Origin of the sequence: Pilimelia terevasa (assembly GCF_014647915.1) — a bacterium.
Taxonomy (GTDB): Bacteria; Actinomycetota; Actinomycetes; order Mycobacteriales; family Micromonosporaceae; genus Pilimelia; species Pilimelia terevasa.
Genome location: NZ_BMQC01000009.1, coordinates 56,033 through 112,500, shown reverse-complemented (window position 1 = coordinate 112,500; position 56,468 = coordinate 56,033). Strand labels below are relative to the sequence as shown.

General features: G+C 75.4%; 48 protein-coding genes (2 of these 48 running past the window's edge). 24 read left to right on the top strand and 24 right to left on the bottom strand.

Annotation, left to right across the window (positions count from 1 at the left end; genetic code table 11):
• Both IEY75_RS14170 and IEY75_RS14165 read right to left on the bottom strand, forming a co-directional pair.
• Positions 1 to 341: the start of an FG-GAP-like repeat-containing protein gene (locus tag IEY75_RS14170; protein ID WP_189114809.1), read on the bottom strand. The gene continues 799 nt to the left of window position 1, outside the view; the window shows 341 of its 1,140 coding nt (coding positions 1–341); the start codon lies at positions 339 to 341; the stop codon falls past the left edge of the window.
• A 195-nt stretch (positions 342 to 536) separates the two neighbouring features.
• Entirely contained in the window at positions 537 to 1,451 is a 915-nt protein-coding gene (locus IEY75_RS14165) for a hypothetical protein (RefSeq protein WP_189114808.1), read from the bottom strand.
• Positions 1,452 to 2,253: 802 nt separating this feature from the next.
• On the opposite strand from IEY75_RS14165, the gene IEY75_RS14160 reads away from it, so the two are divergent.
• On the top strand, positions 2,254 to 3,801 hold the full coding sequence (locus IEY75_RS14160) for a LamG domain-containing protein (RefSeq protein WP_189114807.1): 1,548 nt from the start codon (positions 2,254 to 2,256) through the stop codon (positions 3,799 to 3,801).
• Positions 3,802 to 3,825: 24 nt separating this feature from the next.
• On the opposite strand, the gene IEY75_RS14155 is transcribed toward IEY75_RS14160, so the two are convergent.
• A complete protein-coding gene (locus tag IEY75_RS14155) occupies positions 3,826 to 4,167 on the bottom strand; it encodes a hypothetical protein (protein ID WP_189114806.1) in 342 nt (113 codons plus the stop codon).
• 383 nt (positions 4,168 to 4,550) lie between these two features.
• On the opposite strand from IEY75_RS14155, the gene IEY75_RS14150 reads away from it, so the two are divergent.
• The gene (locus tag IEY75_RS14150; RefSeq protein WP_189114805.1) at positions 4,551 to 6,575 is read left to right on the top strand and encodes a M6 family metalloprotease domain-containing protein; all 2,025 of its coding nucleotides are present in this window, start codon (positions 4,551 to 4,553) and stop codon (positions 6,573 to 6,575) included.
• A gap of 51 nt (positions 6,576 to 6,626) precedes the next feature.
• On the opposite strand, the gene IEY75_RS14145 is transcribed toward IEY75_RS14150, so the two are convergent.
• Together IEY75_RS14145 and IEY75_RS14140 are read right to left on the bottom strand one after the other, a co-directional pair.
• Complete coding sequence (locus tag IEY75_RS14145; protein ID WP_189114804.1) at positions 6,627 to 7,673, bottom strand: glucose 1-dehydrogenase; 1,047 nt, start codon at positions 7,671 to 7,673, stop codon at positions 6,627 to 6,629.
• 30 nt (positions 7,674 to 7,703) lie between these two features.
• Positions 7,704 to 8,291, bottom strand: coding sequence for a gluconokinase (locus IEY75_RS14140; protein WP_189114803.1), 588 nt, complete (start codon positions 8,289 to 8,291; stop codon positions 7,704 to 7,706).
• Positions 8,292 to 8,378: 87 nt separating this feature from the next.
• Between IEY75_RS14140 and IEY75_RS14135 the strand changes: the two genes are divergently transcribed.
• Positions 8,379 to 9,305, top strand: a complete 927-nt coding sequence (locus tag IEY75_RS14135; protein WP_189114802.1) for a hypothetical protein — start codon at positions 8,379 to 8,381, stop codon at positions 9,303 to 9,305.
• Between the two features lie 59 nt (positions 9,306 to 9,364).
• Here IEY75_RS14135 and IEY75_RS14130 read toward each other — a convergent pair whose 3' ends face one another.
• From IEY75_RS14130 to IEY75_RS14115, 4 genes are read right to left on the bottom strand one after another with little or no spacing between them, the layout of a single operon-like run.
• Positions 9,365 to 10,381 (bottom strand): NlpC/P60 family protein, encoded by a 1,017-nt coding sequence (locus IEY75_RS14130; protein WP_189114801.1) that lies wholly within the window; start codon positions 10,379 to 10,381, stop codon positions 9,365 to 9,367.
• Between the two features lie 17 nt (positions 10,382 to 10,398).
• The gene (locus tag IEY75_RS14125) at positions 10,399 to 10,887 is read right to left on the bottom strand and encodes a poly-gamma-glutamate biosynthesis protein PgsC/CapC (RefSeq protein ID WP_189114800.1); all 489 of its coding nucleotides are present in this window, start codon (positions 10,885 to 10,887) and stop codon (positions 10,399 to 10,401) included.
• A complete protein-coding gene (gene pgsB, locus IEY75_RS14120) occupies positions 10,884 to 12,134 on the bottom strand; it encodes a poly-gamma-glutamate synthase PgsB (protein WP_189114799.1) in 1,251 nt (416 codons plus the stop codon). The genes IEY75_RS14125 and pgsB overlap by 4 nt, the downstream gene beginning before the upstream one ends.
• On the bottom strand, positions 12,131 to 14,266 hold the full coding sequence (locus tag IEY75_RS14115) for a HAMP domain-containing protein (RefSeq protein ID WP_189114798.1): 2,136 nt from the start codon (positions 14,264 to 14,266) through the stop codon (positions 12,131 to 12,133). Before IEY75_RS14115 ends, pgsB begins: the two co-directional genes overlap by 4 nt.
• A 408-nt stretch (positions 14,267 to 14,674) precedes the next feature.
• Between IEY75_RS14115 and IEY75_RS14110 the strand changes: the two genes are divergently transcribed.
• Positions 14,675 to 15,286, top strand: a complete 612-nt coding sequence (locus IEY75_RS14110; protein WP_189114797.1) for a hypothetical protein — start codon at positions 14,675 to 14,677, stop codon at positions 15,284 to 15,286.
• 103 nt (positions 15,287 to 15,389) lie between these two features.
• Here IEY75_RS14110 and IEY75_RS14105 read toward each other — a convergent pair whose 3' ends face one another.
• Both IEY75_RS14105 and IEY75_RS14100 read right to left on the bottom strand, forming a co-directional pair.
• Positions 15,390 to 16,028: a hypothetical protein gene (locus tag IEY75_RS14105; protein WP_189114796.1), complete on the bottom strand. Its 639-nt coding sequence runs from the start codon at positions 16,026 to 16,028 to the stop codon at positions 15,390 to 15,392.
• A 204-nt stretch (positions 16,029 to 16,232) separates the two neighbouring features.
• On the bottom strand, positions 16,233 to 16,925 hold the full coding sequence (locus tag IEY75_RS14100) for a S1 family peptidase (protein WP_189114795.1): 693 nt from the start codon (positions 16,923 to 16,925) through the stop codon (positions 16,233 to 16,235).
• A 224-nt stretch (positions 16,926 to 17,149) separates the two neighbouring features.
• Here IEY75_RS14100 and IEY75_RS14095 point away from each other — a divergent pair, with 224 nt between their 5' ends.
• Entirely contained in the window at positions 17,150 to 17,467 is a 318-nt protein-coding gene (locus IEY75_RS14095) for a 4a-hydroxytetrahydrobiopterin dehydratase (RefSeq protein WP_189114794.1), read from the top strand.
• A 65-nt stretch (positions 17,468 to 17,532) separates the two neighbouring features.
• On the opposite strand, the gene IEY75_RS14090 is transcribed toward IEY75_RS14095, so the two are convergent.
• A complete protein-coding gene (locus tag IEY75_RS14090; protein WP_189114793.1) occupies positions 17,533 to 17,898 on the bottom strand; it encodes a hypothetical protein in 366 nt (121 codons plus the stop codon).
• 576 nt (positions 17,899 to 18,474) lie between these two features.
• Between IEY75_RS14090 and IEY75_RS14085 the strand changes: the two genes are divergently transcribed.
• The 5 genes from IEY75_RS14085 to IEY75_RS14065 all read left to right on the top strand — a co-directional run bounded on the left by IEY75_RS14085 (position 18,475) and on the right by IEY75_RS14065 (position 27,971).
• Positions 18,475 to 19,584, top strand: coding sequence for a lysylphosphatidylglycerol synthase transmembrane domain-containing protein (locus tag IEY75_RS14085; RefSeq protein ID WP_189114792.1), 1,110 nt, complete (start codon positions 18,475 to 18,477; stop codon positions 19,582 to 19,584).
• The gene (locus IEY75_RS14080) at positions 19,581 to 21,437 is read left to right on the top strand and encodes a Na+/H+ antiporter (protein ID WP_189114791.1); all 1,857 of its coding nucleotides are present in this window, start codon (positions 19,581 to 19,583) and stop codon (positions 21,435 to 21,437) included. The genes IEY75_RS14085 and IEY75_RS14080 overlap by 4 nt, the downstream gene beginning before the upstream one ends.
• A 57-nt stretch (positions 21,438 to 21,494) precedes the next feature.
• Positions 21,495 to 21,899, top strand: a complete 405-nt coding sequence (locus IEY75_RS14075; protein ID WP_189114790.1) for a YjbQ family protein — start codon at positions 21,495 to 21,497, stop codon at positions 21,897 to 21,899.
• Positions 21,900 to 22,355: 456 nt separating this feature from the next.
• Positions 22,356 to 23,789 (top strand): aspartate aminotransferase family protein, encoded by a 1,434-nt coding sequence (locus IEY75_RS14070; protein WP_189114789.1) that lies wholly within the window; start codon positions 22,356 to 22,358, stop codon positions 23,787 to 23,789.
• Positions 23,790 to 23,801: 12 nt separating this feature from the next.
• A complete protein-coding gene (locus tag IEY75_RS14065) occupies positions 23,802 to 27,971 on the top strand; it encodes a Pls/PosA family non-ribosomal peptide synthetase (RefSeq protein WP_189114788.1) in 4,170 nt (1,389 codons plus the stop codon).
• 30 nt (positions 27,972 to 28,001) lie between these two features.
• Here the strand turns inward: IEY75_RS14065 and IEY75_RS14060 are convergent, their stop codons facing one another.
• The gene (locus IEY75_RS14060; protein ID WP_189114787.1) at positions 28,002 to 28,907 is read right to left on the bottom strand and encodes a hypothetical protein; all 906 of its coding nucleotides are present in this window, start codon (positions 28,905 to 28,907) and stop codon (positions 28,002 to 28,004) included.
• Positions 28,908 to 29,028: 121 nt separating this feature from the next.
• On the opposite strand from IEY75_RS14060, the gene IEY75_RS14055 reads away from it, so the two are divergent.
• Positions 29,029 to 29,850, top strand: a complete 822-nt coding sequence (locus tag IEY75_RS14055; RefSeq protein ID WP_189114786.1) for a GAF domain-containing protein — start codon at positions 29,029 to 29,031, stop codon at positions 29,848 to 29,850.
• Between the two features lie 61 nt (positions 29,851 to 29,911).
• Here the strand turns inward: IEY75_RS14055 and IEY75_RS14050 are convergent, their stop codons facing one another.
• The 3 genes from IEY75_RS14050 to IEY75_RS14040 form a co-directional block, all read right to left on the bottom strand.
• Entirely contained in the window at positions 29,912 to 30,703 is a 792-nt protein-coding gene (locus IEY75_RS14050) for a serine protease (protein WP_189114785.1), read from the bottom strand.
• Between the two features lie 141 nt (positions 30,704 to 30,844).
• The gene (locus IEY75_RS14045) at positions 30,845 to 31,600 is read right to left on the bottom strand and encodes a S1 family peptidase (RefSeq protein WP_189114784.1); all 756 of its coding nucleotides are present in this window, start codon (positions 31,598 to 31,600) and stop codon (positions 30,845 to 30,847) included.
• A 230-nt stretch (positions 31,601 to 31,830) separates the two neighbouring features.
• Positions 31,831 to 32,757 carry a helix-turn-helix domain-containing protein gene (locus IEY75_RS14040; protein WP_189114783.1) on the bottom strand — a complete coding sequence of 309 codons (927 nt, stop codon included), beginning with the start codon at positions 32,755 to 32,757 and terminating at the stop codon, positions 31,831 to 31,833.
• Positions 32,758 to 32,964: 207 nt separating this feature from the next.
• Here IEY75_RS14040 and argF point away from each other — a divergent pair, with 207 nt between their 5' ends.
• Both argF and IEY75_RS14030 read left to right on the top strand, forming a co-directional pair.
• Positions 32,965 to 33,888: an ornithine carbamoyltransferase gene (gene argF / locus IEY75_RS14035; RefSeq protein ID WP_189114869.1), complete on the top strand. Its 924-nt coding sequence runs from the start codon at positions 32,965 to 32,967 to the stop codon at positions 33,886 to 33,888.
• Positions 33,889 to 34,423: 535 nt separating this feature from the next.
• Positions 34,424 to 34,648: a hypothetical protein gene (locus IEY75_RS14030; protein WP_189114782.1), complete on the top strand. Its 225-nt coding sequence runs from the start codon at positions 34,424 to 34,426 to the stop codon at positions 34,646 to 34,648.
• Positions 34,649 to 34,905: 257 nt separating this feature from the next.
• Here the strand turns inward: IEY75_RS14030 and IEY75_RS14025 are convergent, their stop codons facing one another.
• Positions 34,906 to 36,141, bottom strand: coding sequence for a S8 family peptidase (locus IEY75_RS14025; protein WP_189114781.1), 1,236 nt, complete (start codon positions 36,139 to 36,141; stop codon positions 34,906 to 34,908).
• 132 nt (positions 36,142 to 36,273) lie between these two features.
• Positions 36,274 to 37,065, bottom strand: coding sequence for a S1 family peptidase (locus IEY75_RS14020; RefSeq protein ID WP_189114780.1), 792 nt, complete (start codon positions 37,063 to 37,065; stop codon positions 36,274 to 36,276).
• Positions 37,066 to 37,248: 183 nt separating this feature from the next.
• On the opposite strand from IEY75_RS14020, the gene IEY75_RS14015 reads away from it, so the two are divergent.
• The 3 genes from IEY75_RS14015 (at position 37,249) to IEY75_RS14005 (ending at position 39,729) form a co-directional block, all read left to right on the top strand.
• Positions 37,249 to 38,190: a PLP-dependent cysteine synthase family protein gene (locus tag IEY75_RS14015; protein ID WP_189114779.1), complete on the top strand. Its 942-nt coding sequence runs from the start codon at positions 37,249 to 37,251 to the stop codon at positions 38,188 to 38,190.
• A gap of 139 nt (positions 38,191 to 38,329) precedes the next feature.
• Complete coding sequence (locus IEY75_RS14010; RefSeq protein WP_189114778.1) at positions 38,330 to 39,394, top strand: CorA family divalent cation transporter; 1,065 nt, start codon at positions 38,330 to 38,332, stop codon at positions 39,392 to 39,394.
• Positions 39,395 to 39,561: 167 nt separating this feature from the next.
• Entirely contained in the window at positions 39,562 to 39,729 is a 168-nt protein-coding gene (locus IEY75_RS14005; protein ID WP_189114777.1) for a hypothetical protein, read from the top strand.
• On the opposite strand, the gene IEY75_RS14000 is transcribed toward IEY75_RS14005, so the two are convergent.
• Positions 39,716 to 40,789 carry an aminotransferase class V-fold PLP-dependent enzyme gene (locus IEY75_RS14000; protein ID WP_189114776.1) on the bottom strand — a complete coding sequence of 358 codons (1,074 nt, stop codon included), beginning with the start codon at positions 40,787 to 40,789 and terminating at the stop codon, positions 39,716 to 39,718. The genes IEY75_RS14005 and IEY75_RS14000 overlap by 14 nt on opposite strands.
• Positions 40,790 to 41,007: 218 nt before the next feature.
• Here IEY75_RS14000 and IEY75_RS13995 point away from each other — a divergent pair, with 218 nt between their 5' ends.
• From IEY75_RS13995 to IEY75_RS13980, 4 genes are read left to right on the top strand one after another with little or no spacing between them, the layout of a single operon-like run.
• Entirely contained in the window at positions 41,008 to 42,054 is a 1,047-nt protein-coding gene (locus IEY75_RS13995; protein ID WP_189114775.1) for a 3-oxoacyl-[acyl-carrier-protein] synthase III C-terminal domain-containing protein, read from the top strand.
• A 15-nt stretch (positions 42,055 to 42,069) separates the two neighbouring features.
• Positions 42,070 to 42,330: an acyl carrier protein gene (locus IEY75_RS13990; protein WP_189114774.1), complete on the top strand. Its 261-nt coding sequence runs from the start codon at positions 42,070 to 42,072 to the stop codon at positions 42,328 to 42,330.
• A 2-nt stretch (positions 42,331 to 42,332) separates the two neighbouring features.
• A complete protein-coding gene (locus IEY75_RS13985) occupies positions 42,333 to 44,192 on the top strand; it encodes an N-acyl-D-amino-acid deacylase family protein (protein WP_229789683.1) in 1,860 nt (619 codons plus the stop codon).
• Between the two features lie 7 nt (positions 44,193 to 44,199).
• Positions 44,200 to 45,213 (top strand): NAD-dependent epimerase/dehydratase family protein, encoded by a 1,014-nt coding sequence (locus IEY75_RS13980; RefSeq protein WP_189114773.1) that lies wholly within the window; start codon positions 44,200 to 44,202, stop codon positions 45,211 to 45,213.
• A gap of 37 nt (positions 45,214 to 45,250) precedes the next feature.
• On the opposite strand, the gene IEY75_RS13975 is transcribed toward IEY75_RS13980, so the two are convergent.
• From IEY75_RS13975 to IEY75_RS13965, 4 genes are all read right to left on the bottom strand, one after another.
• The gene (locus IEY75_RS13975) at positions 45,251 to 46,222 is read right to left on the bottom strand and encodes a class I SAM-dependent methyltransferase (RefSeq protein ID WP_189114772.1); all 972 of its coding nucleotides are present in this window, start codon (positions 46,220 to 46,222) and stop codon (positions 45,251 to 45,253) included.
• 243 nt (positions 46,223 to 46,465) lie between these two features.
• Positions 46,466 to 46,900 (bottom strand): enediyne antibiotic chromoprotein, encoded by a 435-nt coding sequence (locus IEY75_RS13970; protein ID WP_189114771.1) that lies wholly within the window; start codon positions 46,898 to 46,900, stop codon positions 46,466 to 46,468.
• 97 nt (positions 46,901 to 46,997) lie between these two features.
• A complete protein-coding gene (locus tag IEY75_RS21290) occupies positions 46,998 to 47,123 on the bottom strand; it encodes a hypothetical protein (RefSeq protein ID WP_268244352.1) in 126 nt (41 codons plus the stop codon).
• Between the two features lie 118 nt (positions 47,124 to 47,241).
• Entirely contained in the window at positions 47,242 to 48,495 is a 1,254-nt protein-coding gene (locus IEY75_RS13965) for an MFS transporter (protein WP_189114770.1), read from the bottom strand.
• Between the two features lie 25 nt (positions 48,496 to 48,520).
• On the opposite strand from IEY75_RS13965, the gene IEY75_RS13960 reads away from it, so the two are divergent.
• The 4 genes from IEY75_RS13960 to IEY75_RS13945 all read left to right on the top strand — a co-directional run bounded on the left by IEY75_RS13960 (position 48,521) and on the right by IEY75_RS13945 (position 56,310).
• Positions 48,521 to 49,075: a helix-turn-helix domain-containing protein gene (locus IEY75_RS13960; RefSeq protein ID WP_189114769.1), complete on the top strand. Its 555-nt coding sequence runs from the start codon at positions 48,521 to 48,523 to the stop codon at positions 49,073 to 49,075.
• Between the two features lie 226 nt (positions 49,076 to 49,301).
• Entirely contained in the window at positions 49,302 to 51,917 is a 2,616-nt protein-coding gene (locus IEY75_RS13955; RefSeq protein ID WP_229789680.1) for an aminotransferase class III-fold pyridoxal phosphate-dependent enzyme, read from the top strand.
• A gap of 30 nt (positions 51,918 to 51,947) precedes the next feature.
• Complete coding sequence (locus IEY75_RS13950; RefSeq protein ID WP_229789709.1) at positions 51,948 to 53,786, top strand: AMP-binding protein; 1,839 nt, start codon at positions 51,948 to 51,950, stop codon at positions 53,784 to 53,786.
• A 79-nt stretch (positions 53,787 to 53,865) separates the two neighbouring features.
• Positions 53,866 to 56,310, top strand: coding sequence for an MMPL family transporter (locus IEY75_RS13945; protein WP_189114767.1), 2,445 nt, complete (start codon positions 53,866 to 53,868; stop codon positions 56,308 to 56,310).
• Positions 56,311 to 56,374: 64 nt separating this feature from the next.
• Here the strand turns inward: IEY75_RS13945 and IEY75_RS13940 are convergent, their stop codons facing one another.
• A protein-coding gene (locus tag IEY75_RS13940) for a helix-turn-helix transcriptional regulator (RefSeq protein WP_189114766.1) crosses the window boundary here: on the bottom strand, positions 56,375 to 56,468 show its 3' end. It continues 548 nt past the right edge of the window; 94 of the gene's 642 nt are visible here — the last part of the coding sequence; its start codon lies off the right edge, out of view — the gene reads right to left on this strand; it ends in the stop codon at positions 56,375 to 56,377.

Here is a 56,468-nt window from a genome sequence, read left to right as displayed (position 1 = left end):
CCGTCGGCGTCGAGGTCGGCCGCCGCCAGGCGCCGGGGGCCGCCGGCCACCCGGACGGCCGCCCGCCGGTACAGGCCGCCGTGCCCGTCGCCGGCCAGGACGGAGACGGCGCCCCCGACGCTGTCCGCGGTGGCCACGTCCACGGCGCCGTCCTGGTTGAAGTCGGCCGCGACCAGCCCGTGCGGCCCGCGCCCGGTGGGCACCCACGCGGGCGCGCCGAAGCGCGGCCCGCCCGCGGCGTCGGCCGGTGCCGCCGTGGCCAGGACGGCCGCGCACGCGAGTGCGCCCCCGGTGAGTCGCCGCCCGGTGCCGGGGGTCCGCCGTGCCGGTCCGCGTCGCATCTGCCACTCCTGGGTCACCCGCCGCCCGGCGGTCCGCCGCGGCGGACCGCTGCGGCCCGCCGTGCTGTGCGACGTTACGTCCTGCGCGCGGCCGCGCCGGGCGTTTTGCCTGCTGGTGGCGCGGCGGCCGGCGTGGCGCGCCCGGCGGGGTGGCGTCCCCGCCCGCCGCCGGCCCGGGGGACGGCGGCGGTGGGGTCAGGGCTGCCAGGCGATGCCGAGGATGCCCGGCGGAACCGAGTTGCGCACCACGTGCACCTTGCCGAAGGGCCCGAGCCGCACCTCCTTGTGGAGCTGGTCCGGCCAGCCCTGGAGGTCCCGGACGAACCGCCAGCACCGGCGGGGCCGGGCGTCGGGGGCGAAGTGCACGCTGACGGCGACGTGCTGCGCCGCGGCGGAGAGGAACCGGCCGTACTCGGTCTCCCGCCGGCCGCTGCCGTCGGTGACGCCGAACCGGATGATCGCGGTCTCGCCCGGCGGAAGCCGCCGCCCGAGCAGCAGTTCCGCGGCGATCAGCGGGTGCGTGGGGTCCTGCCGCACCCGGCCGATGTGGCAGTCGGCGAGGGCCGCGAACCGCACCGCGCCGCTGAGGCCGGTGCCCGGGGCGCCGTGGAACGTGGCGACGTACCGGTCGACCTCCTCGACCGCCTCCAGCACGAGCCGGGTCTCCACGCCGACGACGCAGCTTCCCCGGCCCACCTCGACGTCGTCCCAGGCACTCACGATCCGCAGCCGGTCCTCGCGCCAGTCGAGCTGGCGGGTCAGCGCGACGGCGGGGCTGGCGAGGGCGAGCAGGTCGGCCACCGGCCGCGGCGGGCGGGTCATCCGCGGCCGCGGACCCCGCCGCCGCGGCGCGCCCAGCAGGTCGGACAGGGACCGCGCGGGCAGGCCGAGGATGTCCTCCAGGACGGTCACCGCCTCCAGCGACTCGGGCCGCTCGGGGCGCCGCCGTCCCGACTGCCACGAGCTGAGCGTCGACATGCCGACCGGGGTGCCCGCCGCCGCGAGGCGCTGGTGGAGTCGCTCCAGGGAGAGCTTCCGGGCCTTGATGGCGGTACGGAGCGCGTGCGGGAAAGGACCCTGGCGCAGTGCGTCGGCAACGGGCGGCTGCATTTTCCCCACTCGGTCGTACAACGAGGCACAGAGGACACGCGCGGCTGTCGCCGACGTGCGGAAAGGAACTCTAAACGATTTGTCCGGGTGAACGCGCCGGCCGGCGGGGCGCCGCGGCGCCTTCTCGGGGAGCGGGCGAGCGAAAATGTGCAACTGTGCACCGGGGCCGCAATGCGGGTCCACAGTGGTGCCCGCCTCTGCCGACGGTACCCTCGCGGCTGCTATTGCCGGGTCGTCATTCACAGCTATACAGGTTCTGTGGACGTCGGTGATTGCCGTTCACTACCCCGGAGCTGCGTGAAAACATTGGTAGTGGCACGCGGGAGAACGTGACCCTTCTGCGGTCCGCGGCTCCCGGACGGTCCGGCCCGGGCCGGTCGCCGGGCGCACGGATGGCCTGGCAAATGTGAATCTGTGAAAATTGAGAATGGTGGTACCGGGCCGGCGGTGCGCCGATCCCGGTGAACGCGCAAACGTGGATAGGCCGGGTTTCCCGCCATCTATCCAGGTCGAATTCGCGCCCTTATGCTCGGCCTGGGTCCGTACCGCCGCCCGGTGTCGCCGCCGTCACGTCCGGCGTGTCGACCGCGGCCGGGCGGACCCCCCGAGCACCCACTGTGCGTGGGAGAAGCCCAGCCGGCCTACCTGGTGGGGGGCCGGCTGGGCCCCGCACCCCGGCAAACCGGACGATCGACCACGTTCGCGCGCACCTGTGCCAGGTCCCACGCCGCTTCGCCTCAGCACCGGCCGCGGCGGACCGATGGAGTCGCCAAGGCTCTGCCCACGCATACAGGGGTGAGGAATGGGCGAACGCGCGCGCGGCCGGTACGCCGGCCGCCTACCAGGTGCTGCCGCGCTCCCGGCGCGGCGGCTCCTGGTGCTGCTCGCCGCCCTGCTGGGCGCCGCGCCGCTGACGCACGAGGCGTCGGCCGCGCTGAGCGCCAACACCAGGAACCTCACCAACGCCCTCACCGGCGCGGACGACTTCAGCTACTACGGCGCGGTCCGGGACAGCAGCCCGACCCTGTACTACCGGGGCGAGGACGCCGTCTCCTCGTCGGCGACCTCGACGATGGCCGACTCCAGCGGCGGCGCCCGCAACGGCACGTACAACGCCCGCACCGACGGCGCGGCGCCGTGGTGGAAGTTCGACGAGGGCTCCGGCAGCACCGCGGCCGACGCCAGCGGCACCGCCGCGCCCGGCACGCTCACCGGCGCCAACGCGGGCTGGAACGCCACCGGCCGGTACGGCGCCGGCTTCGCGGTCACCTCCGGCACCGGCTACGTGCTGGGCACCCCGACCGCGCGCACCGACGGCGACTGGACCGTCATGGCCTGGGTGTACGCCACCGCCGACAACGCGACCATGGCCGCGGCCGCCCAGACCGGCGACCGCAGCAGCGCGTTCATGCTCAAGCGGGACGGCGGCGTGGACCGGTTCATGGTCGTCACCACCCGCACCGACGTCGACAACCCGACCGTCGACCAGGTCGTCGGCACGACCGCCGCCAGCCTCAACACCTGGTTCCACGTGGCGGCCACGTACGTCGACTCGACCAACACCGTCACCCTGTACGTCAACGCCTCGTCCGAGGGCAGCGTGAACACCAAGTCGGCGGACTGGAACGCCACCGGCAACGTCGTCGCGGGCCGGTCCCAGTGGGCCAACGTGTTCGCCGACCAGTGGATCGGCCGCATCGACGAGGTCCGGGTCTACGACCGGGCGCTGAACTCGACCGACATCGGCAACGCGCGCTCCGGCGGCACGACCGTGTCGCCGATCACGACCCGGCGGACCGGCGCGCTGGCCGGCGCCGACCAGAGCGGCACGTACAGCGTCGCCTCCACCGGGGCGGCCGGGGCGTACTACGGCTCGTCGTACGCCAACCCGAACCCGTTCACGATCGAGTGCCTGGTCAAGGTCACCGGCAGCGCGGGCGGCACGGCGATGGGCTTCTCCGGCAGTACCACGGGTGCCGCCGACGCCAACCACGACCGGGTGCTCTACGTCGACAGCGGCGGGCGGGTGAGCTTCGCCGTGAACAACGGCGCCATCAAGACCGTCCGGTCCGCCGGCACCGTCAACGACGGCGCCTGGCACCACCTGGCGGCCAGCATCGGGGCCGCCGGCCAGAAGCTGTACGTCGACGGCACCCTCGTGGCCTCCGACGCCGCCGTGACGACGGCGGCCAACTTCACGGGGTACTGGCGGTTCGGGGGGATGAGCCTGGCCGGGTACAGCAACCAGCCGACCAGCGACTACCTGATCGGCTCGCTGGACGAGATGGCCGTGTACCCCGCCCAGCTCGCCGACGAGGTGGTCTCCGCGCACCAGGTCGCCCGGAGCTGAGCCGGCCCGAGGGCGCGGACCCCGTCAGCCGGCGGCGGGCGTGCCGCAGGAGGTGCAGCGCTGGCGCGGTACGTCGACGACCTCGGCCACCTTCTGCGCCACCTCGGCCGGGATGTCCTGCTTCTCCCGGGCCTTGGCCTCCTCCTGCTGCTTGACCTCCACCCGGGCGGCCTGCCACGCCGACCAGTGGCCGGACACCAGTGCCCACAGGGAGAGTGCGGAGACGTAGACGACCGAGTCGAGCCACCCGGCGGCCAGGCTGACTGGGATCATGGCGACCCAGAAGACCGTCAGCCAGCCGTTGATGCGGCGCATGAAGGTGGGGTCGCCCTGCACCATCGCCCACAGCGACTTGACCGTACTCATGGTGGTTCCTCCTGCTGGCAGAGCGGCAGGTGGCCCGGCCGGTACGTGACATGGTGCCGCACCGCCCGGGGCGGGGCAACCGGCGCCGACCCAGTCCGACCCGGTCGGGGACGCCGGCCCCCGCCCCGTCGTTGACGTGCTGGTCTGCCGGTCCTACTCTCCCCTCCAATGACCCTTGTCAATCCGTTGACAGGTCGGGGTGCCCCGCCGACCGGCGCCGTGCCCGCCACCGTCCGCGCGCCGCACCTCCGCGGCGCAGCCGGCCTCCCTCGCCGCGGCCCGTCACCCCGTCCATTCGAGTCGCCCGCGTGACCGACCGGACACCGCCCGCCGCCCTCCCGCTTCCGGCCGACCGGCCGCCGACCCCGACCGAAGGGCGCCTCATGCACCCCTTTGCCCCGTCCCGCCGCGGCCTGCGCCGCGTCGGGCCACTCGTGGCCGTCGTCAGCCTGCTGCTGTCGGCGGCCCCCGCCCCCGCGTCGGCCGCGCCGCCGGCCGCCGACCCGTTCCAGGTCCTCGACCCGCAGAACTGGCAGAACCCCGACGCGATGACCTGGGACGACTACCGCCCGGTCCCGCAGACGAACTGGGCGGACCCGACCCGCCGCGGCGACCGGCGCAACTTCAGGATCGCGCTGGTCACCCTCGACTACCCGGACCAGCCGTTCGCCGTGACCCAGGCGGCCCACTCCACGGCCTTCGGCAACCCGCAGCCCAGCGCGGCCGGCGTACCGCGCGCGCAGGTGCCGGCCTTCTACCGCGACTTCCTCAACAAGCCCAACGACCTCAACCGCGGCCACACCCTGCACGAGTACTGGATGCAGGACTCGCAGGGTCGCTACGGAGTGGACCTGACCGGCTTCGGGCCGTACGAGATGCCGGGCAAGGGCCACGAGTACGGCATCGACTCCGGCATGAACGGGGCCGCCTGCCCGGCGGGCGACCGATGCGGCCGCGACCTGCGCGCCGACGGGCTCGGGGCCTGGAAGAAGGCCGTCGGCGAGACCGAGGCCAAGAAGTACGAGCTGGTGTTCATCCTCTCCGCGGGCCAGGACGAGTCGTCCACCTGGCAGGAGTTCGGCGAGATGAAGTTCGCCGGCAAGGGCGAGGTCCCCGACGCCTGGGGCCCGCCGGACCCCAAGCTGCCCAACAGCGCCAAGACCCGCTACGTCGACTGGACGTCGTGGAAGGCGGCCGCCGCGATCTGGCCCAACGCCGGCGGCGGCTCGTCCATCCAGGCGGAGAGCTCCGGCATGGGCGTGTACGCCCACGAGCTGACCCACCTGCTCAACATCGGCGACAACTACAACAACCCGTACGGCAGTCCGCCGCGGCGGGCGTACACCGGCATCTGGAGCATGATGTCGCGGGGTACGTTCAACGGCCCCGGCGGGCCGCACACCCGCTGGCAGGTCCCGCCGGTCAAGGGCGGCTCGCTGGGCTCGCTGCACACGCTGCGGGACAAGTTGAAGATCGACCTGCTGAGCGAGGAGAACGTCCTGCGGCTGTCCCGGGAGGCGCTGTCCTCGTCGGGGCTGGTCGTCGCCGAGGTCACCGCCCGGGCGGTGTCCGCCGGGCCGGGTGAGCTGACCGGGGTCAACATCGCGATGAACAAGGACCGCGCCCCGTCCTGCAACCCGGCCACGGACCCGTTCTGCGACGGCGGCGGATACCAGAACTACACGGTCGAGGTCGTTGGCCGGATGGGGCCGGACTCCTTCACGCCCGACTCCGGCGTCCTGCTCAGCAAGACCAAGAACGCCGACGACGCCCCGTACCAGTGGGTGGTCGACTCCAACCCGCAGGACATCGACATGGTCGACTTCCGCCGCCCCGACGGGACCGTCCAGAAGATCACCGTCGGCGACTACCGGCAGCTCTCGGACGCGCTGCTGCACGCGGGCACGCGCTCGGGCAGCGAGTACGAGTACGTGGACGAGGCCAACCGCCTGCACTTCTACGTCCTGGACCTGCGCCGCGGGGCCGACGGGACGCTGCGGTACACGGTGGCGGCGCGCGCGCTCGACGGCGCCGGCCCGAGCCTGCGCGGCGCGGCGCTGTCCGCCGGCCGGCCCGGCGACGGCCAGCCGGGCGTCGGCGGGGTGACCTGCACGTTCGCGCTGACGAACACCGGACAGTTCAAGGCCGGCGGCCAGGGGCACCCGGAGGACGCGACCGCCTACCTCCAGTCCGACGTGTACCGGCTGACGGCCGGCGTGGCCGGTTCCGGCTGGCGGGCGGAGCTGCCCAACGCGCTGGCGACGGCGAAGTTCGGGCAGTCGACGGACGTCCGGGTCGCGGTCGGCGCCACGCCGCAGGCCGCCGACACGGGCGTGGTCACGCTGACGGCGACCTCGGTCAGCGACCCCGCGAAGTCCGCGACCAGCGAGTGCCGCGTACCCCGCTGAGCGGGACCGACCGCGGCGGGCGGCTCCGGGACACCCGGGGTCGCCCGCCGGTCAGTCGAGGTCGATGACGACCTTGATGTCGTCCGCGCGCGCCGCCAGCGCCCCGGCGTACCCGGCCAGCGGCACCCGCCGGGTGACCAGCGCGGCCAGCCAGGCCGGGTCCGCGGCGCCCAGCACCCGGGCGGCCTCGGCGTAGTGGCGGGCGTTGGCGTTGACCGAGCCGACGACGACGTCGTTGTCCAGGACGAGTTCGCGGTTCACGGCGCCCACGTCGACCCGCAGGTGCCGGCCCGGCCCGGACACCCCGGTGAGGCAGACGACGCCGTACGCCCCGGTGCCGGCCATCGCGTCGACGACGACCTCGGAGACCCCGGTCGCCTCGATGATGATGTCGGGGGCGGCCCGGGTGGCCTCGGCCATGCCGGCGCAGTGGTACCGCGCGCCGAGCGCCTCGACGGCCGCGCGCTTGGGCCCGTCGGTCGCCACGTCCAGGACGTCCACCGCCAGTCCCCGCCCGACCCCGATCAGGGCCGCCAGCAGGCCGATCGGGCCGGCGCCGGTGACCAGTACCCGGTGGGGCTCCGACCAGGCCCGCGCGCCGACCCGGTCCACCTGCTCCCACGCCTTGACCACGACGGAGGCCGGCTCCAGCAGGACGCCGGCCGCACCGAGCGCGGGGTCCAGCCGCACCGCGTACCGCGGCTCCACCGTCCACCACTGGCTGCCGAAGCCGTCCAGCCCCTTGATGCCCCGCTCGGTGTACCGGCCGTTGCGGCACATGTCGAACTCGTCGCGGGCGCAGGCCCCGCACGGCACCGGGTCCGGCCGCCGGACCACGCCCGCCACCAGGTCCCCGGCGGCGAAGCCGGAGCCCGGCGGCGCCTGCGCCACCCGGCCCAGCGACTCGTGGCCCAGGACCAGCCGGTCCCGGCCCGGCGGCGCCTCCCCGTACCGGCCGTCGGCGATCTCCCGGTCGGTCCCGCACACCCCGACGGCCAGGCCGCGTACCAGGAGCAGGTCGTCCCCGGGGTCCGGTTCGGGCAGGTCGCCGACCTCGACGCTGTCGGCCTTGCCCGGGAGCACGGTGAGCGCGCGCATGGGGACCTCCCGTCCCGCGCCGCCCGCGCCTCAGCGCGCCGGCGGTCGCACCGGCGGCGTACCCGCGGCGGCGGGCGGGGAAACGGGCGCGGCGAGCCAGTCCGCGATTCGCGCCACGAGGACGGCGGGCGGCGGGGCGACGTCCACCTGGAGCACCGGCTCGTCCGGCTCCGGCGGCTCCAGGGTCGCCAGTTGGCCGGCGAGCATGGCCGGCGCCATGAAGTGGTCCCGCCGGCCGGCGATCCGCCGGGCGAGCAGGTCCGGGTCGCCGGTGAGCAGGACCAGGCGCACCCGCGGCCGGTCCCGCCGCAGCGCGTCGCGGTACGCCCGGCGCAGGCCCGAGCAGCTCACCACGCCGCCGGTGGCGCCCCGCGCGTCGATCCACCGCCCGAGGGCGGCCAGCCACGGCGCGCGGTCGGCGTCGGTCAGGGCGTGCCCGGCCCGCATCCGCGCCACGTTGGCCGCCGGGTGGAAGTCGTCGCCGTCGGCGTACGGCACGCGCAGCCGGTCGGCCAGCAGGCGGCCGACCGTGGTCTTCCCGCTGCCGGCCACGCCCATCACCACCGTCACGGTGCCGGGTGGGTTGTCAGCCGCGGGGTGGGGACTCCGCACGTCCATCGCCCCATCCTCGCACCGGAGGGCCGGCGGACGCGTCGCGCGCCGTCGGCGGGCCGTCCGGGACCGTCGCGGCTACGATGTCCTTCGATGTCTTCCCGACGCCGCGCCACCGCCGTACGGGCGGCGGCGCTCCTGCTGGCGGTGGCCACCGGCGGCGCGTGCGCCGGTGGCCCCGCGGACGACCCCGGCGCCGAGCGACCCTCCGTGCTGGCCGCCGACGCCGTGGCCCCGGAGGAGGTCGTCGCCGTCCTGACCTCCGGGCTCACGGCGGAGGGCCCGTACCGCGAGCCCGGTGCCGCGGCCGCCCGCCGCGCCGGGGACGCGTTCGCCCGCGCCCTCGCCGCCGGCACGCCGCCCGACCTGGGGGCGCTGGACTACGAGACCCGGCCGTACCGCGACCCCGCCGGCCCGCCGTACGCACTCACCGCGCCGGACCCGGCCGACCGGCGCGGGCTGCCGTTCCTGCTCGCCTACGGCCAGGGCCGCCCGGCGGTGCTGGTCGAGGCGCCGCACCCGCGCGCGGACCGGCACAGCGAGCGGATCGCCGCCCGGCTGGCCGCGGCGACCCCGCGGTCGTACCTGCTGGTGGCGGGCGCCCACCGGGACGCCGCCGACGGCCGCGCCGACGTGGCGCACCGGCCGGAGTCGCTGTTCCACGCGCTGGCCGCGCGGGCGGCCGCCGCCGGGGTGCCGCAGGTGCAGGTGCACGGCTACGCCGACGACAGCCTGCCCGGGTACGACGCCGTGGTCTCCACCGGCGCGACCGACCGCCTCGGCGGGCCGGCCCGGGTCGCCGACGCGCTGGCCCGCGCCGGCTGGCGGGTGTGCCGGGCGTGGCAGCGCCGGTGCGGCGACCTGGAGGGCCGGACCAACGCGCAGGGCCGCGCCGCGGCGGCGGCCGGCGCGGCGTTCGTCCACCTGGAGCTGAGCCGCGGCGTCCGCGAGGACCCGGCCGGCGTCGACCGCCTGGTCGCCGCCGTCGGCCCGCTCCTGGACTCGCTGCACCGGCCGTAGTCCCGCCCCGGGCGGCGCCCGTGCCGGCCGGCGGTGAGCCGAGGGTCGGTGACCGGCGGTCAGAGGCGGCGGATGACGCGCAGGCCGCGGGCGTAGTGGCCGGGGCCGTCCAGGACCGCGGCGCCGCCGAGGTCGCCGAACGTCGGGCCGTTGGCGGTGGTCCGGCTGGAGACGAAGCGCGGGCGCCCCTCGTCGTCGAGGCCGAGGTAGATGCCGGAGTGGGTGATCGGCGCCGGGTCGTCGGGGTCCACGTCGAACAGCACCAGGTCGCCCTCCTGGAGCTGGTCCAGCGGCGGCGGGCCGTTGCGGTCGCGGGCGACGACGGTACCGCCCGCGCGGCTGGCCATCGCCGCCGAGGTGCGGGGCAGCTCGCCCGGCCGCCGGTCGCCGCGGGCGCGCATCGACAGGCCCATCCGGTACCCGTAGACGAGCCGGATGAAGCCCGAGCAGTCGGCGGCGCCGTACCGCTTCCGCGCGGGCGCGCGCACCTCGCCGCCGGGGAACCTCCAGGGCACCCCGAGGTAGTCGTAGAAGTCGGAGTTCTCGGCGCGGCCGTCCGGGTCGTCGGCGGAGACGGGGCCGTACTCGGCGTCGCCGGCCACCCGGACGCCGTGCCGGTCGCGGCGGGCGGGGGCGCCGTGCAGGTACTCGGCCATGACGGCGAGGACGTCGGGGGAGCGGTCGGCGCGGGCGTCGGCCAGCCACTGGACGAACCACGGGGCGTTGCGGGTCTCCTGCGTCCACGGCCGCGGCAGCAGCCGGACCCACGCGTTGGTGCGCACGTGCCGGGCCGTGTACCGGGGCTCGGCGAAGTCCCGTGACGGCCCGGAGAGCCGGACCGTCCGCGCGCCGTCGGTCAGGACCGCGACGACCCGGCCGTCGGCGCCGCGGACCACGGTCCGGGCGGGGTCGGCGGCGCGGTCGAAGTAGTGGCCGGACTCCCGGGCCGACGTCGCCGCCGACGCCTGCGCGCGGTGCGGCCCCGCCGGCCGCCGGACGAACGTGCTGATGCTGGTGCCCAGGACCAGCGCCGTCGCCGCGGCGACCACGGCGGTGCCGAGGCGGTCCGGCGACACCGTCCGGCGGTGCGACCTCACGCCCACGGCCCGAGCCCCCCCAGCACCCCGGCCGCCAGCGCGGCGAACGTCACCCCGGACACCGTCACGACCGCGGCGATCGTCGGCACCGGGGGCTGGCGCAGAAGCTGGTAGCTGATCAGGCCGGGCGCGATGAAGCCGAGCGTCTGGTGCTCGAACAGCAGCGGCAGGTCCCGCTGGATCAGCAGGTACAGCGACAGTTGCAGCACGACCCCGAGCAGCACCACGGCCGCGAACAGCCGCTTGCCGTACAGGATCGTCACCTTCTGCACGACCCGCGTCGCCAGGTAGGTCACGACCGTCATCCCGGCGATGACCACCGTCTGCCGGTAGTCGGTGAGGACCGACACCGCCACCCAGCCCGGCGTGATCATGCCGCCGGGGGAGAGGTTGGTGGCCAGGTAGCAGACCAGCGCGAAGATCAGGCCGAGGCCCAGTCCGATCGCGGCGAGCTGCGGGTTCACGGTGATTCCGAACATCGTCATCCCCTCGTCGTCGTCGGTACCGGCGCCGGGGCGGCCGCCCGCTGCGGCGGCGGGCCGGCGCCGTCGGCCGCCGGCAGGGCCGCCAGCTCCTCCAGCAGCACCTCCCCCTGCCCGTGGATGTTGCCGATGGCCACCATGGACACGTCGCCGGACACCCCGGCGAGCAGCTCCTCGCGCAGCCGCTGCGGGGAGCGGCGGCCGCCGAGGTCGGCGACCCGGTCGGCCCAGGCCGCGGCGACGGCCGACCGGGCGCTGCGCACCGGGTCGCCGATCAGCACCACCCGGGCCGGGTCCAGGTCGGCGACCAGGGCGCCCATCTGCGCGTTGCGCTCCATCCGGTCGGGCCGGCAGTTGATCACCACGTGCAGCGGCCCGCCGATCAGGCCCTGCCGCTGCATGAGCCGGACGTTGTCCAGCGTGGACTGCGGGTCGTTGGCGGCGAACACGTTCGCGAACGAGAGCACGCCGCCGCCGACCCGGTACCGGGAGACCGTCAGCGCGCCGGGGTCCGGCGGCGCCGCCCACATGCCGGCCAGCGCGTCGGCGCGGGACACCCCGCGCAGTTGCGCCACCTTGAGCGCGATGGCCACGTTGTCCTTGAAGGTGATCCAGCCAAACCGGCGCAGCTCCTCGTCGGTGACCGATTCGGGGTCGACGCTGACCAGCTCGCACCGGCGCCGCGCGGCCTCGGCGCGCAGCAGCGGCAGGCGCTCGCGCTCGGCGGTCACGCACACGCCGCCGACGGGCATCGAGCGGCTCAGCGAGCGGGCCACGTCGTCCAGCGTCGGGCCCATCTCGTCGAGGTGGTCCTCCCGGACGTTGCACAGCACGCCGATCGTGGACTGGATGAGCTTCTCCTGGTTCAGTTCCTGGAGCGCGGGCAGCACGGCCATGCACTCGATGACGAGCGTGTCCGGCCGGTACGCCGAGGCGCGGCGGACGATGCCGATCTGCTCCACGACGTTGGCGACGCCGAACTTGCGGTAGACCGGCTCCTCGGTGCCGTCGGGGAAGATCAGCCGCGCGGCGGTACCGGTGGTCTTGGCGACCACGACCTGGCCGCCGCCGCGCAGCGCGCCCGCGCACAGCCGGGTGATGGAGCTCTTGCCGCGGATGCCGTTGACCAGCACCCGGTGCGGGATCGCGTGCAGGTGCCGCAGGTGCCGGCGCTGCTCGCGGACGCCCGCGACCAGCAGGGCGAGCGCGGACCCGGCCAGGATCAGGTAGAGCAGGCGCAGGACCGTCATGCGCCCACCCGCCCGGCCGCCACCAGCTCGCCCGCCTCCGGTTCGCCCGCCGGGGCCGTCCGCGGGGACTCCGCGGGCGGCGTCGCCGCGCCGGGGTACAGCCGGGACGCGGCGCCCCACCGGGTGCCGCCCTCGCGGTGGCCCTGCCGCCACACCTCCAGGCAGATCGCCAGCGCGCCGATCTCGTCGAAGCGCAGCGGCGTCACCGGCGTGGCCGTGTCGCCGCGGGCGAGCCGCCGCGCCGCGCCGCGCAGCCGGCGCAGCGGCAGCACGACCACGAGCGTCTGCCAGAGCAGCAGGCCCACGGCCACCGATGCGAGCGCCGCCGCGAGCATCCGGGCGGCCCGGCGCGCTTGCGTCTCGGGCAGGCCGAGCGCCGACACCGGCTGCGCCGCGACGAGCGTCCAGTCCAGGGCGGGCAGCCGCGCGTCGCGGAGCCGGACGCTGGTCAGCACCTGGCCCTCGGGGGTGACGGCGGTCGGCTGGTCGCCGGCCGCCGCGGCGGCCCGGGCGGCCCGGCGCGCGGCCGGGTCGTCCAGGGTGCTGAAGGCGATGTAGCCGTCGGTGTCCAGCACCGTGCGGCGGCGGTCGTCCACGACGCGGACCCGGCCCTGGGCGCGCTGGAGGGGCTCCAGCAGGGCGCGCGGGTCGAACTCGGCGGCGAGCAGCCGGCCGGAGCGCAGCCGGGCCTGGGCGTACACCGCGGGCACGTGGTCGACGCGGCGGTCGAGGCGGACGCCCTCGCCGTCCTCGGCGGGCGTCGGGGGGCGGTACGGGTCCTCGCCGGCCGCCAGGGTCCGCCGGCCGTCGGGTTCGGTCAGGTAGGCGCTGCGCAGGCCGGTCCCGGCTGTCACCAGCTCCTGGAGCAGCGGCGCGCCCTGGCGGTCGTCGGCCGGCCAGGCCGCCGCCGCGCGGGCCACCCGGTCGCGGCCGCGGACCAGGGTCTCGCGGAGGGAGAGCAGGGCGCCGTCGACCCGGTTGCGCACGTCGCTGAGGAGCGGCGCGGGCACGGCGTCCGGCCGGTGGGCGTACGCCTGGGTGACGGCGACGGCGCCCCCGGCCACCAGCAGCGCGGTCGCCACGACGACGGCGGCGGCCGGTACGGCACCGCGGCCGCGGCGGTGCACGGGGCCGACGGCGGCCAGGATCTCCCGCGCCTCGGCCAGCGTGCCGGCCGCCCGCGCGGGCGCCGGGGCGTCGCAGGCCCGGCTGCGCAGCGCGGCGAGCAGGTGGCGCAGCGGCCGGACGAGCCCGCCCGTGCCGAGCGCCCAGACGGCGGCGGCGAGCGCGAGGCCGCCCGCGGCCACCCACCAGGCGGCGGGCATGGACCAGGGGGTCGAGGGCGGCAGGTGGACCAGCGACACGACGGAGTCGCCGGTCTGGCCGACGGGCGCGGCGGTGACGACGGGGGTACGGCTCCCGAACGGGGTGTGCCGGGCCGGCCCGGTCGCCGTGCCGGGCCGGCCGCCGTCCTGGGCGGCGATGGCGCGGGCCACCAGGGCGCGCCACGGCGCGGCGCCCGCGTCCAGGCTCCCCTGGCGCTGCAGCGGCGCGCCGTCGAGGCCGGCGAGGACGAGGGTCTGCGCGGTGTCGCGGTCCAGCCGCAGGTCGCGGGTGAGGATCGGCCGGACGGCGGTGAGCACCCGGTCCGCGCCGACCGGCAGCCGGGCGACGAGGGCGCCGCCCGCGGTGCCGGTGCGGCGGGGGGTGGTGGTGCGGCTCCACGACTCGGGGATCTCCAGCGGTACCGGCTGGCCGCTCGCGGCGTCCGTGGCCCGGGTCGCGGGGTGCCAGACGGCGGCGCCGGTCCAGCCGGCCTGGCGCGCGCCGGCCACGAGGGCGGCGGCGTCGTCGCCCCGGGCGGCGGCGCCGGCCAGGGCGTCGACCTGGCGTTCGAGGTTCGCGGCCAGCCCCTGGCCGAGGTCGGCGACCGACTCGCGCTGCGAGGCGACGACCGCGGCCTGGGCGTCCACGGCGCCGGCCCGGTACAGCAGGCCGGCGCCGAGCAGGCCCACGAGGGCGACGACGGCGGCGGCGACGGCACCGGGCACGGCGATGCCCGAGGGGAACGCCGGGCGGGGTAGCTGCCGGTCCAGGCACTCCCGGCGCCAGGCGAGTACGTCGGGGGACATCGCGGTCGGCCTCCCCTTCTCGCCACGCCCGGTGCCGGGGCCGGTCGACCCCGGGCGGCGCGGCCCGGACGCACCATCCCCAGATTCGCCTGTCTCGATACCTGTGAAGGCCGTGGTGTGCGGCGCGCCACATCCGCGCTGCCGGTTCGGGCCCGCACCCCTCCTGAGCTTCGGCGATCAATCGGGTGCGCCCGATTTCGGCCGCGAAGGAGCGTTCTGTGAAACCCTGTGAACTGGTGCGAATGTCCACATTGAATTGGTGGTGCGACTTCTCGCCCCCACGGTCTACTTGTACCGGCCTGACCCCCGGTCGGTCGGGCGCTACCTACGATGCGACGGTCCTACCGCGACTCCCCGTGGCGGCATGGTAACTGCGTGCCACCACAATCCGTGACGAAAGAGGATTCCGTGACAGCATCCGCTCTCCGGCAGGTGGCCGCATGTGCCGTCGCCGCCCTGGCGCCCCTGCCGTTCACCGCACCTCCCGCGGCCGCCGCCGCGTCGCGCGCCGACTGGGTGTCGGTGACCCTGACCGCCGTCGCCGGGCTGTGTACCCAGACCGGCACCCCGGCCGTGGAGGTCGTCGGCACCGACGTGATCCGGCTCAGTACCCCCGGATTCACGCTGTCCACGACGGGTGGCGGCCTGTCCACGTACTGCGAGGCCACCATCGAGGTGCGGATGAAGGCACACAAGCGGCTCGAACTGGCGGAGCTGCGGCCGCGCGCCGAAATCCACACCTCGGTCAACGCGGGCGCGCAGACAGCCGCGCGGGTCGAGCCGGCGGTCGACGCGGGCGTGGAGTCGCGGCGGACCTGGCCCGGCAATACCCACGTCTCGTGGGGGCCGCCGGTGGAGGGCGCGGGCACCGAACTGGTGGACTGCGGCGCCCGGCAGACGTTCAAGCTGATCACCGAGCTGCACTCGCTGACGCAGGCGCCCACCGACACCGCCACGCTGCACTCCGGTACCACCGAGGCGCTGCGCCCCGCGGTCGCCGTCGACGCCTACGACTGCTGAACGGCGGCGGTAGGGACAGGTTCGGCAACCCCGCTGAGGGGTGGCACCCGCTGTAGGGCCGGCCCGGTGGCGCCGCCGGACCGGGTCGGCGGCGCCCCGAGGGCTAGTTGTTCTGGGCTTCCCAGACGAAGTTCGTGGTGATGCCGTCGCCCATGGCGGTCTGCGGCGTCGACGCGTCGACCGTGTACGTGAAGCGGAAGACGCGGGTGTTGCCGGAGGCGGCGCTCGTCCAGCCGGTGCCGTAACCGTTGGCGAAGGTCGTCTTGCCGCTGACCGTGGCCATGGTGTCGCCGGGGGTGGCCGCCGTGATGTCGGTCAGGCCGACCGGGGCGCCGCAGGTGCCGGTACCGACCTGGATGAGCATCTTCAGCCAGGTGCCGAGCACCGCGCCGTCGGCCGCGCCGTCGGTGGCGTTGTAGCTGCTGGTGTACAGCTTCACCGTGCCGGTGGCGCTACCGCTGTACGTGACGACGATGCAGCTCGTGGCCGTGTTGCCCGGGAGCAGGTTCGAGGCCGTGAACAGGGCGACGTTGGAGTCGTTGTCGCTGATGGCGACGCTGCCCATGCTCATCGAGTTGTTGGGGTTCGTGGTCGTGGCGTTGAACGCCGACTGGGCCGAGGACCACAGCACGCTGGCCGAGGCCACCAGGCCGACGGTACCCATGGCGACGGCGCGCGCGCCGTGGGTGGCCAGCCGGGCTGCCGCCCACTGGCCGAGTCGTACCGTCTCGTGCTTGATCATGACGCGCCCCATCCGCCGTCCGTGGCTTCCTGCGGGTGCCTCATCGTCGGCCGGGGGGTGGACCTTAGCCCTTCCCCGGCCGGGGTGGCGCCCGTCACGGTGCGTAGGGGAGTGCGCGGCGACCGTCCCCCGCCACGGGGCTGGGGAACTCCGTGGGACACGATCACCCGGCGGGAGGCCGGTCGCCGCGCGGTCAGCGGCCGGTCAGACGCCGGCGATCGAGCGGATCCAGTCCCGCCCGTTGGCGACGCTGCTGTAGTAGGCGTCGTTCCTGCCCTCGTTGCCGGCCCACAGCACGCCCACCTGGATCCCGTCGACGAACGCCGGGCCGCCCGAGTCGCCCTTCCAGGGCGAGCCGGTGATCTTGTCGAGGTAGAGGACCGGCGCGCCGACCGAGTCCTTCTCCATCCTGGTGAACTTCATCTGCGCGGTCTTCAGGATCGTCGTGGACGCGCAGTTCGTACACGTCCGGCCCCAGCCGAAGATGGCGACGGTGCCGCCCACCGCCGGGTCGGCCGCGGCCAGCCTGGCCGGCTGGGCGTCGGGCACCGGGCGCTCCAGCTTGAGCAGGGCCAGGTCCGACTTCGGGGACCGGGACACCGAGCTGACCTTGAAGCTGGCGCCCTGCGTCCGGTCCGCCTTGCCGACCGACACCGTCGCGCCCGGCTGGGTCGCGCAGTGCTTGGCGGTGAGGACCCACTCGGGGGCGATGAGCGAGGCGCTGCACATACCGCCCAGGGCGGCGGCCCAGGGGACATCGCCCTGGACGTTCTCGCCGCCGATGATGCGCTGCGGCGGGTCGGCCGGCGGCGCGGCGGCGGCGGGGGCGGCGGCGGAGAGGCCGGCGAGGGCGGCGGCGCCGAGGACGGGGCCGATCCGCGACCGGAGCGCGAACATCGAACCTCCCAGGGGGTCGGATGGGGCGGGTGGGGGAAACCGATTCATCGATCACCATCACCGAGTGGCCTGGTGCGCGTCAACGCCGCGGCGCCCTCAACAGATGCACACTTGCGCCTGGTCAACGGGGTTGCGGGCCGGGTGCCGCGGACAGTTGGGGGCAGTGCCGCCGCCGCCCGGCGCGACCCCGCGCCCGGGCACCTGCCCGGCGGTACCGTCGGGGGATGACCGACGCGATCACGCCCCGACAGTTCCACGAGGCCGACGGGGTCGCCGACTGGCGGGTGGTGGACGCCGCCGCCTGCGCGTACTTCCGCACCGGCACGTTCGCCGCGGGGGTCGCGCTGATCCGGGCGATCGGGGCGCTCGCCGACGCCGCGGACCACCACCCCGACGTCGACCTGCGGTACCGGGGCGTGACCGTACGCCTCAGCACGCACGACGTGGGCGGCCTGAGCGCGCGGGACGTCGACCTGGCCCGGCGGATCTCCGCCGCCGCCCGCGAGCAGGGCGTCCGGGCCGACCCGACGGCCATCCGCTGACCCGTCTCAGGCCCCTGGCGGACCCGGCCGCGCGCCGGGCCGCCGCCGGCCGCCCGTGCCGGCGGTCAGGTGAGGTCGGCGACGATCTTGACGCGGCAGCCGGCAGTCCGCAGGTCGTCGCGGACGCCGGAGGCCACCGCCCGGAGCGTGTCGGTGGACGCGTCCGCCGCCGACTCCCGCCACACGTCGACGACGACCGGCCAGCCGAACCACTCGCCGGAGTGCTCCAGGATCGCCGCCCGCTCGGCGGCCGGTACCCGGGGCATGCTCTTGTTGCGGCGCACGTCCACCAGCACCCCGTCGCGGACCAGGGAGGACGCGTCGGCGGCGTACCGCCCGGTCGCCCGGAGGGCCGTGCTGACCTCCTGCGCCGTCGCCCGACCGGCGACGAAAATCCGGCAGAAGTCCCCCGTGTCCGCCTCTGTGTCCATAGGTAGAAGTTAGACGGTCAGGTCGGCGGCCCGTCAGGTGAACGGATCCGGTTCGGTCGATTGCTGTCCGTGACGGGCGCGGGAGGGGGCCGGCCGGAATCGGCGCGATGTGCAGGCGCCCGGCCGCCACCGTCCACAGTGGCCCGCCGGCTGTTAGGTTCGGCCCCCTCGCCCGGTCCGGCAGGCCCGCGGAGGATTCACGCGCGCACTCCTCCGGCCGTCAGCGCCGCCGCCGTCCTGTGGCGCCCGGCGGGCCCGGCGACGGGCCGCCGGGCCGGGCGACTTGGGTCCGGCCGTCACCGCACGCCCGGCCTTTCACCGCTCCCCGCCAGTACCGCACGCCACGGGCGCCGGGACGCCGGTCGGCGGGTGGCCGGTGGGGTCGACGGGTCTCCTGTGCGGCACTGGGGCGGGAGTGGGCCGGTGAGGCCCCGGAATCCCGGAGCGGGGCGGTCGCGGTGCGCAAATACCGGTACGCGGGGTCCGTGGACAGGCCAGACTCGCGGGTGACGTCCGCGCACGGTCCGGCACGGCCGTGCCGCCGGTACCGCCTGCACTGGCCCGCGAAGGAACGTGATGGTCTCGGATCCCGCGCCCGGCGCCGGGCACCGGCCGGCCGGCCCGGCCGCCCGCGCGCCCGCGCCGCCGGACGGGCGCCGCCGCCCGCGCCGCGCCCGGGCCTGGGTCCGCCGCGCCGCCGTGCTCGGCCTGCTCGGCCTGCTCGCGGTCGAGCTGGTCCTCGGCTGGCCGTCGCTGACCTCCGCCCTGTCACACCTGCGCGCGCCCCACGCCGGGTGGCTGGCCGGCGCCGTGGCCGCCGAGCTGGCCTCGATGGGCATGTACGCGCGGATGCAGCGCCGCCTGCTGCTCTCCGCCGGGGTGCGGGTGTCGATCCGCCGCCACGTCGCCCTCGCGTACGCCGCCCACTCGCTCAGCGTCACCCTCCCCGGCGGCCCCGCGTTCTCCACCCGGTTCAACTACCAGCAGATGCGCCGCTTCGGCGCTACCCCCGCCGTCGCCTCGTGGTGCATCGCGCTCAGCGGCATCCTGTCGGCCACCGCGCTCGCCGTCGTCACCGCCGCGGGCGTCCTCACCGCGAACGGCACCCCCCAGTTGCTGGCGCTGGCCGCGCTCGCCGTCGCGGGCCTGCTCATCACCCTCGGGGTACGGCAGGTGACCCACCACCCGGAGCGGCTCAAGCCGGCCGCCCGCGCGGCGCTGGCCCGGGTCAACCGGATCCGCCGCCGGCCCGCCGCCGCCGGCCTGGACCGCCTGCGCGCCTTCGTCGACCAGCTCCGCGCCGCCCGGCTCACCCCCACGCACGCCGCCGCGGCCGGCACCTACGCCACGCTCAACTGGCTGCTCGACGCCGGCTGCCTGTGGATGTGCTTCCTGGCCGTTGGCGGCGGCCGGATCGGCGTCACCCAGCTCCTGCTGGCCTTCTGCGCGGGGATGGCCGCCGCGAGCATCACCATCGTGCCCGGCGGGCTGGGGGTCATCGACAGCGCGCTGATCCTCGGCCTGGTGGCCGGCGGGGTGGACACCGGCACCGCGATCGCCACCGTCGTCCTGTACCGCATCATCAGCTTCGGCTTCGTCATCGGCGCCGGCTGGGTGTCGTGGCTGGTGATCCGGTACCGCACCGCGCACGCCGTCCCGCCGCCGACGCCTACGCTCGGCGGATGACCGCGTACGCCGAAGTCGTCCTCCTCGTCGCCATCGTCGTCGTGGTGTCGGCGCTGGCCCGCCGGATCGGGGTCCTCGCGCCGATCGCCCTCGTCCTCGTCGGCCTGGCGATCTCGCTGGCCGTGCCGTGGCAGGTGCAGATCAGCGAAACCTTCGTCCTCGTGGGCGTGCTGCCGCCGCTGCTGTACGTGGCCGCCCTCCAGATGTCGGTACCGGCGTTCCGGTTCAACCTGCGGCCGATCCTGCTGCTGGCCGTGGGGCTGGTCGCGTTCACGATGCTCGCCGTCGGCCTGGTCCTGCACCTGCTGCTGCCCGCGCTGCCGCTGTCCCTCTGCTTCGCCTTCGGCGCGGTCGTCGCGCCGCCGGACGCGGTGGCCGCCACCGCGGTCGCCCGCCGGATCGGGCTGCCCCGGCGGGTGGTCACCATCCTGGAGGGCGAGAGCCTGCTCAACGACGCCACGGCGCTCGTGCTGTTCCGGGTCACCGCGGCCGCCGCCGCGGGCGCGGCGGCCGGGCCGTGGCACATCGCCGGGGAGTTCGTGCGGGCCGCGGGCGGCGGGGTCCTCGTCGGCCTGGCTGGCGCGCTCGTCGCCGGGCTGCTGCACCGGCGCACCACCGACCCGCTGCTGGCCAACGCGCTGTCCCTGCTGACGCCGTTCGCCGTCGCGCTGGCCGCCGAGGCCATCCACGCGTCCGCGGTCGTCGCGGTCGTCGTCACGGGGCTGTACCTCGGCCACCGGCTGGTCACCCTCCAGCCGGCGGCCTCCCGGCTCCAGACCCAGGCGTTCTGGTCCCTGGCCAGCTTCCTGCTCGAAGGCGCGGTCTTCCTGCTGGTCGGGCTGCAACTGGCCGACGTCGTCCGCAACCTGGACACCCCGACCGGCACCGTCGTCGCACTGACGGCGGCCGTGGTCGGCACCGTCATCGCCACCCGGGTCCTCTGGCTGTTCCCGGCCACGTACCTGACGCGGCTGGTCCCGTCCGTGCGGCGCCGCGACCCGGCGCCGCCGCTGGCCGGGCCGGCGGTCATCGCGTGGGCCGGGATGCGGGGCGTGGTCACGCTGGCCACGGCGCTCGCGCTGCCCCCGGTGCTGGCCGCCGGGCCGTACCCGCGGGACCTGCTGATCTGGCTCGCGTTCGCCACCATCGTGGCCACGCTGGTGATCCACGGGACGACGCTGCCGGCCGTGGCCCGGCGGCTGCGGCTGCCGCCGGACGACCCCACCGAGGACCTGCTGGCGGAGGCGGCCGTCCAGCACCAGGCAAGCGAGGCCGCCCGGCGCCGGCTGGAGGAGCTGGCGCCCGACGTGCCGCCGGAGGTGGCGGCCCGGCTGCACCAGCTCACGGAGCTGCGCAGCAACCGGGTGTGGGAGCGGCTGGGCGACACGCAGGAGACGCCGTCGCAGGCGTACGCGCGGGTCCGGCTGGCGATGCTCGGCGCCGAGCGGGAGGTGTTCCGCCGGGCCCGCGACCAGGGCCGGATCGCGGAGGAGGTGATGGCGGGCGCCCAGTACGCGATGGACCTGGAGGAGTCGATGCTGCTGCCGCGGGGCGCGCCGCCGGAGCGGGCGCCCGCGGTGCCCGACGCCCCGGCGACCTGCGCGCACCTGCGCGCGCACCCCGCCGGCCCGGACCCGGTCGACGTCGCCGGGTGCGCGGACTGCCGCGCCCTGGACCGCACCGACTGGGTACACCTGCGGCGGTGCCTGACCTGCGGGCACGTCGCCTGCTGCGACTCCTCGCCGCTGCGGCACGCGCAGGCCCACTTCGCCGGTACCGGGCACCCGGTGATCCGCTCGGCGGAGCCGGGCGAGTCGTGGCGCTGGTGCTGGCCCCACCACCTGCTGGGCTGACCGCCGGCGCGGCCGACCGGGGCGGCTGACCGCGGTTCGGGGCGGCAGACTGCGGGGATGAGAAGCGAACTGATCACCGTCCGTACCGGCCACTCCGCCGTCGTCCACGACCTGACCGCCGCCGCGCGCGCCTTCCTGGCCGGGACCGGCGACGGGCTGCTGCACGTGTTCGTCCCGCACGCGACCGCGGGCGTGGCGGTGCTGGAGACCGGGTCCGGTTCGGACGAGGACCTGCTGGCGGCCCTGGACACGCTGCTGCCCCGCGACGACCGCTGGCGGCACCGGCACGGCACGCCGGGGCACGGGCGCGACCACGTGCTGCCGGCGTTCGTGAGCCCGTACGCCGTCCTGCCGGTCCTGGGCGGGGAGTTGGCGCTGGGGGTGTGGCAGTCGGTCTGCCTCGTGGACACCAACGGCGACAACCCGCAGCGGCAGGTGCGCTTCTCCTTTCTCGCCGGCTGAGTGGCGCCAGGTGCGCGCGGGCCGGACGGGGCGGAATGCCCCGCTCGCGGAAATAGCGAAACCTCAACGTTGCCTGGGTGGTTCCTCAATGTATGCTCAATGCGCGGCGCCGCTTCGGGAGACGTACGAAAGTGCCCCGGGACCCCGCTGCGCGGCACGATGCGAACAATGCGACCTAGCGCCACAATCCGGGGTTATCGCGCAGGTATCCGCAGCTCAGCGCGCGGCTTATAGAGCGGATGGGAATACTCCGTCAGCAAATGGGCCGAGAGAGAATTTGACGACGCTACCGGAGCGGCGAATCACAGGCCAGAGGCTCCGGGTGTCAAATTCCTGACAGCGAGCTGAATAGATTCAGACCTAGGGAAAACGCGTTTCCGCCCATACAGTCCGCAGGCACCATGCTTCACGGCGGCCCCACCAGCCGCCGCGCCGAGAAGCCACGGGAGTCTGACTGTGACCACACTGGACCTGGCGCCGCCACTCGCCGGCCCGCGCGTTGAGGGAAATCTTCCGGGACCCCGGTCCGCCGAGTTCCTCGATCGGCAGCAGCGCCGGGAGTCCCACGCCCGCAGCTACCCGCGCCACCTGCCGATCGCCATCGACTCGGCCGCGGGCAGCCTCGTCCGCGACATGGACGGCAACGTCTTCATCGACTTCCTCGCCGGGGCCGGCGTACTGACGCTGGGCCACAACCCGCCGGAGCTGCTCGACGCGGTCCGGGACCAGCTCACCCGCCTCACCCATGGGCTGGACTTCCCGACCCCGGCCAAGGACGACTTCATCGACGCGCAGCTCTCGATGCTGCCGCCGTCCATGCGGGACACCACGAAGATCCACTTCTGCGGCCCGACCGGCGCCAACGCGGTCGACGCCGCGATCAAGCTCTGCAAGATCGCCACCGGGCGCGGGGACATCATCTCGTTCCAGGGCGGCTTCCACGGCAGCAGCCACGCCGCGATGGCCGTCACCGGCCTGGTCGAGCAGAAGCAGCCGGTCGCCAACGGGATGCCGGGCGTGCACATGTTCCCGTACTCCTACTGCGCCCGCTGCCCGGTCGACCTGCGGCCGGACACCTGCGCCGTGAACTGCGTGGCGGTCCTCGAACGCGCCCTGCGCGACCCCAACGGCGGCATCGCCCCGCCCGCGGCCGTGATCATGGAGCTGGTCCAGGGGGAGGGCGGGGTGATCCCGGCCCGGGCGGAGTACGTCACCCGGGTCCGGGCGCTGACCCGCGAGCTGGACATTCCGCTCATCGTCGACGAGGTGCAGACCGGCTGCGGGCGGACCGGCACGTGGTTCGCGTTCGAGCAGTACGGCATCGAGCCCGACGTGATCGTCGCCTCCAAGGGACTGTCCGGAATGGGCCTGCCGGTCGCGGTGATCATGTACCACGAGCGGCTCGACCGGTGGCAGCCCGGCGCGCACACCGGGACGTTCCGCGGCAACCAGCTCGCGTTCGCCGCGGGCGCCCAGGCCGTCCGCATGGTGCGCCGCGACGACGTCCTCCGCAACGTCCAGGAGCGCGGGCGGCAGCTCGCCGCCCGGCTCGGCCCGCTGCGGTCCAACCCGTGGGTGCGCGAGGTCCGGGGGACGGGCCTGATGTGGGGCGTGGAGCTGGCCGACCCGGCCACCGGCCGGCCGGTCGGCGACCGGGGCCGGCGCGTGCAGGCCGCGGCGCTGCGCCGGGGGCTGATCCTGGAGGTCGGCGGGCGCGACGACACGGTGGTCCGGCTGCTGCCGCCGCTGAACGTCTCGGCGGACCTCCTGGAGACGGCGTGCGCGATCCTGGTCGACGCCATCACCGAGTGCACCACGGGCAACCGGCCCGTCGGCGCGGGTCTCGGCGCGCGGGGCGGCGACGCCCTCGCCGGGGCGGCAACGGCCTGAGGCGGGAGAGCGATGAGTACGTCGATCGGCGACACGCGGCCCGGCGCCGGGGCGCGCCGGGCCGCCGGGCCCGTCCTGCGCGGCGCCGGACATGCCGAGGGCATCCGCTGGCGACCCGGCGAGCGGCTGGAGCACCTGTTCGAGCAGCGGTGCGACGCGCTGCGCGCGGCCGGCCACGGCGACCAGCTCGCCGTCGACGGCCCGTGCGGCACGCTCACCTACGACGCGCTCGACGCGCGCGCCAACCGGTTGGCCCGGCACCTGCGCGCCGTCGGCGTCGCGGCCGGCGACCGGGTCGGGCTGCTGTTCGACGACCCGGTGCACACCTACGTCGCGTTGCTGGCGGCGCTGAAGGCCGGCGCCGCGTACGTGCCGCTGGACGTGGCGTTCCCGCCGGACCGGATCGCGTACATCGTCGAGGACGCCGGCGTGCGCACGGTGCTCACCCTGGAGCACCTGCGCGGACTGCTGCCCGCCGCCGGGGCGGCGCCGCTGTGCCTGGACTCCGCGCGGGCGGCGGTGGCTTCCCGGCCCGGGCACCGCCTGACCGACGCCGAGCGGGGCACCCCCGCCGACGAGCTGTGCTACATCGTGTACACCTCCGGCACCACCGGGCGCCCCAAGGGCGTGGCGGTCGACCACGCCGGCATCGCCAACTTCGTCCGGGTCGCCGACGAGGTGTACGGGGTGGTCCGCGAGGACCGCATGTACCAGGGCATGACGATCGCCTTCGACTTCTCCGTCGAGGAGATCTGGGTCGCCCTCGCCGCCGGGGCGACGCTGGTCCCCAAGCCCGGCGGCTCCACCCTGCTCGGCCACGACCTGCACGACTTCCTGCGCACCCACCGGGTCACCGCGCTGGCCTGCGTGCCGACCCTGCTCGCCACCGTCGAGGAGGACCTGCCGGACCTGCGGTTCCTGCTCGTCTCCGGCGAGGCGTGCCCGCAGCACCTGGTCGCCCGCTGGTACCGCCCCGACCGCCGCTTCCTCAACGTGTACGGCCCGACCGAGGCGACCGTCACCGCCACCTGGACCGCGCTGCACCCGGACCGCCCGGTCACCCTCGGCGTCCCGCTGCCGACGTACGCCGTGGTCGTCCTCGACCCCGACGACGCCCGCGCGCTGGCACCCGGCGAGGTCGGGGAGATCGGGATCGCCGGGATCGGCCTGGCCCGGGGGTACGTCAACCGCGACGACCTGACCGCCCGGGCGTTCGTGCCGGACTTCCTCGGCATCGCCGACAACCCGTCCGGGCGCATCTACCGCACCGGCGACCTCGGTCGCGTCACCGTCGACGGCGAGGTCGAGTACCTCGGCCGGCTCGACACCCAGGTGAAGATCCGCGGGTACCGGATCGAGCTGACCGAGATCGAGTCGGTGCTGCTCCAGGTCCCGGGGATCGCCCAGGCGGTGGTCGACACCTGGGAGCCCGAGCCCGGCGCCGTCGACCTGGTGGCCTACTACCGGCTCCGCCGGGGGACCGCGGGCCTGGACCCGGCGCGGGTGCTGGCGGAGCTGCGCGCGCACCTGCCGGGGTACATGGTGCCGGCGTACCTGGAGGAGCTGGCGCACATCCCGATGCTGCCCAGCAACAAGGCCGACCGCAAGAACCTGCCACCGCCGCGCGGCACCCGCAGCCAGGCGGGGGCCGGCCCGGGGGAGTACACCGCTCCGACCACCGCCACCGAGGCGGTCCTCGCGGGCCTGCTCGCCGGGGTGCTGCGGCTGGAGCGGGTCTCCGTCGACAGCCACTTCTTCGACGACCTGGGGACCAACTCGCTGCTGCTGGCCCACTTCTGCGCCCGGATCCGCAAGCGCTCCGACCTCGCCGACGTGTCGATGCGGGACGTGTACCAGCACCCGACGGTCCGCGACCTGGCGGCCGCGCTAGGCCGGGGGGCGGCCGCCGCGGCGGCCCCGGCGGCGCCCGTGCCCGCCGCGCCGCGGACCCCGACGGCCCGCTACCTGCTCTGCGGCGCGGCGCAGTTCGCGCTGTTCCTCTGCTACGCCTACCTGAGCGCGCTGCTGCTGGAGACCGCGTACCTGTGGGTCTCCAGCGGCACCGGCTGGGTGGACACCTACCTGCGGTCGCTGGCCGCCGGGGCCCTCGGCTTCGCCGGGCTCGCCGTCGGGCCGGTGGTGGCCAAGTGGGTCCTGGTCGGCCGGTTCACCGCCGCCGAGTTCCCCGTGTGGGGACCGCGGTACCTGCGCTTCTGGACGGTCAAGACGCTGCTGCGGTGGAGCCCGATGATGCTGTTCGTCGGCTCGCCGCTGTACTCGGTGTACCTGCGGCTGCTCGGCGCGCGGGTCGGCCGCGGCGTCCTGTACCTCTCCCCGAGCCCGCCGATCTGCACCGACCTGATCACCATCGGCGACCACGCGGTCGTCTCCAAGGACGCCTTCCTGCCCGGGTACCGGGCGCAGGCCGGCCTGATCCAGACCGGGCCGGTGACGCTCGGCCGGGACGCCTTCGTGGGCCAGGCCGCGGTCCTGGACATCGACACCGCGGTGGGCGACGGCGGGCAGCTCGGGCACACCTCCGCGCTGCACCGCGGCCAGCGGGTCCCGGCCGGCGCCCGCTGGCACGGCTCCCCGGCCCAGCCGACGACGGTCGACTACCGCGTCGTGGCCCCGGCGGCGTGCGGCGCCGCCCGGCGGTTCGGCTACGGCGCCATGCAGCTCGTCAGCGCTCTGCTCCTGTACGCGCCGCTGGGGCTGGCGCTGCTGATCGGCGTCCTGGAGCGGCTGCCGGTCGTGGGGACGGTCATGGCGCCGCAGGGCGCGGCCACCTCGTGGGCGTTCTACCGGGACGCGCTGGTCAGCTCACTGGTGCTGTACCTGGGCGGCCTTCTCGTCGGGCTGGCCGTCGTGGTCACCGTCCCGCGGCTGCTGCACCGGGCCGGCCGCCCGGACCGGGTGTACCCGCTGTACGGCTTCCACTACGCCGTCCACCGGACCGTCACCCGGCTGACGAACCGCCGCACCTTCACCTACCTGTTCGGCGACAGCTCGTACATCGTCCACTTCCTGCGCGCCATCGGCTACGACCTGGGCCGGATCGTCCAGACCGGCTCCAACTTCGGGATGCTGGTCCGCCACGACAGCCCGTTCCTGACCCACGTGGGCACCGGCACGATGGTCTCCGACGGCCTGACCTTCAACAACGCCGACTACTCCAGCACGTCGTTCCAGCTCCGGCACACCCGGATCGGCGCCGGCAGCTTCGTCGGCAACAACATCCACTACCCGGCCGACGGGCGGGTCGGCGACGACTGCCTGCTCGGCACCAAGGTGATGGTGCCCGTCGACGGGCCGGTCCGCACGGGGGTCGGCCTGCTCGGCTCGCCGCCCTTCGAGATCCCGCGCGCGGTGCGCCGCGACAGCAGCTTCGACGACCTCAAGAGCGGCGAGGAGTTCGCGCGCCGACTGGCCGCCAAGAACCGGCACAACCTCGTCACCATGGCGGCGTTCCTGTGCGTCCGGTGGCTGTACCTGTTCGGCGTGCTGCTGCTCGGCCTCGCCGCCGCGGACCTGCACGACCGGTTCGGGACGGCGGCGTTCGCCGCGGCGGTGGTGCTCGCCCTCGGGTACGGCGTGGCGCTGTCGGTGTCGGTGGAGCGGCTGGTGGTGGCCACCGGGGAGATGGGTCCGCGCTTCTGCTCCATCTACGACCCGTACTTCTGGTGGCACGAGCGGTTCTGGAAGGTGCCGCTGGTGGACTTCGCGCGGGCGTTCGACGGTACGCCGTTCAAGAACCTGATCTGGCGCTGCCAGGGCGTGCGCATCGGCCGGCGGGTGTTCGACGACGGATTCTGGATCACCGAGCGGCGGCTGGCCGCGGTCGGCGACGACTGCACGCTGAACGCCGGCAGCGGCATCCAGTCGCACTCACTGGAGGAGGGCGCGTTCAAGTCCGACCACACGACCCTCGGCGCCGGCTGCACGCTCGGGGTGCGCGCGTTCGTCCACTACGGGGTGACGGTGGAGGACGGGGCGGTCATCGGACCCGACTCGTTCCTCATGAAGGGCGAGCAGGTCAGTGCCCGCACCGCCTGGGCGGGCAACCCCGCCCGCCTGGTCACCGCGGCGCCGCCCGCCCCCGACCCGGCCGGCGCCGCGCCGGCACCCGCGGCCGCCGCGGCGAGGGCGGCGGGCGGCGTGCCGCGCCAGCGGACCCGGTGAACCCGGCCCCCGCACGCCGCGTGCGGGGGGTCACCGCGCGCAGGTGGTGACGTCCGCGCGGTCGAGGAGGCCCTGGCGGCACAGCGCCCGGTCGGCGGGCGCCAGCTCCGCCTTCGGCCACGCCGCCGCCGCCGGCAGGCGCACGCGCCGCGGCGCGCTGGCCGGCCAGCCGTCCCCGTCGCCCGGCGCCCCGGCGGCGGGGGCCGACGGCGGGCCCAGCGCGAGCCGCAGGTACCGCCGGTCGCCCAGCTCGACGAGCCGCGGGCCGCGGCGGGCGAGGTCGAGCCGCGTCCCGCCGTACCCGTGGCAGCCGTACGGGCGCAGCGCGGGCGGGATGTCCGGGCAGACGCCGTGGGTCACCAGGCCCGGCGGGGCCCAGCGGACCGCGCGGATGTCCACGTCGACCAGGGGCGCGGTGAGCGGCCACCGGACCGACCACCGGCCGCCGCCGAGGATGGCGGCCTGCGGCGACACGTGCCAGGTCTGGGCGCCGCCGTCCCGGGCCGCGCCGCCGGCCGAGGCGACGGCGACCACCCGGATCTGCTCCCGGGCGCCGAGCGCCCCGGTGTAGCCGCCCTCCACGTAGAGAGTGCCCCGCCCCGCCTCCACTGTCGACCGCCACTGCGTGATGTGGACGGTCGACACGCCGGAGCCGGCGGCCGGCGCCGCGGCGCCGGCAACGGCGATCGGCACGCCGGGGCTGATCCCGGCCGCGGGGGCACCGGGCGGGGGCGCGGTGGCGGCCGGCGGCGCGGGCGCGGCCGGCGGCGGGGGCGGAGCCGGCGGGAGCAGCCAGGCCGCCGCCGCGGTCACCGCGCCCGCAATGCCCGCGAGGGACCCCCACGCTGTCCACTGCGGGAGGGCGTACCACTTCGGTCGCAGCGGGTCGCGGGAGCGCCGCGGCACCGTCGCCGTTCGCCGCCCAATGTTCGCCATCAGCCACCTCTGCGTGAGTTTCCAGCTACTCAAAGTACGAGACGGATGCTCGTCAGGCGGTCCTGCTGCGCGGGTGCGGGCGTGGCCCCGTACGCTTCGGGACCACTGGAGGGGGGCTCCGTTGACAGCTACCGCCGGCGCCGCCGCGCTCACCGACCCGCGCCGGTTGGCGGCGGTGCACCGCCACGAGATTCTCGACGCGCCCGCCGACGGGGCGTTCGACCGGATCGCCCACCTGGCCGCCCGAGTCTGCGACACCCCGGTCGCCACGGTCAGCATCGTGGACGCCGATCGCGTCTGGTTCGCCGCCAGCGCCGGGCTCGACGGCGTCACCCAGGTCGGTACCGAGCCCGGCCTGTGCGCCTCGGCGTTCCTCGCCGACGGGCTGTACGTCGTCGGCGACGCCGCGGTCGACCCGCGCACCGTCGACCACCCGCTGGTCCGGGGGGAGCTGGGACTGCGCTTCTACGCCGCGGCGCCGCTGGTCACCGGCGACGGCCACCGCCTCGGTACCGTCGCCGTCCTGGACGTCGTGCCGCGCGAGCTGGACGCGACCCGGGCCGCGGTACTGGCGGACCTGGCCGCCCTGGTCACCGCGCACCTCGCGCTGCGGCTGGACGCCCTGCGCGCGGTCCGGGCCGAGCGGGAGCTGCGCGAGGAGGCGCAGGAGCGGGCCGCCGCGGCGGGCGCGCTGGCCGCCCGGCTGCGGGCCGGCGCCGCCGCGCAGCGGGAGGTACCGCGGCCGCCGCGCTGCCAGCTCGGCGGCACCGGCCGCCCGTGCGCCGGGCCGGCCGAGCTGAAGGTGGCCGACTCGTGGGGGGTCGCCGCCTGGGGCTGTCACGCGCACGTCGAGGAGGCCCTGCTGCACGTGCGGTCGGTCTTCGTCGCCAGCGAGGACCCCGACGGCCTCGGCGGTCTCGGCGGCTACCTGCGCCGCGCCTGACCGGCGCGGGCCGCGCCAGCCCGCTCGGCGCGGCGCCGCGCCAGCCCGCGCGGCGCGGGTCTCACCAGCCGGCGGGCAGGGTGCCGCCCAGGGTCCTGATCGCGGCCTTCATGTCGGGGATGAACGCGCTGACCTGCGCGTAGTGGCCCGGCTCGCCGGCCCGGGCGCAGCCCTTGCCCCAACTGGTCAGGCCGACCAGCACCCACCGGTCCCCGTCGCGGGCGGCCAGCGGCCCACCGGAGTCGCCGTAGCAGGTGTCCCGGCCGCCCTCCTTCAGGTAGCCCGCGCAGATCTCGGCCTTGCCCACGGAGCGCGCGCACTGGTCGTCGGGCACGAACGGCACGTCGACCTCCAGCAGGGTGCTGCTGGTCGGGCCGTTCTCGCTGGTCCGGCCCCAGCCCATCGCCCGGAACACCGGCGTGCTGTCGAACCGGTCGTCGGCCGGCACGGCCACCGGCGCGATGTCGGTGATCGGCTGGTCGAGCTTGATCACCGCCCAGTCGGAGACGTTGTCCGGCGGGCGCTGGTCCTCGTCGTTGTCGGCCGGTACGCCGCGGCGCAAACTGCTCCCCGTCCGCCGGGTGCCCTCGCCCTTGCGGACCTTGCCGACGTACGCGGTCACCCGGGTGCTGTTGCTGCCGAAGCAGTGCGCGGCCGACATGATGATGTCCGGCGAGACCAGCGAGCCCCCGCAGCCGCCGAGGTAGGCGGTCCACGGGTAGGCGCCCTCGGCGGCGGGCCGGCCGCCGACCACCCGCGTCTCGGTCGGGGCGGCGGAGGCCGGCGCGGGCAGGGCGAGGACCAGGCCGGCGACTCCGGCGAGGGCCATCCGGCGGGTGGGGCGTGAAGTCATCGGCACTCCTCGGCAGCGGCGGCGGGCCGGCGGGTACGGCGCCGGCTCCGCCCATTGTCGGCTCTGCATCGCCCTGTGTCGATGTCGGCGCGCCGGTCGGCGGCGGCGGGGTGGGGTCCGCCGCCGCCGGGTCCGGGCGGGTCAGCGGCCGAGGCTGCTGATGCCGGTGGTCGTCCTGATCCAGTCGATGAAGGCGGGCACGCTCATGTAGATGGACGGCGAGGAGTTGCGGGCGCAGGCCCGCGGGGCGCCGCGGCTGGTGGCGCCGACCAGGTACCAGGTGCCGTCGATCTGGGTGATCTGCGGCCCGCCGGAGTCGCCGTGGCAGGCGCCCTGGTTGTTGGGCGACTGGGTGCACAGCTCCCGGGCGCCGTCCGCCGGCGGCACGCCGCCCGGGAGGTTGGCGCACTGCCGGGCCTCCAGCACGCTGGTGTCCAGCTCCTTGAGCACGTTGGACTGGCTGCTGCCGTCGGGTGTGGTGGAGCCCCAGCCCATGATGCGGGTCCGCGTGCCGACGCCCGGGTGCGAGGGCGCGATGCGGATCGGCGTGGTCCTGGCGGGCTGGGCCAGCTCCAGCAGCGCGATGTCCTTGCCGCCGGGGCCGTTGACGGCGCGCTTGACCCGGATCACCTCGCCGCCGGAGTTGGCGCTGTTGCTGTCGAGGCGGACCTGGCGGGCGATGCTGACGCAGTGCTGGGCGGTGACGAGCCAGGTCGGGGCGATGAGGCTGGCGCCGCAGCCGCCGAGCTGCCCGGTGTACGGGTACTTCTCGCTGGAGACCTTGCCGCCGACGATGCGGACCGCGGGGTCGTCGGGGCCGGCGGCGGCCGGGGCGCCCCAGGCGCCACAGAGGACCGCGGCGGCGAGGGCCGCGGCGGCAGCGGAGGTGAGACGCACGTCTACTCCTAAGGCGATGGTGGCGGCGGGGCCACTGGGTGAGGGTGGGTGACGGGCGGCCGGGCCGGGGCCGCCGGGCGGGCTGCGGGTGCCCCGGCGCTACGGGCGGCGACCGTCCGGCCGCCCGCGCGGCCGGCGCGAGCGTGAAAGTTTCACGAGATGTGACGCTCTCATGTGAACGGTAGATTAATCGAAGTACATCGAATCCGAAAGCCCCGGATTCCCCGGTGTCAGCCCCAGACCCAGCGGATGCCCATCAGGCCCGGCTCGACCTGGCTGCGGGTGAGGTGCACACTGCGGTGCGGGCCCACGGGCACCTCCTGCCGGAACTGGTCCGGCGCGCCCTCGTACGGCCGGGTGAAGCGCCACACCATCGCCGGGAGCCGGCTGGCGGAAAACTTCACCTGCGTCACGACCGTCTGGGCGGGGTGGCGGATCCAGCGGTAGTACTCGGTGGTGGGCGGCGGGCTGGCGTCCTGGAGCAGGTACCGCATGACGTGGCTCTGCCCGACGTGCAGCTCGAAGTCGAACAGCAGCTCGGCCACGATCAGCCTGGCCTCGGCGTCGCGCCGGAGCCGGCCGACCCGGCAGCCGTCGAGGGCGGTGACGCTCAGCAGCTCCGCATCGGACTCCGGCTCGCCGAAGTACACGAGGATGTAGCGGTCGGTGGGGCGGTGGGCCTCGACGACGTTGGTGGCCTCCATCGCCGCGATCCCGCCGTTGTCCGCGAGCGTCACCACGTCCAGCGCGACCAGCAGGTGCAGGTCCTGCTCGCGGCGGCCCAGGGCTTCGAGCAGGCTCTCCACCGGCCCCGGCGCGCGCAGCAGGTCGGCCAGCGCCTTGCCGGGGGCCGGCCGGCGGCGGGGCGAGAGCCGCTCCTTGGGCGGGCCGAGCAGGCCCAGCAGCGCGCGCGGGGGCAGGTCGAGGATCCGCTCGATCGCCGCGACGATCTTCAGCGACGCGGGGCGCTCGGGGCGCCGCTGGCCGGACTGCCAGTAGCTGAGCGTGCCGAGGCCCACGTGGAGGCCGGCCTCGTCGAGCCGCCGCTGGATCGCCTGCAGCGAGAGCCGGCGGGTCTTGATCGCCCGGCGCAGCGCCTCGTGGAAGGGCCCGCGGTTCAGGAGCGCGGCAAGCTCCGGCTCGACGCCAGTATCCATCGACCGCCACCTCCGCTTTGCGGTGAAACATTCACAGGCTTCACCAGATCGCGGCCGGGCGCAAGCGCGGTCCGGCGGCTCCGCGGGCCTCCTGGTCGCCCGCGCCGCCGTCGATTGTGCGTTGCGCCGGGCGGGGGCGTCACCCTAGGGTTTACGCATAACTATTCGATAGTACGCATGATCATGCAGCTCTGGAGGCGACGACCCATGGCCCGGCACTTCCTGCGCGACGACGACCTGAGCCCAGCCGAGCAGGTCGAGGTCCTCGACCTCGCCGCCTCGCTGAAGGGCGACCCCCGCGGCCGCCGCCCGCTGGCGGGTACCGGCTCCGTCGCGCTGCTGTTCGACAAGCCGAGCCTGCGCACCCGGGTGTCCTTCCAGGTCGCCGTCGCGGAGCTGGGCGGCTACCCGATCGTCCTGGACGCCGCCACCACCCACCTCGGCCGCGGCGAGACGCTCGCCGACACCGGCCGGGTGCTGGCCCGGTACGTCAGCGCGATCGTCATGCGGACCCACGGCGACGCGCGCCTGGCGGCGCTCGCCTCGGGCGTCGACGTGCCGACCGTCAACGCGCTCACCGACGGCTTCCACCCGTGCCAGCTCCTGGCCGACCTGCTGACGGTCCGCGAGCGCCGCGGCGGCCCGGCCGGCCTGACGCTGGCGTACGTCGGCGACGCAAGCAACAACATGGCGCAGTCCTACCTGCTCGCGGGCGCGACGGCCGGGATGCACGTGCGCCTGGCCGGTCCGCGCGACTTCGCCCCCGCCCCCGCGGTGCTGTGGCGGGCGGCGCAGATCGCCGGCCGGACGGGCGGTTCGGTGAGCGCGGGGGTCGACCCGGTGGCGGCGGTGTCGGGGGCCGACGTGGTGGCGACCGACACCTGGACGTCGATGGGCCACGAGGCGGACGGCCTGGACCGCCTGACGCCGTTCCACGGGTACCAGGTCAACGCCGCCTTGCTCGCGCACGCCCACCCGGCGGCCGTCGTCCTGCACTGCCTGCCGGCCCACCGCGGAAGGGAGATCACCGACGAGGTGCTCGACGGCCCGCGCAGCGCCGTGCTCGACCAGGCGGAGAACCGGGTGCACACCCAGAAGGCTCTGCTGGCCTGGCTCCTGGCGACCCGCTGACGGGCCGTTGCCGCAGAAGGGGTGAGTGCGGCCTACACGGCGTCGCGGTCGCGCTGCACATCCTCGGGTGAAGGCGTGCGGAGGAGGCAGGTCGCCGCGCGGACCTGGGTGATCCACACGCGAGCCGGTCGGCGTTTCGTGCCTGGGGTGTCAGGAACTGCGCGAAGCTGGCGACGGCGGCGCCCAGGGCGGCCACCTCCGGTGAGGTGGATGGTGGACGCGGCCGCCCCGCCGGGTGCGGGTCGAGCGCCACCGGCGGGGGCCTGCGCCGACGGGCCGGCCCGTCCGGAAAGAGCGAGGTGGGAACACCGGACGGCCGACCGTCGTGGTGGTCTCCTACCCGATGTCCGGTCCGATCATGCCCCGGCGGTGGGCAACGGCGGCAGCAGTTCGCCGGATCGGGGCGGCGGATCCGCCAGACATCTGCCCGCGGGTAGGCCCGGCGACGAGCCATCGTTATCCATGGTGCGGACATGGCTGACATGATCTCCATGGCAAGCCACGTAGATCACGTCATCACACCGGCGGAGTACGGGTGGTCAGCGCACAGGCGTTGGTCGACCAGATGTGGTCGTACAGCCAGGGCCTGGCCGGTGCGGACTCCACCGAACTGCTGGCCGAAGCGCGCCGCGCTGACGCCGCGGGCCGCGACCCGGACGGGGACCGCTACGTCGGCCCGGTCGAGGCGCCGGCGGCGTCCGCTGAGGACGATGCGCTGCTGGGCCAGCTTTTCGGGCCGGCGGCCGGGGCCGCTGCGTGAGTCAGTCGAGCGGACTACCGGTGCTGGTCATCGACGCCTCGGCGCTGCTGGCCTGGATCACCCGCGACGGTTTTCGGGCGTCCGGCTCGGCGGCAAGGCCGTCACCTGCGGCGAGGCGTGGCAGCACTTCACCGCCCGCAGCGTCCCCCCGTTTCACCCATGGCTGGTTCCCCTTCCTTGACCACCCCGCCGGCCGCGGGGCAGGCAGATCGTGCGAGAAGTGGATCTCGTGGGGCGGCTGGCCCGCGGCCTCGCGGTCAGCCGAGCGGGCCGAGGTGCAGCAGGAGGTTCGGGGTGCCGGCGGGGACCTTCGTGAGGACGTCTGGCGTCGCCGCCCGGGTGAGCGCCGCGGCCAGTGCCTCGGGGGTCGCCGTCGGCGTCCGGGCCGCCAGGACCGCCAGGACGCCGGCCACGTGCGGGGTGGCCATCGACGTACCGGAGATGGTCCTGGTCGCGGTGTCGCCGTCCTTCCACGCCGAGGTGACCTGGCTGCCCGGGGCGAAGAGGTCGACGCAGCGGCCGTGGTTGCTGTAGTTGGCCGCGATGTCGAAGCTGAGCGTGGCGCCGACCGTGACCGCCTCGGCGACCCGCGCGGGCGTCACGTTGCAGGCGTCCATCGGCCGGCCGTACCGGTCGCCGTTGCCGGCGGCCACCGCGAAGGAGATGTTCCGGGTCCCGATCGCGTGGCGCACGGCGTCGTCGGTGGGCAGGAACGGCGGGTCCGAGCGCAGGCTCATGTTGACCACCGACGGCCCGTTGGCGTGTCCGACGATCCAGTCGATGCCCTTCACCGACATGGAGTCGGGGGAGGATCCGTCGCAGCCCAGTACCCGCACGCCGACGAGCCGGGCCGCGCGGGCCACGCCGTACGTGCGCCCGCCGACGGTACCGGCCACGTGGGTGCCGTGGCCGTTGCAGTCGACGGCGCCGCCGCCCTCGGTGATCGCGTCGTACCCGGCGACCGCGCGGCCGCCGAACTCGGCGTGGCCGTACCGGATGCCCGTGTCGACCACATAGACGGTCGCGCCGGCCCCGTCGTCGGGGTAGGTGAACGTCCTGTCGAGCGGGAGCCTGCGCTGGTCGATCCGGTCCAGGCCCCAGGTGGCGTCCCGCTGGGTGCCGCCGCCCGCGGTCCGGCTCGTCCCCGACTGGGCCACGTAGCGGACGGCGGGATCCGCGGCGATCCCGGCCGCCCCGGCGGCGTCGCCCCGGAACTGGAAGCCCCGCAGCGCGTGCCGGTACGTGTGGCCGACCCGGCCCCGGTGGGCGCCGGCCAGCCGCGCCGCGACCGCGGGCACCGCGGCGTAGCCCACGGCCTCGTCGCGGAGGACCACCACGAAGTCGTCGGGCACCGCCCCCGCCCCCGCCATGATCAGCTTTCCGGGGGGCGGGGCGGTGCCGGCGTCCGCGGCGGCCGGCACCGCCCCGGACGCGCCGACGGCGAGCAGGGCGGCGAGCAGGCGGGCGGGCCGGCCCCGGCGGGACAGGGACATGGCGGCGGTACCTCCGGGACGGCGTCGGGTCGGGTGCCGGCGCTGTGCGGTGCCGGTGTGGCGGTGTGGCGGTGTGCGGGTGCGGGGGTGTGGCGGTGCGCGGGTGTGGCGGTGCGCGGTGCCGGTGGGTGGTCAGCCCGCGGGCGGGAAGCTGGTCCCCGGGGCGATCCCGGTCGTCTCGCTGATCCACTTGGCGGTGCCCATGTGGGCCAGCGACAGGTGGGCGCAGATGCCGTTCATGGTGCCGTTGCCGTTGCTCCACGAGGTCACGCCGACGATCCGGCCCTCGGTGTCCAGCAGCGGGCCGCCGGAGTCGCCGAGCCAGCAGAGGCCGTCGGTCGGCTTGAAGATCAGGTCGATGCCCTCGGTCAGGTCGATCGGGTTGGTCACCGGGCTCTGCGAGTACCGGGCGACCGTGCCCTCGGCGACCTTGAGGACCGGGCTCGGGTCGTTGGCGTTGACCCGGCCCCACCCGTAGTTGCGCACCACGGCGCCCATCGCGGGGCCTTTGTCGGTGAAGGTCACGATCTTGCCGGGCGCGTTGGCGTCGTCGATCTGGACCAGCGCGAGGTCGATCTTCTTCGGGTGCTTGATGATCTTGACGATCTTCGGGCGGGGGCCCTCGCTGCGCTTGATGGTGTGGGTCGACACGCCGGTGTAGGTGTACTTGTCGACGATGCAGTGCTTGGCGGTCAGCACCCAGGTCGGGCCGATCCGCGTCGAGCCGCAGATGAAGCCGCCGTTGCCGGGCGCGTCGGTCTGCACGTGCAGACCGGTCGCCCCGGGGTTCTGCTCCAGCGCCGTCAGCTCCTTGCCGCCGACGATGCGCGTGCTGCCGGGGTCGGCGGGTGCCGCCGCGGCCGGGGCGGCGGCGGGCAGGATGAGGAGGGTGGATGCCGCGGCGATCCAGAAGGTTCGCTTCATGAGGGAGTCCGTTCGTTGGGGGGCGGGGTCGCCGGGACGCTCGGGGGCGGCGCCAAGGCAGTCACCTTCATCGATGTTGTCGGTCGCGCCCGGGCGGGACAAGCTCTCGCCGGGGGGCACCTTTGCACGGATGCGCAGTTGGCGGCGCCGGCCGGCGGCCGCGCGACCGGTAGGGAGAGTGGAATGTCCGCACGACCTGGGAGCCTCGCGGCCGTGGGCGGCACGCCCGTCGTCCGGCTCGCCCGGCTCGTCGACGCCGGCCACGCCGAGGTCTGGGTGAAGCTGGAGGGCGCCAACCCGACCGGCTCGTACAAGGACAGGATGGCGCTGTCGATCATCGAGGCGGCCGCGGCCGACGGGCGGCTGCGCCCCGGGCAGGCGGTGGTGGAGGCGAGCGTCGGCAGTACCGGCTCCGCGCTCGCCTTCGTCTGCGCGGCCACCGGCCACCCCCTGCGGGTCGTCTCCTCCGGCGCCGCGGCTGTGGAGAAGATCCGCACGATGCGCGCGTTCGGCGCCGAGGTCGAACTGGTCCCCAGCCCGTACGGCATGACGCCCGACCTCGTCCCCGCGATGACCCGGCGGGCCGCCGAGATCGCCGCCGAGACCGGCGCGTACCTGGTCGACCAGTTCCACAACACCGACATGCTGCCCGGCTACCACCGGCTCGGCGCGGAGCTGGCCGCCCAGCTCCCCGGCCCGGCCGGCCTCGACGCCTTCTGCTCCTACGTCGGCACCGCCGGCTGCTTCCTCGGCGCCACCCGCGCCCTGCGCGCCGCGTACCCGGGGCTGCGGCGGGTGGTCGTCGAACCGGCCGAGTCCGCGGTGCTCTCCGGCGGCCCGGCCGGCAGCCACCAGATCGAGGGCGGCGGCATCGGCGCCCGGCCGCCGCTGCTGGCCCCCGCCGACCACGACGAGGTGCTCGCCGTCGCCGAGGCCGACGCCTTCGCCATGGCGCGCCGCGCCGCCCGCGAGGAGGGCCTGCTGTGCGGGCCCTCCACCGGCGCCAACCTCGTCGCCGCGATCCGCCTGGCCGCGCGGCTGGGCCCCGGCCACCGGGTGGCGACCGTCCAGGTGGACAGCGGCCTGAAGTACCTGGCCGGCCCCCTGTTCGCCGCCTCGCCCTGACGGCCGGCCGTTTCGGCGCGGGCGCCCGCGGATATCTCCGGTGGGCCGGCCGGGCCGCCGCGCGCCGCTGGCGCGCCGGCACCGCCGGCCGCGGCGGCCCGTCGTCGCCGCGGACGCGCGACCGCGACGAGAGGCTGCCGTGACCGAGAACGCGAGAGGTGGGCCGGACAAGGCGAGAGGTGGGCCGGACAAGGCGGGATGTGGGCTGGACGAGGCGGGATGTGAGCCGGGCAAGGCGGGATGTGAGCCGGACGAGGACGGCGTCGTGGTGTGCCTGCACGCGGCGGACGGCCGCTGGCGGGAGATCGACGACCCGTTCGGCGAGGCGCTGGCCCGCAAGCCGGCGGGCGAGGGCGCCTTCGTCTGGCTGGCCCTGAGCAACCCGCCGGCCGACCGCCTCGCCGAGCTGTCCCGCGTCCTGGACCTGGGCGAGGCGCTGGACGTCGCCGACGCCGGTGCCGACGACACGCTCCGGTTCGACATCGGCACCCTGGACCGCAGCGGCGCACGCGTGCGCACCGGACAGCTCACGCTCGTCGTCGGCGCGCACTACGTCGTCACGGTGCACCGCGGCGGCGACGGCGTCCTCGCCGCCGCGGCCCATGTCCTGCGCGACCACCGCCGCCGCGCCGGGGCCGACCGCTGGGCCGTCGTGCGTACGGTCGTCCAGCAGGTGGTCTCGGGGTACCCCGCCGCGCTGGAGGCCGTCGCCGGGGACATCAGCGCACTGGAGGAGCAGGTCTTCAGCGAGGCGCCCGACGGCAGCCTGATCGGCCGCGCGCACCAGCTCAAGAGCGAACTGGTCGAGCTGCGCCGCACGATGGTGCCCGCCCAGCGCCCCCTGGGCGCGCTCGCCGAGGGCGAGGAGCCCGACCTGGCCCAGGAGGTCCGCCGGCACCTGCGCCAGCTCCGCGAGGAGGTCGTGCAGTCGGTGGAGCAGCTCAACGGGTACGACGACCTGCTCAACTCCATGGTGGAGGCGCGGATGGCACAGATCTCGGTGGCCCAGAACGACGACATGCGCAAGATCGCCGCCTGGGCCGCCCTGCTGGCCGCGCAGACCGTCATCGCCGGCATCTACGGAATGAACTTCGAGAACATGCCGGAGCTGGACTGGACCCTCGGGTACCCGGCCGTCATCGCCCTGATGCTCGCCGTCGCCGTCGCGCTGTACTGGCGGTTCCGCCGCTCCGGCTGGCTCTGACCGTCGCCCGCCCGGCGCGCGGCGGGCGGGCGGCCGCTCCGACCGGGCGACCCGTACGCGGGAACCTCCCGGTCGCCGGCGGAGGTGGCTGACTGCCGGTCCCGGGCATGCCACTCTGGTCGGGGACGGCCACCGCAGGGGTGGCAGGCGGGCAGGCGGAGGACACGATGAGCGCACGGCGGGTCACCTGGGCGGTCGCGGCGGTACTGGCGCTCGCGGTCGGCGCCGGCTGCGGCGGCGGCGGGGACGGCGACGACGATGACGGCGGCGGGGACGACGGCGACGACTTCGCCTCGTCGGTCGTGGTCACCCCGGGGGCGGTCAGCCGCTCCTGACGCAGGTGTGGCCGGCGAGCGCCTCGCCGACCCGGGCTAGGTCGTCGACGTCGTTGTACAGGTGGAAGGACAGCCGCAGCCGCCCGGCGCGGGTACTGGCCGTGATGCCGGCGCGCGCCAGCCGGTCGGCGAGCCGCGGGCACTGGCCGAGGCTCACGATCGGCGAGTCCCCGTCGGGCAGCCCGCAGGCGGCGCGCAGCCGGTTGGCCAGGTCGACGGCGTGCGCGTGCAGCCGCGGCAGGCCGACCGCGGCCACCAGCTCCAGGCTGGCCTCCTGCGCGATCCAGGACTGCCAGACGGGGGAGACGTCGAACCGCCGGGCGTCGGCGGCCAGCCGCAGCGGCCCGCCGTACAGGCTGGTCGCGGGGTCGGCACCCGCGTACCAGCTCGCCGCGGACGGGACCAGGCCCGCCCCGGCGCCCGGGCGGACGGTGAAGAAGCAGGTGCCGCGCGGGCCGAGCAGCCACTTGTACCCGGCGCAGACGGTGTAGTCGAAGCGGCCGGCGCCCAGCGGCAGCCAGCCCACCGCCTGGGTGGTGTCCAGCAGGACCCGCGCGCCGGCCGCCGCCGCGGCCGCGGCGAGCGCGTCGAGGTCGACGAGCTGCCCGTCGGCGGACTGGACGGCGGAGACCGCCACCAGGTCGGTCCGCGGGCCGACGGCCGCCGGCAGCGCGTGCAGCGGCACCTCGCGTACGCGCACGCCGCGGCCCTGCTGCGCCAGGAACGGGAACAGCAGGCTGGTGAACTCCCCGGCGGCGGTCAGGACCTCGCCGCCGTCGGGTACGGCGTGGGCGACCAGGCCGGCGAAGACGCTGGCGTTGGCGCCCACCGCCACCTCGTCGGCCGGTACGCCGACCAGGTCCGCGTACCGGCGGCGCGCGCGGGCGACGACCGCGTCGGCGTCGGCGGTGCGGAAGTCCCCGGCCTGCCACCGCCGCACGGCGGCGGACGTCGCGTCGACCGCCTGCCGGGGCGGCAGGCCGAGGCTGGCGGTGTTCAGGTAGGTGGTCTCCGGCGCGAACTGCCCGCGGACCCCGGCGACGGTCGCTGCTCCTGTCATCACCCCAGCATCGCCGCCCCCCGCGGGCCGGGGAAAGCGCCACTTCGCCGGGGCTGGCTCCCGCCGGCCGGCCGCGGCGCCGGGTCCGCTTCCGCCGGTACGGGCGGATGACTACGGATTTCCGGGGTGGCTGGCGGCGGGCCCTGTCCTACGGTGACTCCAGTGGACGGCCGCCGGGCGGCGGCGGCCCCCGCGCGTTGCTGACCTGAAGGAAGCCGATGCGATTCCTGGCGATCGAGCACGTCCTCCCGTCCCGCGTCGTCACCAACGACGAGGTGCTGGAGCGGGTGCGCGCCGGCAGCGGGCAGCTCCTCCCCGCCGCCGACCTCGCCACGGTGGAGCGGCTGCTGGAGAGCAGCTTCGCCGCCTGCGACACCCGGGTGCGGTACCACCGCGCCGCCGACGAGAACGCCTTCGACCTCGCCGCCGAGGCGGGGGAGCGGGCGCTGGAGCGGGCGGGGATCGACCGCGCCGAGATCGACCTGCTCCTCTACACCGGGGTCGGCCGGGGCGTCCTGGAACCCGCGTCCGCGACGGCCTTCCAGGCCCGCCTCGGCCTCACCGGCGCGACGGCCTTCGACGTGTGCGACGCGTGCGCGAGCTGGGTCCGGTCGCTGGAGGTGGCGCAGGCGTTCCTGGCCGCCGGGCGGTACCGGAACGTGATGATCCTCAACGCGGAGTTCGGCGCCCGGGAGAGCTACCGCTACGCGCTGTCCCACCTGGAGGAGTACCTGCACTGGCACCCGTCGGTGACGGTGGGCGAGGCCGCCACGGCCACCGTCCTCACCGCCTCCGCCGCGCCGACCGGCTTCGACGCGGACTTCCGCACCCACGGCGAGAAGTGGCAGCTCTGCTATGTCCCGCTGCCCGGGGCCGAGGGGTTCTTCGGCCCGAGCCTGCCCGAGGGCGACGTCGCCCCCCTCCAGTTCGTCTCCTACGGCACCCGGCTGATGGAGTTCGCCGGCCGGAAGCTGGTCGAGCACTACCGGCAGGAGCCGCGGTTCTCGGCCGCGCCGCCCGACGTGGTGTTCGGCCACGCGGCCAGCGACGGGATGAGCCGGGTGCTGCTCGACCGCTGCGACATCGACCACCGGCTGTTCCACTTCGGCCACCGGCACTCCGCCAACACCGTCTCGGCCTCGGTCCCGGTGGCGATGTCGCGGGCCGCGCAGCGCGGCGAGCTGCGCGACGGCAGCCGGGTGCTGCTGCTGGTGGCGTCCTCGGGCGTCACCACCGCGCTGAGCACGTTCGTCTACCACACCTGACCGGAAGGGAACGCCTTGTCGCGCGACGAGATCTTCGTGGAAGTGGTGGACCTGGCCTGCGCGGTGGAGCCGCGGGTGGTCCGGCAGGCGGTCCGGCTGGACGACACGCCCTTCACGGCGTACGGGATCACCTCAATGTCGATGCTCCAGCTCACCGCGCGGGTGGAGGACCGCTTCGCCGTCCGCATCAGCGACGGCGAGGCGCTGCGGGCCGGTACGCCGCTGCGCCTGGTGGGGCTCATCGCCCAGAAGCTGCGCACCGTCGCGCGGAGCTGACGGTGGGCGCCGCCACGCCGGACAGTGCCGGCGCTGCCCCGCCGGACAGCGCCGACGCCGTCCTGCCGGACCGCGCCGACGCTGTCACGCCGGACCGTGCCGGCGCGGACGGGCCGTACGACCTCGTGGTCCGCGGCGGTCTGGTCTTCGACGGCACCGGCGCCCCGCCCGTGCGCGCCGACGTGGGCGTCCGCGACGGGCGCGTCGCCGCGGTCTCCGCCACCCCGCTCCCGGTCGGGGGGGCGGGCGAGGTGCTCGACGCCGCGGGGTCCTGGGTGGTGCCCGGCTTCGTGGACGTGCACACCCACTACGACGCCGAGGTGCTGCTGAGCCCCGGCCTGCCGGAGTCGGTCCGACACGGGGTGACCACGGTGGTGATGGGCAACTGCTCGCTGTCCACCGTGTACAGCGACCCGGTGGACTGCGCCGACCTGTTCAGCCGCGTGGAGGCGGTACCGCGGTCCCACGTGCTGGACGCGCTGCGCCGGCACCGGACCTGGTCCGGGCCGGCCGGGTACGTGGCGGCGCTGTCGGCGCTGCCGCTCGGGCCGCACGTGGCCGCGCTGCTCGGCCACTCGGACCTGCGCGCGCACGTGCTGGGCCTGGGCCGGGCGGTCCGGCCCGGGCTGCGGCCCACCGGCGCCGAGCTGCGCCGGATGGAGTCGCTGCTGGGCGGGGCGCTGGACGCCGGGCTGCTCGGGCTGTCCACGATGACCAGTCCGTTCTCCCGGCTGGGCGGCGACCGGTACCGGTCGGCCCGGCTGCCCTCGACGTACGCGAGCTGGCGGGAGTACCGGCGGCTGCACCGCGTGCTGCGCGACCGCGGCGCGGTCCTGCAGAGCGCCCCGAACGCGGCCATGCCGCTGAACGCCGTCCTGTTCCTGCTGTCGAGCTGCGGCTTCGGGGTGCGGCGGCCGCTGGCCACGACGCTGTTGACGGCGCTGGACCCCAAGTCGGCGCCGGCCTTCGCCGCGCTGCCGGGCCGCGCGGCCCGGCTGGCCAACCGCTACGGCCGCGCCGACGTGCGCTGGCAGCACCTGCCGCTGCCCTTCGAGGTGTACGCCGACGGCATCGACCTGGTGATCTTCGAGGAGTTCGGCGCCACGGCCGCCGCGCTGCACCTGCGCGACGAGGTGCAGCGGCGGCGGCTCCTGCGCGACCCGCACTACCGGTCGTGGTTCCGCCGCGACTACCGCCGCCGCTTCCCGCCCAAGGGCTGGCACCGCGACCTGCACGACGCGCTGATCGTGGCCTGCCCGGACGGGGCGGCGGTCGGCGCGACGTTCGGCGAGCTGGCCGACCGCCGCGGCGCGCACCCGGTCGACACCTTCCTGGACCTGGTCGCCGCGCACGGGGCGAAGGTGCGCTGGCGGACCACGATCGCCAACCACCGCCCCGCGGTCCTGGACCGGCTCAGCGCCGACCCGGGCATCCAGATCGGCTTCGCCGACTCGGGCGCGCACCTGCGCAACATGGCCTTCTACAACTTCCCGCTGCGGCTGCTCAAGCGGGTCCGCGACGCGCAGCGCGCCGGCCGGCCGTTCATGTCGGTCCAGCGGGCCGTGCACCGCCTCACCGGCGAGCTGGCCGACTGGTTCGGCCTGCCGGCGGGCCGGCTGCGCCCGGGCGACCGCGCCGACCTGGCGGTGATCCACCCCCCGGGCCTGGACGACGCGGTGGAGGCCTACGCGGAGGCGCCGATGGAGGTGTTCGGCGGCCTGTCCCGCATGGTGAACCGCAACGACGCCGCGGTCGCCGCGGTGTGCGTGGCCGGGGCGGTGGTCTGCCGCCGCGGCACCTTCGCCCCCGGCTACGGCGTCACCGCCGGCCGGGGCCGGTTCCTCGCCCCGCGGCGGCGGTGAGGCGGCGGTGCGGGTACTGGTCACCGGCAGCGCGGGGTTCCTGGGCCGGGCGGTGTGCGCGCGGCTGGCCGGGGCCGGTCACGAGGTGCGGGCCATGCACCGCCGCCCGGTCGCCGACGGGCGGCCGCCGCCCGACGGGCAGCCCGTGTACGGCGACGTGCGCCGCCTCGCCGACGTCGAGCGGGCCGTGACCGGGTGCGCGGCCGTGGTGCACTGCGCCGCCCGCGCCGGGCACTGGGGTCCGGCGGCCGACTTCCACGACACCAACGTCGGCGGCACCGGGAACGTCATCGAGGCGTGCCGGCGGCTCAGCGTCGCCCGGCTCGTGTACACCTCCAGCCCGAGCGTGGTGCACGGCGGCGCCGACCTGCCCGGGGTGGACGAGTCGGTGGGCTACCCGGCCGCGTACGCCGCCGCGTACCCCCGCACGAAGGCCATCGCCGAGCGGATGGTGCTGGCGGCGAACGGCACCGCGCTGCCCAGCGGCGCGACCCTGGCCACCGTCGCGCTCCGGCCGCACCTGATCTGGGGGCCGGGCGACCCGCACTTCCTGCCCCGGCTGGTGCGGCAGGCGCGGCGGAACCGGCTGTGGCTGATCGGCGACGCCGGCTGGCTCGTGGACACCGTGTACGTGGACAACGCGGCCGACGCCCACGTGTCGGCGGTCCGGCGGCTGGGCCCCGGCGCGGCGATCGCCGGCCGGCCGTACTTCGTCACCCAGGACGACCCGCGCCCGATCGGCGAGATCCTCGCCCTGTGGCTGGCCGCGGCGGGCCTGCCGGCGCCGACCCGGCGGCTGCCGGTGGCGCTGGCGCGCGTGCTGGCCTGGGGGGTCGAGACCGGCTACGGGCTGGCCGGGATCCGGTCGGAGCCGCCGCTGACCCGGTTCCTGGTGCAGCAGTTGACGACCGCGCACTGGTTCGACATCGGCGCGGCCCGCCGCGACCTGGGCTACCGGCCGGCGGTCGGCACGGAGGCCGGGCTGGAGGTGCTGCGGGCGCACCTGGCGGCGCGGCCGTGAGGCCCGGCGGCCCGCCGGTGCCGTCGGCCCGGGCGGGTCAGACCGGCTGGTACCTGGCCGAGGCGGGCGTCGGCCCGAGGCCCAGGACGTTGTTGACGAAGAACCGGCGGGCGGGCGCGGACGGCCGCGGTACCGGCTGCAGCGTGAGCCGGTGCAGGTGGAACCAGCCTTCGGCGAAGCCGCGGACGCCGGTGTTCATGCACCGGTGGAAGTCGGCGGTCCGCTGCGCGCCGATGAGGTCCACGGCGGTGTCCCAGTTGTCCTCCAGGCGCCGCACCCATGCCGCGGTGGTGCGCGAGTAGTGGGTGAAGTCGTTGCGGAGGGCGACCACGTCGAACAGGCCGTCGCAGGCCCGCAGGATCTCCCCGAGGTACGCGGGGTTGCACTCCGGGTACACCTTCGTCGCCAGGTACAGGTCGGCGAGGAGCTGCCGCTCCATGGGGAACCGGCGCCCCCAGGTGATCGTCTGGAGGGCGAACTTCCCCTCCGTCTTGATCATCGCGCGGACAGCCGCGAAGAACCGCCGGTACGCGCGGATCTTCCGGGCACCCGACATGCCGGGCCGCGCGAAGTGCTCGAACGCCTCCACGGAGAGCACCGCGTCGTAGCGCTCGACCGGGCGGTGGTCGACCCAGTTCTCCCACCGCATCTCCAGCCGCGGCACCTGCTGCGCCCGGACGAAGGACACGCTGGACTCGCTGAGCGTCACCCCGACCCCCGCGCGGATGTCGCACTGCTCGATCATCCGCCGCAGCTCGGTCCCGTACCCGCAGCCGATGTCCAGCACCCGGTCGCCGGGGGCGACCCCCGCCTGGTCGATCAGGTAGTCCATCTTGCGGTACTGGGCCGTCTCCAGATCCGTCTCGCCGTCCTCCCACAGGGCGCTCGAATAGGCCAGCGTCGGCCCCAGCCAGAGGCGGAAGAATTCGTTCGAGACGTCGTAGTGGTGCTTCATCGCGGCCGCCGACGCGCCCTGGTACCGGCCGCGGCCCCGCTTGGTGATCATCATCTGGAGTAGCTCCCGGAAGAAGGACCGCGACAGGTGGCGGCGACGACCTCATCCTACGAAAGCGCTCTCCTCGGCCGGCCCACGGAAAATCGTGGTAGCAGGCCCCGGAAACAAGTGGTGCGGCCGCCCCGGAAATGATGTCCGTCCAACCCGGAACGGCGGACCGGCCGCCCGGGAACGCGGTCGCCCGCCGGGCGCGCCCGTGGGGAGTCCCGGCGCGGGCGGGACTCCCCACGGGGCGGCTCAGGAGAACGACAGGGTCTCGGACACGCCGTACTCGACGTTGTCGCCGCCGTCGGCGGGGTCGACCGCGGCGATGCTGCACGCCTGGGCCGCGCAGTCGACGGCCTGCTCGGTGTGGTCCTTCGGGTTGGTGCCCTTGTACGCCTTGCGGACGGTGATCCGGGTGCTGAAGGCGCCGCTCTTGTCCGCGGTGACCTCCAGGTCGTCATCCAGCGCGCAGTGCAGGTTCTCCATCTCGCACTGGCCGACGGCCAGCAACTTGCCCGGAGTGAAGCCGGCCCCCGTCACGGTGACGACCTGGCCGTCGCCGAGCCCGGTCGACGGCGACACGGCCACCGTCGGCGCCGGGGCCGCCAGGGCCGGGCCGCCGGTGGTGGTGAGCGCGAGCGCGGCGGTGCCGGTCACCAGGGCGAGACGCGTGAGACGACTGTTCATCAGTGGGTCCTTTCCGTAGGCGTGGCAAATGCCAGAAGGAGCCCGCGGCCGGCCGGATCGCCGGCCGCGGGCTCCCCCTAGCAACGGGTGCTGGCGGTCACTCGAACTCGACGTCCGAAACGTCGAGCGAGGAGCACGTCGTCGTGGTCGAGCAGCCTTCCTCGACGCCTACCGACTCCAGGCTGTCGACCTGCTCCTCGACGATCTCGAAAGTGATGTCCATCTTCCTCCACCATCCTTTCCCGGATCACTCCGAAGTTCCCTGACAGACGCGGGAAGCATATGGCGGGAGCCGTCGGACTATCCATCACGGATCCCCGTAGTGATGCGCCCGGCGAGTCCTATGGCGACGGCTCGGCGGCGCGCGGGGACGGCCCGGCCGGCGCCCCCGTCGCGCGCGGGGTGCGGCGGCCGGCCACGACGATCACCACCGCGGCGACCCCGGCGGCCACGGCGGCACCCCGGGCGGCCACGGCGAAGTCCCAGTGCCCGGCCAGCGCGCCGGCCGCCAGCGGCGCCACGGTCAGCCCGGCGGTGTAGGCGATGGTGTACATCGCGTAGACGGCCCCGTAGGCGGGCGGCCGGCGCGACTCGGCGATGTCGGCCATCAGGGTCAGCGTCGGCGTGAGGACCCCGGCGCTGCCGACAGCGACGACCGTCAGCCAGAACCCGGCCCAGAACACGCCCTCGGACAGCCCGATCCCGACGAACCCGGCGACGGCCACCAGGCAGCCGGCGGTGGCGACCAGCCCGGCGCGCACCCGCCGCAGGACCATCCCGACCAGCGGCGGTACACACGCCGCGATCAGCGCGGCGGCGCCGAACACCAGCCCGATGGCGCCCGGCCCGGCCTGCACGGTGTCGAACAGGTGCAGCGGCAGGACCGGCTCCAGGAACGCGAGCAGGCCGGCGCCGGTGACCGTGAGGAGGATGACCAGGCCGGCCCCGGGCCAGCCGCGCACGCCGCTCGCGGCGGGCCGCTCGCCGCGGGGCTGGTGCGCCGGGATCAGCCACCACCGGGCGGCGCCGTCGGCGAGCGCGAGGGCGAAGGCGACGAAGAACGGGACCCGCGGGTCGAACCACTCGCTGAGCAGGCCGCCCAGGACCGGGCCGAGCAGGGTGCCGACCCCGAACGCGGACAGCGCCGCGCCCATCGCCGTCCCCCGCTTCTCCGGCGGGTGCGTCGCGGCGATGAGCGCGAGGGCGGCCGTCCAGCTCAGGCCGGCGGCGGCGCCCTGCAGGCCCCGCCCGAGGTACAGCATCACCGGGCCGGTGGCCAGCGCGAACAGGAGCGTCGCCGCGGCCAGGCCGACCAGGCCGACGATCATCGGTTCCCGGTTGCCGCGGCGGTCGATCCACCAGCCGGCCAGCGGCGTGACCGCCACCAGCATGCCGGCGTAGACGGCGAATAGCACGCCGACGCCGAGCGTGCCGGCGCCCTGGTCGACGGCCAGCCGGGGGAGGACGGGCACCGCGATGCCGTAGACCACCGCATCGGTCAGCAGGGCGATGCAGGCGACCGTGAGCGCGGCGGTCGCGCTGCGGTTACGTGGGGAGGAAACGGTCGACGCGTTTCCTGGAGGCTTGTTTCCCATAGTGAATCTGTCTACCATGGGAAACATGACTGAGCAACCACGAGGGCGCGCCGACGCGCCCCGACCCACCCAGCGCATGGGCGACGCCCTGCGCACCGCCCGCGAGGAGCGCGGGCTGACCATGCAGGCCGCCGGGGCCGAGGCCGGCATCTCCGCCGGCTACCTGTTCAAGCTGGAGCGCGGCTACATCGGCTCCCCCTCGCCCCGGGTGCTCCAGCGCCTCGGCCCGGCGCTCGGGATCGCGTACGCCGAGCTGATGGCCCTCGCCGGCTACGACCTGCCCGGCGCGGGCGACCCGGCCGGCGACCCGGGCGCGGACGGTCCGGGCGCGGGTGACCCGGCGGACCAGCCGGCGCCGCGCCGCGGCCGCCGCGCGGCCCCCGCCCGGGGGACGGCCGCCGACCTCCGGTACGGCCCGCGCGGGGCCGACCGGGACCTGTGGGAGCGCGCCGTCCGGGCACTGGAGGACATCCGCGACGAGCTGCGCCGCCTCGGGCCGGCCACCCCGGCGGACCCGGCCACGTCGGCCGCCCCGACCACGTCGGCCGCTCCGACGGCCCCGGCAGACCCGGCCGGTTAACAGGCCGCGGACTCCGCGGTCCGCTGGGCCGGCGTCCGTCCGCGTGCCGCGCGGCGCCGTCCGTGCCCGTTGTCAACCTGCGGAGAACCCTCAGGAAAAACGGGCGACTTCCTGAGGAGACGGCGCTTTGGCGCGTCGGTACCGTCCGATCCGGTCGGTGTCTCCCGGCGGACGAGTGGAGCGCGCGGTAGTGGGTGGCAGAGGGGGCGCGGGTGCGCCGCGGCGGGTGCGCGTGGTCCTCCCCGCCGCGGTCGAGGCGGTGCGCACCGTGTGCTGGACCGCGGCCCTGCTGGCCGGCCACCTGGCCCCCGGCCGCCGCGACCCCCGCCGCGCCGCCGCCCTGCTCCGCCGCTACCTGTACCGGATGGGGCCGCTGTACCTCAAGGCCGGCCAGATCCTCGGCACCCAGTCGGGGCTGTGGGGTCCCGGGGCCGCGGCGGAGTTCCGCTCGTTCTTCGCCGGGCTGCCGCCGATGGCGCCGGCCGCCCTGCGCCGGACGCTCGCCCGCAGCCTCGGCGCGCCCGCCGACCGGGTGTTCGCCTCGTTCGACTGGACCCCGGTCGCGGCCGGCACGGTCGCCCAGGTGCACCGGGCCACCCTGCCCTCTGGCGAGGCGGTGGCCGTGAAGGTCGTCAAGGAGGGCGTACCCGAGCGGCTGCACGCCAGCGCCCGCGTCCTCGGCCTGCTCCTGCACCTGGCGCACCTGCTGGTCCCGGCCTGCCGCCGGTTCGACCTGCGGGGGCAGTTCGCCGAGCTGCGGCCCGCGCTGCTGGGCCAGTTCGACCTGCGCGCGGAGGCGCGGCACCAGGACCGGATCCGGGAGAACTTCGCCGGCAACCCGCGGGTCGGGGTCCCGCGCCTGTACCCCGAACACTGCACCGACCGCGTGCTGGTCATGGAGTTCGTCGACGGTGTCCCCGGCCACGAGGCCGACCGGCTCCCCGCCGACCGGCGCCCGGACCTGGCGGCCCGGGTGCAGGAGGCGTTCTACTGCATGGCGTACTTCCACGGCCGCTTCCACGTCGACCCCCATCCCGGCAACGTGGTCTTCGGCGCGGGCGGCGAGGTCGTCTTCCTCGACTTCGGGCTCGTCGGCGTGCTCTCCGAGGACGACCGCTGGCACCTGTCCGCCTTCTACTACGCCTGCGTGCGGGGCCGCTGGGAGCTGGCCGCGGACAGGTTCACCGGCGCGTTCGTGGTCGGCGGCGACCGGCTGTCCGCGGACTGCCGCACCGAGCTGGCGGACGTCCTGCGGCACCACTTCGAGGACCGGTCGCGCCGCTGGTCGACCATGGCCTTCTTCCGGGACGCGGCGATGCTGCTGCACCGCCGCGGCGCCCGCCTCAGCACCCGGATCACGCTGCTGGCGCTGGCGCTGCTGACCGGCGAGGGCTTCGTGTACGACGTCGACCCGGGGTTCGACCTGTGGACGCACAACCGGCGGTTCACCGACCGCTTCTCGCCGTACCAGAGCGACGCCGCGCGGGAGACGTTCCGGCGCGAGATCGAGGCGCGGGCGCCGCGCGCGGCGGCGCTGCGCGCGGCGGCGGCGGACACCCTCGTGGCGCCCACCCACCTGGACCGCTTCGTCCTGCCGAGCACCTTCCCGCTGGTCGTGCGGAGCGCGGCGGGCGCGCGCCTGACCGACGTCGACGGCAACGTCTACCTGGACCTCTCCGGCGGGTACGGGCCGCACATCCTCGGCTACGGGCACCCGGTGGTGCGGGAGGCGATCCACCGGGCCGTCGCCGACGGGGCGGTGAACGCGCTGGGCAACCCGGCGGAGTTCGCCCTGGCCCGGCTGCTCGCGCAGGCGTTCCCGGGGCAGGGCCGGGCGCTGCTGTGCAACTCCGGGACCGAGGCGGTGCTCGTCGCGATCCGCCTGGCCCGCGCCTGGACCAACCGCCGCCGGGTGGCCAAGTGCGAGGGCCACTACCACGGGTTCTCCGACCACGGGCAGGTCAGTTCGTGGTTCCGGTACTCCGGCGACCCGCACCGCCCGCGCGCGGTGGCGAACTCGGCCGGCGCGGACCCGCGGCTGGTGGCGGACACCGTCGTCCTCCAGTACGGCGACCCCGCCTCCTTCGACCGGATCGCCGCGTGCGCCGCGGAGCTGGCGTGCGTGATCGTCGAGCCGATGCCCGCGGCGCTGGCCGAGGTGGACCGCGGCTTCCTGCGCCGGCTGCGGCAGGAGTGCGACCGGCACGGCATCGTCCTGATCTTCGACGAGGTGGTCACCGGCTTCCGGGTCGACTACGGGGGCGCCCAGCGGCTGGCGGGAGTGCGCCCAGACCTCACCTGCGCGGGGAAGATCATCGGCGGGGGGCTGCCGTGCGGGGCGGTGGTCGGCCGGCCGCACCTGGTCGACCTGGCGCGCACCACCCACGACCCGTTCCTCGACGTCACCGCGCGCGCCTTCGTGGGCGGCACGATGAGCGGCAACTCCGTGACGGCCGCGGCCGGCGCCGCGACCCTGGGCCACCTGCGGGCGCACCCCGAGATCTACCCCGCGCTGGCGCGCCGGACGGACCTGCTGACCGGCCTGCTGACGGGCGAGGCGGCGGCCGCGGGGGTGCCGTGCCGGATCACCGGCAGCCGCTCCATCTTCTCCGTCACGTTCGACCACGCGTCCCCCCGGCGCATCCGGGACCGCCTGGCCGGCTCCCACCTGCAGGCCAGCGTCGCCCTCGCCTACTACCTGCGCAAGCACGGCGTCTACCTGCCCGAACTGCACACGGCCATGCTGAGCGCCGCGCACACCGAGGACGACCTCGCGCAGGTCGCGGGCGCCTTCGGCAAGAGCGTCAGGGAGATGGCCGACGCCGGATTCTTCGCCCACTGAGGACCAGGCCGAGCATGGGGAGTGACGGAGATGGACGGGCAGGCGCGTCCCGCCGGGGGGCTCCCGGAACCGCCCGACTTGCTGCGGGCGATCTACGACAGGGCGGCGACCGCGGACCCGGCGGCCGGCTACCACCTGGTGGAGTCCGACGGATCGCTGCGCCGGCTGCCGTACCGCGACCTGCTGCGGCGCGGCGCGTGGCTGGCCGGCCGGCTGCCCGCGCCGGCCCGCCCGGGTCCGGCCGGCACCACCCTCCTGATCGCCGGGCTGGACCCGCAGACGACCCTGCTGGCGTTCTTCGCCGCGCTGCACGCCGGCGCCGTACCGGTGATCCTGCCGCCGCCCTCGGCGCTCGGCGGCCTGTCGGATTTCGTCGCGCGGACGCGGGCCGTGGCCGGGCAGTTCGCCGGGCCGGTGGCGCTGGCGCTGGAGCCGGAGCTGTTCGCCGGTACCGCGCCCGCCCCGGAGCTGCCGGTCCTGTGGCTGCCGACGGCGGCGGACTGCGGCACCGCGGACCCGCCGCCGCGCACCCCCGGCGACGTCGCCTTCGTCCAGTTGACCAGCGCCTCCACCGGCGCCGGCAAGCTGGTGCCGGTGACCCACGCCAACGTCTGCGCCAACCTGCGCGACCTGCGGCGCGCGCTGGGTACCGGGCTGCGCGAGCGGGTCGCCTCCTGGCTGCCGCTCTACCACGACATGGGGCTGGTCGGCGGGGCGCTGCTGAGCGCCTTCTGGGGCTGGCCGGTGTACCTGCTGCGGCCGACCGACTTCATCCTGCGGCCGGCCCGCTGGATCGACACCCTGAGCCGGTACCGCTGCACCTTCACCGCCAGCCCGAACTTCGGCTACGACTACGCCGCCCGGATGGTCCGGGACCGGGACGTCGCCGACGCGGACCTGTCGGCGCTGGCCCACGCGGTCGTCGGCGCCGAGCCGGTCCGGTACGCGAGCCTCGCGGCGTTCGTGGACCGGTTCGCCCGGTACGGGATGCGGGCCGCGAACCTGGTGCCCAGCTACGGGATGGCCGAGACCACCGTGGCCACGACGGTCGCGGTGCCGGGGCGGACGCCGCGCTACGTGTGCGTGGACAGTGGACAGGCGGTCGTGGGCAAGCCGGTGCAGACCCTGGGCGAGGGCGTACTGGGGGAGCCGCCCTCGGCGGGGGTGGCCGCGTTCTCGATGGGCGTACCGGTCGGCGACCTGCGGGTCGAGCTGGTGGACGAGGACGGCCGCGTCCTGGAGGAGGAGCGCACGCTCGGCGAGGTCACGGTGCGCGGCGGCAGTGTCTGTCCGGGCTATATGGACCCGGCCAGCGGCGTCCCGGAGCCGTTTGCGCGGGGCGTCCACGTCACCGGCGACCTGGGCTTCCTCGACCGCGGCGAGCTGTTCGTGCTGGAGCGGGTCAAGCACGTCATCATCCGCAACGGCCGCAACTACCTGGCGTCCCTGTTGGAGGCCCGGGTCGCCGACGTGCTCGACCGGCCTGCCGCCGAGGTGCTCGTCTGCGACACTGACATCCACGATCCGGCGAGCAAGGTGGTGGCAGTCGTGGAGAACGCCCCGGCGGCGTTCGGCCTCACTGCCGCGCAGCGCCGGGCGCTGCGGGAGTTGGAGGTCGCGCTGGACGAGGTCGTCGTCTGCCGCCGACGCGCCTTCCCCCGCACCACGAGCGGCAAGAAGAAGTACCACGAAGCCCGCCGGCTCCTGGCCATCCGGGCGCTGCCGGTGGCCGCGGTGATCCCTCTGGGCGACGACCTACATAGCAACGACCTACATGGCAACGAACTGCAAGGCGACGATCTACGGGGCGTAGATCTGCAGGGCGACGGCCCACAGGGTGGGTTGTGCGGCGACGTGCCTGCCCCCTAATCATACGTGCGCGCACGTATGATTGCCATATCTCCGGTCCCGGCATCCGGCCGGCACCTCTTCTGGAAGGAGGCGGACGGTGCCCGAGCCGACCGCCGCACCCGCCCAGGGCGACCCGCCCGACCAGGGCAACCCCCCCGTCCGGAGCGGCCCGCCGCCCCAGGGCGGCCCCGCCTCAGGCGGACAGCCGGCCCCGGGCGGCCCGCAACCGGGCGGGCAGCCGCACCGGCGCTTCTCGCTCCAGGCGTGGGGCCAGCTCTGCGCCCGCCGGCCGCTCGGCCTGCTCGCCGTCTGGCTGGTGATCCTGGTCGGCTCCGGGCTGCTCTACCCCACGCTGGAGAAGAGCCTCGGCGCACCCGACTACACGGTGCGCCACGCCGAGTCGGCGCGCGCCCAGCAGCTTGTGGCCGCGCACTTCCCCGTCCTCGGCGCCGAGCAGGACGTCGTGGTGTTCCGGTCGACCGCGCACCAGGTCGACGCGCCGGAGTACCGCGCCGCCGTCGACCGGGTCCTGGCGGCCGTCCGCGCGCAGCCGCGGGTCACCGGGGTGGTGAGCCCCTACGAGCCGGCCGCCGACGAGCAGGTGGCCGCCGACCGCCGGGTGGCCGTCGCGGTCGTCGGGCTGGCCGGCTCCGAGTCGGTCCGCGCGGAGACCGCCAAGGACCTCCAGCGGATCGTCGCCGACAGCACCCGCGGCAGCCCCCTGGAGACGTACCTGACCGGGCCGTCCCCGCTGACCAACGACCTGTCCGACGTGGAGCTGGCCGACCAGGAGCGCGCCGAGATGATCGGCATCCCGATCGCGCTCGGGGTCCTGCTGCTGTGCCTCGGCGGCGTGGTCGCCGCCGGCCTGCCGCTGCTGGTCGCGCTCGCCTCGGTACTGGGCTGCACCGGCCTGCTGGTGGCCCTCGCCGGCCCGCTGCACCTGGACCGGTTCGCCACGGTCATCACCACCGTGATCGGCATCGGCATCGGCATCGACTACGCCCTGTTCATCGTGAGCCGGTACCGCGAGGAGTTGGCGCGCGCGGCCGCCGGCCGCCGGCCCACCCGCGACGACGTGCGGGTGGCCCTGGGCCGCGCCCTGCACACCTCCGGCCGGACCATCGTGATCTCCGGCGCCATCGTCATCGTCGCGCTCAGCTCGCTGGTCATCATCGACGGGCACATCTTCATGGAGATCGCGGTGGCGTCGGCGCTCGTCGTCGCCACCTGCCTGGTCACCAGCCTCACGCTGCTGCCGGCCCTGCTGAGCGTGCTCGGCCACCGGATCAACTCCGGCGCGCTGCCGCGCCGGCTGCGGCCCACCGACGTCGACGGCGGCGAGCGCCAGGGCCGGTGGAGCGCGTGGGCGCGGACCGTCCTGCGCCGGCCGGTCGCGTTCGGGCTGCCCGCGCTCATCCTGCTGATCGCCCTGGCCTGGCCGGTCGCCTCGATCAAGCTCGGCATCGACTGGGGGCTCGCCGCGCTCAGCGAGACGCCCTCGGGCAAGGGCCAGCAGATCGTCTCGACCTCGTTCAGCCCGGGCGCGGTGGGCCCGGTGCAGACGGTGGTCTGCGCCGACAGCGCGCTGACCGACCGGCACCTGGACGGCGTGGCCCGGCTCACGGCCGCCGCGGAGGCCGACGGCCGGGTGGACCGGGTCACGTCGATCACCGGCGTGCTCGACCGGACGGCCGGGTCGCACAACCAGGCGACGCTCCAGGCCGCGGCGGGCTCGCCGGCCGGCCGGCCGGTGGTGGCGTCGCTGGTGGACCTCGACCGCGGCGGGCGCTGCACCTACCTCCAGACCCTGGTGAACCGGCCGGTGGACTCGCCGGCGGCCATCGAGTTCGTCACGCACCTGCGCGAGCGGCTGGTGCCCGACGCCTTCCGCGGCGTCGACGTCGACGTGCAGGTGGGCGGCCTGACGGCGCAGTACGCCGACCTGGCGAAGGAGACGACCCGCAAGCTGCCGTGGGTGGTGGGGATCGTCCTCGCGCTGTCCTTCGGGTACCTGCTCGTCGTCTTCCGCAGCCTGTTCGTCCCGGCGAAGGCGGTGGTGCTGAACCTGCTGGCCACGACCGCCGCGGTCGGCCTGACGGTGATCGTCTTCCAGTACGGGTACGGCGAGGGGGCGCTGGGCTTCACCAGCGTCGGCAACCTCCAGGCGTACCTGCCGGTCGCGCTGTTCGCACTGCTGTTCGGGCTGTCCATGGACTACGAGGTGTTCATGGTCAGCCGGATCCAGGAGGAGTGGCTGCGGTCGGGGGACAACGACGCCGCCGTGGCGACCGCGCTCCAGCACACCGCCCGGCAGATCACCGCGGGCGCGGCCATCATGATCGCGGTGTTCGGCGCGCTGATCGCGGCGGACGTGCTCGAACTCAAGCAGTTCGGCTTCGGCCTGGCGGTCGCGGTGCTGATCGACGCCACCGTCGTCCGGATGCTGCTGGTCCCCGCGGCGATGAAGCTGGCCAGCGGGGCCAACTGGTGGCTGCCGGGCTGGCTCGGCCGCCTCCTGCCGAAGTGGCGGGTGGAGTGAGGCCGGGCCGGTGACGCGCCGACGCGCCGACCGGGCGGACAACCGGTCGGCGCGTCGGGGCCGTTCAGGCGAGGCCGAGCGCCGTGGCGCGCTCGATGACCTCCATCCGGCTGCGGGCCCGGAACTTGGCCAGCAGGTGGCGCATGTGGTACTCGACG

What these genes read in the sequence shown, in the direction of transcription:
- IEY75_RS14140 (WP_189114803.1), bottom strand. Translation starts at nt 8,291, where the DNA reads ATGGACGTGCGGAGTCCCCACCCCGCGGCTGACAACCCACCCGGCACC.
- IEY75_RS14125 (WP_189114800.1), bottom strand. Translation starts at nt 10,887, where the DNA reads ATGACGATGTTCGGAATCACCGTGAACCCGCAGCTCGCCGCGATCGGA.
- IEY75_RS21290 (WP_268244352.1), bottom strand. Translation starts at nt 47,123, where the DNA reads ATGGACATCACTTTCGAGATCGTCGAGGAGCAGGTCGACAGCCTGGAG.
- IEY75_RS14165 (WP_189114808.1), bottom strand. Translation starts at nt 1,451, where the DNA reads ATGCAGCCGCCCGTTGCCGACGCACTGCGCCAGGGTCCTTTCCCGCAC.
- IEY75_RS14075 (WP_189114790.1), top strand. Translation starts at nt 21,495, where the DNA reads ATGAGAAGCGAACTGATCACCGTCCGTACCGGCCACTCCGCCGTCGTC.
- IEY75_RS14135 (WP_189114802.1), top strand. Translation starts at nt 8,379, where the DNA reads ATGTCTTCCCGACGCCGCGCCACCGCCGTACGGGCGGCGGCGCTCCTG.
- pgsB (WP_189114799.1), bottom strand. Translation starts at nt 12,134, where the DNA reads ATGACGGTCCTGCGCCTGCTCTACCTGATCCTGGCCGGGTCCGCGCTC.
- IEY75_RS14150 (WP_189114805.1), top strand. Translation starts at nt 4,551, where the DNA reads ATGCACCCCTTTGCCCCGTCCCGCCGCGGCCTGCGCCGCGTCGGGCCA.
- IEY75_RS14000 (WP_189114776.1), bottom strand. Translation starts at nt 40,789, where the DNA reads ATGACAGGAGCAGCGACCGTCGCCGGGGTCCGCGGGCAGTTCGCGCCG.
- IEY75_RS14040 (WP_189114783.1), bottom strand. Translation starts at nt 32,757, where the DNA reads ATGGATACTGGCGTCGAGCCGGAGCTTGCCGCGCTCCTGAACCGCGGG.
- IEY75_RS14080 (WP_189114791.1), top strand. Translation starts at nt 19,581, where the DNA reads ATGACCGCGTACGCCGAAGTCGTCCTCCTCGTCGCCATCGTCGTCGTG.
- IEY75_RS14050 (WP_189114785.1), bottom strand. Translation starts at nt 30,703, where the DNA reads ATGACTTCACGCCCCACCCGCCGGATGGCCCTCGCCGGAGTCGCCGGC.
- argF (WP_189114869.1), top strand. Translation starts at nt 32,965, where the DNA reads ATGGCCCGGCACTTCCTGCGCGACGACGACCTGAGCCCAGCCGAGCAG.
- IEY75_RS14090 (WP_189114793.1), bottom strand. Translation starts at nt 17,898, where the DNA reads ATGGACACAGAGGCGGACACGGGGGACTTCTGCCGGATTTTCGTCGCC.
- IEY75_RS14060 (WP_189114787.1), bottom strand. Translation starts at nt 28,907, where the DNA reads ATGGCGAACATTGGGCGGCGAACGGCGACGGTGCCGCGGCGCTCCCGC.
- IEY75_RS13965 (WP_189114770.1), bottom strand. Translation starts at nt 48,495, where the DNA reads ATGGGAAACAAGCCTCCAGGAAACGCGTCGACCGTTTCCTCCCCACGT.
- IEY75_RS14015 (WP_189114779.1), top strand. Translation starts at nt 37,249, where the DNA reads ATGTCCGCACGACCTGGGAGCCTCGCGGCCGTGGGCGGCACGCCCGTC.
- IEY75_RS14085 (WP_189114792.1), top strand. Translation starts at nt 18,475, where the DNA reads ATGGTCTCGGATCCCGCGCCCGGCGCCGGGCACCGGCCGGCCGGCCCG.
- IEY75_RS14025 (WP_189114781.1), bottom strand. Translation starts at nt 36,141, where the DNA reads ATGTCCCTGTCCCGCCGGGGCCGGCCCGCCCGCCTGCTCGCCGCCCTG.
- IEY75_RS14065 (WP_189114788.1), top strand. Translation starts at nt 23,802, where the DNA reads ATGAGTACGTCGATCGGCGACACGCGGCCCGGCGCCGGGGCGCGCCGG.
- IEY75_RS14100 (WP_189114795.1), bottom strand. Translation starts at nt 16,925, where the DNA reads ATGTTCGCGCTCCGGTCGCGGATCGGCCCCGTCCTCGGCGCCGCCGCC.
- IEY75_RS14005 (WP_189114777.1), top strand. Translation starts at nt 39,562, where the DNA reads ATGAGCGCACGGCGGGTCACCTGGGCGGTCGCGGCGGTACTGGCGCTC.
- IEY75_RS13960 (WP_189114769.1), top strand. Translation starts at nt 48,521, where the DNA reads ATGACTGAGCAACCACGAGGGCGCGCCGACGCGCCCCGACCCACCCAG.
- IEY75_RS13975 (WP_189114772.1), bottom strand. Translation starts at nt 46,222, where the DNA reads ATGATGATCACCAAGCGGGGCCGCGGCCGGTACCAGGGCGCGTCGGCG.
- IEY75_RS14020 (WP_189114780.1), bottom strand. Translation starts at nt 37,065, where the DNA reads ATGAAGCGAACCTTCTGGATCGCCGCGGCATCCACCCTCCTCATCCTG.
- IEY75_RS14105 (WP_189114796.1), bottom strand. Translation starts at nt 16,028, where the DNA reads ATGATCAAGCACGAGACGGTACGACTCGGCCAGTGGGCGGCAGCCCGG.
- IEY75_RS13995 (WP_189114775.1), top strand. Translation starts at nt 41,008, where the DNA reads ATGCGATTCCTGGCGATCGAGCACGTCCTCCCGTCCCGCGTCGTCACC.
- IEY75_RS13970 (WP_189114771.1), bottom strand. Translation starts at nt 46,900, where the DNA reads ATGAACAGTCGTCTCACGCGTCTCGCCCTGGTGACCGGCACCGCCGCG.
- IEY75_RS13950 (WP_229789709.1), top strand. Translation starts at nt 51,948, where the DNA reads ATGGACGGGCAGGCGCGTCCCGCCGGGGGGCTCCCGGAACCGCCCGAC.
- IEY75_RS14095 (WP_189114794.1), top strand. Translation starts at nt 17,150, where the DNA reads ATGACCGACGCGATCACGCCCCGACAGTTCCACGAGGCCGACGGGGTC.
- IEY75_RS14160 (WP_189114807.1), top strand. Translation starts at nt 2,254, where the DNA reads ATGGGCGAACGCGCGCGCGGCCGGTACGCCGGCCGCCTACCAGGTGCT.
- IEY75_RS14155 (WP_189114806.1), bottom strand. Translation starts at nt 4,167, where the DNA reads ATGAGTACGGTCAAGTCGCTGTGGGCGATGGTGCAGGGCGACCCCACC.
- IEY75_RS14115 (WP_189114798.1), bottom strand. Translation starts at nt 14,266, where the DNA reads ATGTCCCCCGACGTACTCGCCTGGCGCCGGGAGTGCCTGGACCGGCAG.
- IEY75_RS14145 (WP_189114804.1), bottom strand. Translation starts at nt 7,673, where the DNA reads ATGCGCGCGCTCACCGTGCTCCCGGGCAAGGCCGACAGCGTCGAGGTC.